General features: G+C 69.5%; 48 protein-coding genes and 2 tRNA genes (1 of these 50 cut by a window edge). 26 read left to right on the top strand and 24 right to left on the bottom strand.

The annotated features are described in order from the left end of the window. On the top strand, window positions 1-1,232 hold the 3' portion of the coding sequence (locus ACFPIJ_RS27775; protein WP_380118874.1) for a UDP-glucose dehydrogenase family protein. It extends 148 nt beyond the left edge of the window; the window shows 1,232 of its 1,380 coding nt (coding positions 149-1,380); its start codon lies off the left edge, out of view; the stop codon is at window positions 1,230-1,232. Window positions 1,233-1,319: 87 nt separating this feature from the next. Here the strand turns inward: ACFPIJ_RS27775 and ACFPIJ_RS27770 are convergent, their stop codons facing one another. Next, window positions 1,320-2,501, bottom strand: a complete 1,182-nt coding sequence (locus tag ACFPIJ_RS27770; RefSeq protein WP_380118873.1) for a hypothetical protein — start codon at window positions 2,499-2,501, stop codon at window positions 1,320-1,322. Beyond that, window positions 2,494-3,015: a SigE family RNA polymerase sigma factor gene (locus tag ACFPIJ_RS27765; RefSeq protein WP_380119166.1), complete on the bottom strand. Its 522-nt coding sequence runs from the start codon at window positions 3,013-3,015 to the stop codon at window positions 2,494-2,496. The genes ACFPIJ_RS27770 and ACFPIJ_RS27765 overlap by 8 nt, the downstream gene beginning before the upstream one ends. A 144-nt stretch (window positions 3,016-3,159) precedes the next feature. On the opposite strand from ACFPIJ_RS27765, the gene ACFPIJ_RS27760 reads away from it, so the two are divergent. Continuing rightward, the gene (locus tag ACFPIJ_RS27760; protein ID WP_380118871.1) at window positions 3,160-3,975 is read left to right on the top strand and encodes a hypothetical protein; all 816 of its coding nucleotides are present in this window, start codon (window positions 3,160-3,162) and stop codon (window positions 3,973-3,975) included. Between the two features lie 22 nt (window positions 3,976-3,997). On the opposite strand, the gene ACFPIJ_RS27755 is transcribed toward ACFPIJ_RS27760, so the two are convergent. After that, window positions 3,998-4,939 (bottom strand): LysR family transcriptional regulator, encoded by a 942-nt coding sequence (locus tag ACFPIJ_RS27755; RefSeq protein ID WP_380118869.1) that lies wholly within the window; start codon window positions 4,937-4,939, stop codon window positions 3,998-4,000. Window positions 4,940-5,077: 138 nt separating this feature from the next. Here ACFPIJ_RS27755 and ACFPIJ_RS27750 point away from each other — a divergent pair, with 138 nt between their 5' ends. Beyond that, the gene (locus ACFPIJ_RS27750; RefSeq protein WP_380118867.1) at window positions 5,078-5,785 is read left to right on the top strand and encodes an SDR family NAD(P)-dependent oxidoreductase; all 708 of its coding nucleotides are present in this window, start codon (window positions 5,078-5,080) and stop codon (window positions 5,783-5,785) included. 29 nt (window positions 5,786-5,814) lie between these two features. Continuing rightward, on the top strand, window positions 5,815-6,174 hold the full coding sequence (locus tag ACFPIJ_RS27745) for a YybH family protein (RefSeq protein ID WP_380118865.1): 360 nt from the start codon (window positions 5,815-5,817) through the stop codon (window positions 6,172-6,174). A 54-nt stretch (window positions 6,175-6,228) separates the two neighbouring features. Here the strand turns inward: ACFPIJ_RS27745 and ACFPIJ_RS27740 are convergent, their stop codons facing one another. Together ACFPIJ_RS27740 and ACFPIJ_RS27735 are read right to left on the bottom strand one after the other, a co-directional pair. Next, window positions 6,229-7,188, bottom strand: a complete 960-nt coding sequence (locus ACFPIJ_RS27740) for a CU044_5270 family protein (RefSeq protein WP_380118863.1) — start codon at window positions 7,186-7,188, stop codon at window positions 6,229-6,231. After that, the gene (locus ACFPIJ_RS27735) at window positions 7,188-7,802 is read right to left on the bottom strand and encodes an RNA polymerase sigma factor (protein ID WP_380118860.1); all 615 of its coding nucleotides are present in this window, start codon (window positions 7,800-7,802) and stop codon (window positions 7,188-7,190) included. Before ACFPIJ_RS27735 ends, ACFPIJ_RS27740 begins: the two co-directional genes overlap by 1 nt. A 159-nt stretch (window positions 7,803-7,961) precedes the next feature. On the opposite strand from ACFPIJ_RS27735, the gene ACFPIJ_RS27730 reads away from it, so the two are divergent. The 4 genes from ACFPIJ_RS27730 to infA all read left to right on the top strand — a co-directional run bounded on the left by ACFPIJ_RS27730 (window position 7,962) and on the right by infA (window position 11,957). Beyond that, window positions 7,962-9,617, top strand: coding sequence for a hypothetical protein (locus tag ACFPIJ_RS27730; RefSeq protein WP_380118858.1), 1,656 nt, complete (start codon window positions 7,962-7,964; stop codon window positions 9,615-9,617). 181 nt (window positions 9,618-9,798) lie between these two features. Further along, complete coding sequence (locus tag ACFPIJ_RS27725) at window positions 9,799-10,812, top strand: fibronectin type III domain-containing protein (protein ID WP_380118856.1); 1,014 nt, start codon at window positions 9,799-9,801, stop codon at window positions 10,810-10,812. A 186-nt stretch (window positions 10,813-10,998) separates the two neighbouring features. Continuing rightward, a complete protein-coding gene (locus ACFPIJ_RS27720) occupies window positions 10,999-11,733 on the top strand; it encodes a GNAT family N-acetyltransferase (RefSeq protein WP_380118854.1) in 735 nt (244 codons plus the stop codon). Further along, window positions 11,733-11,957: a translation initiation factor IF-1 gene (gene infA, locus ACFPIJ_RS27715; protein WP_203847703.1), complete on the top strand. Its 225-nt coding sequence runs from the start codon at window positions 11,733-11,735 to the stop codon at window positions 11,955-11,957. The genes ACFPIJ_RS27720 and infA overlap by 1 nt, the downstream gene beginning before the upstream one ends. Window positions 11,958-12,012: 55 nt before the next feature. Here infA and ACFPIJ_RS27710 read toward each other — a convergent pair whose 3' ends face one another. Continuing rightward, window positions 12,013-12,810: a tetratricopeptide repeat protein gene (locus tag ACFPIJ_RS27710; protein ID WP_380118851.1), complete on the bottom strand. Its 798-nt coding sequence runs from the start codon at window positions 12,808-12,810 to the stop codon at window positions 12,013-12,015. 899 nt (window positions 12,811-13,709) lie between these two features. On the opposite strand from ACFPIJ_RS27710, the gene ACFPIJ_RS64585 reads away from it, so the two are divergent. Then, window positions 13,710-14,078 (top strand): hypothetical protein, encoded by a 369-nt coding sequence (locus ACFPIJ_RS64585; protein ID WP_465252338.1) that lies wholly within the window; start codon window positions 13,710-13,712, stop codon window positions 14,076-14,078. Between the two features lie 51 nt (window positions 14,079-14,129). After that, the gene (locus ACFPIJ_RS27700; RefSeq protein WP_380118849.1) at window positions 14,130-14,387 is read left to right on the top strand and encodes a hypothetical protein; all 258 of its coding nucleotides are present in this window, start codon (window positions 14,130-14,132) and stop codon (window positions 14,385-14,387) included. 31 nt (window positions 14,388-14,418) lie between these two features. Here ACFPIJ_RS27700 and ACFPIJ_RS27695 read toward each other — a convergent pair whose 3' ends face one another. Then, window positions 14,419-15,063, bottom strand: a complete 645-nt coding sequence (locus ACFPIJ_RS27695) for a TetR/AcrR family transcriptional regulator C-terminal domain-containing protein (protein WP_380118847.1) — start codon at window positions 15,061-15,063, stop codon at window positions 14,419-14,421. Window positions 15,064-15,117: 54 nt separating this feature from the next. On the opposite strand from ACFPIJ_RS27695, the gene ACFPIJ_RS27690 reads away from it, so the two are divergent. The 7 genes from ACFPIJ_RS27690 to ACFPIJ_RS27660 all read left to right on the top strand — a co-directional run bounded on the left by ACFPIJ_RS27690 (window position 15,118) and on the right by ACFPIJ_RS27660 (window position 23,117). Then, a complete protein-coding gene (locus tag ACFPIJ_RS27690; protein ID WP_380118845.1) occupies window positions 15,118-15,342 on the top strand; it encodes a hypothetical protein in 225 nt (74 codons plus the stop codon). A gap of 61 nt (window positions 15,343-15,403) precedes the next feature. Next, window positions 15,404-16,168: an ABC transporter ATP-binding protein gene (locus ACFPIJ_RS27685; RefSeq protein ID WP_380118843.1), complete on the top strand. Its 765-nt coding sequence runs from the start codon at window positions 15,404-15,406 to the stop codon at window positions 16,166-16,168. Then, window positions 16,165-16,347, top strand: coding sequence for a hypothetical protein (locus tag ACFPIJ_RS27680; RefSeq protein WP_380118841.1), 183 nt, complete (start codon window positions 16,165-16,167; stop codon window positions 16,345-16,347). Before ACFPIJ_RS27685 ends, ACFPIJ_RS27680 begins: the two co-directional genes overlap by 4 nt. After that, window positions 16,344-18,827 carry an ABC transporter permease gene (locus tag ACFPIJ_RS27675; protein ID WP_380118839.1) on the top strand — a complete coding sequence of 828 codons (2,484 nt, stop codon included), beginning with the start codon at window positions 16,344-16,346 and terminating at the stop codon, window positions 18,825-18,827. Before ACFPIJ_RS27680 ends, ACFPIJ_RS27675 begins: the two co-directional genes overlap by 4 nt. Before the next feature lie 229 nt (window positions 18,828-19,056). After that, window positions 19,057-19,914, top strand: coding sequence for a carbohydrate-binding protein (locus ACFPIJ_RS27670; RefSeq protein WP_380118837.1), 858 nt, complete (start codon window positions 19,057-19,059; stop codon window positions 19,912-19,914). 289 nt (window positions 19,915-20,203) lie between these two features. Then, window positions 20,204-21,142: a hypothetical protein gene (locus ACFPIJ_RS27665; protein WP_380118835.1), complete on the top strand. Its 939-nt coding sequence runs from the start codon at window positions 20,204-20,206 to the stop codon at window positions 21,140-21,142. 1,129 nt (window positions 21,143-22,271) lie between these two features. Beyond that, the gene (locus ACFPIJ_RS27660) at window positions 22,272-23,117 is read left to right on the top strand and encodes an FAD-dependent oxidoreductase (protein WP_380118833.1); all 846 of its coding nucleotides are present in this window, start codon (window positions 22,272-22,274) and stop codon (window positions 23,115-23,117) included. Between the two features lie 106 nt (window positions 23,118-23,223). On the opposite strand, the gene ACFPIJ_RS27655 is transcribed toward ACFPIJ_RS27660, so the two are convergent. Next, window positions 23,224-24,630 carry a carbohydrate-binding protein gene (locus ACFPIJ_RS27655; RefSeq protein ID WP_380118831.1) on the bottom strand — a complete coding sequence of 469 codons (1,407 nt, stop codon included), beginning with the start codon at window positions 24,628-24,630 and terminating at the stop codon, window positions 23,224-23,226. A gap of 823 nt (window positions 24,631-25,453) precedes the next feature. On the opposite strand from ACFPIJ_RS27655, the gene ACFPIJ_RS27650 reads away from it, so the two are divergent. Beyond that, window positions 25,454-28,924 (top strand): chitobiase/beta-hexosaminidase C-terminal domain-containing protein, encoded by a 3,471-nt coding sequence (locus ACFPIJ_RS27650; RefSeq protein WP_380118829.1) that lies wholly within the window; start codon window positions 25,454-25,456, stop codon window positions 28,922-28,924. Window positions 28,925-29,206: 282 nt separating this feature from the next. Here the strand turns inward: ACFPIJ_RS27650 and ACFPIJ_RS27645 are convergent, their stop codons facing one another. Further along, complete coding sequence (locus tag ACFPIJ_RS27645) at window positions 29,207-29,536, bottom strand: hypothetical protein (RefSeq protein WP_380118827.1); 330 nt, start codon at window positions 29,534-29,536, stop codon at window positions 29,207-29,209. A gap of 88 nt (window positions 29,537-29,624) precedes the next feature. On the opposite strand from ACFPIJ_RS27645, the gene ACFPIJ_RS27640 reads away from it, so the two are divergent. After that, the gene (locus tag ACFPIJ_RS27640; protein WP_380118825.1) at window positions 29,625-30,119 is read left to right on the top strand and encodes a hypothetical protein; all 495 of its coding nucleotides are present in this window, start codon (window positions 29,625-29,627) and stop codon (window positions 30,117-30,119) included. A gap of 53 nt (window positions 30,120-30,172) precedes the next feature. Here the strand turns inward: ACFPIJ_RS27640 and ACFPIJ_RS27635 are convergent, their stop codons facing one another. The 3 genes from ACFPIJ_RS27635 to ACFPIJ_RS27625 form a co-directional block, all read right to left on the bottom strand. Further along, entirely contained in the window at window positions 30,173-30,964 is a 792-nt protein-coding gene (locus ACFPIJ_RS27635) for a hypothetical protein (RefSeq protein ID WP_380118823.1), read from the bottom strand. A gap of 67 nt (window positions 30,965-31,031) precedes the next feature. Next, window positions 31,032-31,859 (bottom strand): L-histidine N(alpha)-methyltransferase, encoded by an 828-nt coding sequence (locus ACFPIJ_RS27630; RefSeq protein WP_380118821.1) that lies wholly within the window; start codon window positions 31,857-31,859, stop codon window positions 31,032-31,034. Beyond that, the gene (locus tag ACFPIJ_RS27625) at window positions 31,856-32,497 is read right to left on the bottom strand and encodes a peptidylprolyl isomerase (RefSeq protein WP_380118819.1); all 642 of its coding nucleotides are present in this window, start codon (window positions 32,495-32,497) and stop codon (window positions 31,856-31,858) included. The genes ACFPIJ_RS27630 and ACFPIJ_RS27625 overlap by 4 nt, the downstream gene beginning before the upstream one ends. 281 nt (window positions 32,498-32,778) lie before the next feature. Here ACFPIJ_RS27625 and ACFPIJ_RS27620 point away from each other — a divergent pair, with 281 nt between their 5' ends. The 6 genes from ACFPIJ_RS27620 (at window position 32,779) to ACFPIJ_RS27595 (ending at window position 43,119) form a co-directional block, all read left to right on the top strand. Then, window positions 32,779-37,953: a caspase family protein gene (locus ACFPIJ_RS27620; RefSeq protein ID WP_380118817.1), complete on the top strand. Its 5,175-nt coding sequence runs from the start codon at window positions 32,779-32,781 to the stop codon at window positions 37,951-37,953. A 59-nt stretch (window positions 37,954-38,012) separates the two neighbouring features. Continuing rightward, complete coding sequence (locus ACFPIJ_RS27615) at window positions 38,013-38,957, top strand: 2-hydroxyacid dehydrogenase (protein WP_380118814.1); 945 nt, start codon at window positions 38,013-38,015, stop codon at window positions 38,955-38,957. 19 nt (window positions 38,958-38,976) lie between these two features. Beyond that, the gene (locus ACFPIJ_RS27610; RefSeq protein WP_380118812.1) at window positions 38,977-40,089 is read left to right on the top strand and encodes a pyridoxal phosphate-dependent aminotransferase; all 1,113 of its coding nucleotides are present in this window, start codon (window positions 38,977-38,979) and stop codon (window positions 40,087-40,089) included. Beyond that, a complete protein-coding gene (locus ACFPIJ_RS27605; protein WP_380118809.1) occupies window positions 40,086-41,207 on the top strand; it encodes an NAD(P)/FAD-dependent oxidoreductase in 1,122 nt (373 codons plus the stop codon). The genes ACFPIJ_RS27610 and ACFPIJ_RS27605 overlap by 4 nt, the downstream gene beginning before the upstream one ends. Before the next feature lie 38 nt (window positions 41,208-41,245). Beyond that, window positions 41,246-42,181 (top strand): methyltransferase, encoded by a 936-nt coding sequence (locus tag ACFPIJ_RS27600; protein ID WP_380118806.1) that lies wholly within the window; start codon window positions 41,246-41,248, stop codon window positions 42,179-42,181. A gap of 545 nt (window positions 42,182-42,726) precedes the next feature. Continuing rightward, entirely contained in the window at window positions 42,727-43,119 is a 393-nt protein-coding gene (locus tag ACFPIJ_RS27595) for a hypothetical protein (RefSeq protein WP_380118804.1), read from the top strand. Between the two features lie 1,026 nt (window positions 43,120-44,145). Here ACFPIJ_RS27595 and ACFPIJ_RS27590 read toward each other — a convergent pair. The 4 genes from ACFPIJ_RS27590 to ACFPIJ_RS27575 form a co-directional block, all read right to left on the bottom strand. Beyond that, window positions 44,146-44,454: a hypothetical protein gene (locus ACFPIJ_RS27590; protein WP_380118801.1), complete on the bottom strand. Its 309-nt coding sequence runs from the start codon at window positions 44,452-44,454 to the stop codon at window positions 44,146-44,148. Window positions 44,455-44,831: 377 nt separating this feature from the next. After that, complete coding sequence (locus tag ACFPIJ_RS27585) at window positions 44,832-45,308, bottom strand: hypothetical protein (protein WP_380118798.1); 477 nt, start codon at window positions 45,306-45,308, stop codon at window positions 44,832-44,834. 521 nt (window positions 45,309-45,829) lie between these two features. Next, a tRNA-Ile gene (locus ACFPIJ_RS27580) sits at window positions 45,830-45,903 on the bottom strand. A gap of 92 nt (window positions 45,904-45,995) precedes the next feature. Next, window positions 45,996-46,068 (bottom strand) — tRNA-Asn (locus ACFPIJ_RS27575). Between the two features lie 227 nt (window positions 46,069-46,295). Here ACFPIJ_RS27575 and ACFPIJ_RS27570 point away from each other — a divergent pair. Beyond that, window positions 46,296-46,637, top strand: a complete 342-nt coding sequence (locus tag ACFPIJ_RS27570) for a hypothetical protein (RefSeq protein ID WP_380118796.1) — start codon at window positions 46,296-46,298, stop codon at window positions 46,635-46,637. An 81-nt stretch (window positions 46,638-46,718) separates the two neighbouring features. Here ACFPIJ_RS27570 and ACFPIJ_RS27565 read toward each other — a convergent pair whose 3' ends face one another. The 8 genes from ACFPIJ_RS27565 to ACFPIJ_RS27530 all read right to left on the bottom strand — a co-directional run bounded on the left by ACFPIJ_RS27565 (window position 46,719) and on the right by ACFPIJ_RS27530 (window position 57,315). Continuing rightward, window positions 46,719-47,726 (bottom strand): sugar phosphate isomerase/epimerase family protein, encoded by a 1,008-nt coding sequence (locus ACFPIJ_RS27565; protein ID WP_380118794.1) that lies wholly within the window; start codon window positions 47,724-47,726, stop codon window positions 46,719-46,721. A 357-nt stretch (window positions 47,727-48,083) separates the two neighbouring features. Continuing rightward, window positions 48,084-49,631: a ThuA domain-containing protein gene (locus tag ACFPIJ_RS27560; RefSeq protein ID WP_380118792.1), complete on the bottom strand. Its 1,548-nt coding sequence runs from the start codon at window positions 49,629-49,631 to the stop codon at window positions 48,084-48,086. A gap of 199 nt (window positions 49,632-49,830) precedes the next feature. After that, on the bottom strand, window positions 49,831-51,009 hold the full coding sequence (xylA, locus tag ACFPIJ_RS27555) for a xylose isomerase (RefSeq protein ID WP_380118790.1): 1,179 nt from the start codon (window positions 51,007-51,009) through the stop codon (window positions 49,831-49,833). Between the two features lie 82 nt (window positions 51,010-51,091). Further along, window positions 51,092-52,228, bottom strand: a complete 1,137-nt coding sequence (locus tag ACFPIJ_RS27550; RefSeq protein WP_380119163.1) for a Gfo/Idh/MocA family protein — start codon at window positions 52,226-52,228, stop codon at window positions 51,092-51,094. 81 nt (window positions 52,229-52,309) lie between these two features. Beyond that, window positions 52,310-53,365, bottom strand: coding sequence for a substrate-binding domain-containing protein (locus tag ACFPIJ_RS27545; protein WP_380118788.1), 1,056 nt, complete (start codon window positions 53,363-53,365; stop codon window positions 52,310-52,312). Between the two features lie 139 nt (window positions 53,366-53,504). Further along, a complete protein-coding gene (locus ACFPIJ_RS27540) occupies window positions 53,505-54,563 on the bottom strand; it encodes an ABC transporter permease (protein WP_380118785.1) in 1,059 nt (352 codons plus the stop codon). Further along, a complete protein-coding gene (locus ACFPIJ_RS27535) occupies window positions 54,560-56,128 on the bottom strand; it encodes a sugar ABC transporter ATP-binding protein (protein ID WP_380118782.1) in 1,569 nt (522 codons plus the stop codon). The genes ACFPIJ_RS27540 and ACFPIJ_RS27535 overlap by 4 nt, the downstream gene beginning before the upstream one ends. After that, complete coding sequence (locus tag ACFPIJ_RS27530; RefSeq protein ID WP_380118780.1) at window positions 56,125-57,315, bottom strand: ROK family transcriptional regulator; 1,191 nt, start codon at window positions 57,313-57,315, stop codon at window positions 56,125-56,127. Before ACFPIJ_RS27530 ends, ACFPIJ_RS27535 begins: the two co-directional genes overlap by 4 nt. Window positions 57,316-57,409: the final 94 nt, after the last annotated feature.

The raw sequence follows: 57,409 nt of genomic DNA, 5'->3' as shown, positions 1-57,409 counted from the left end.
TCCTGGACGAGCTCATGCACGAGGCGGCGCACAACCTGACCTTCACGACCGACTACGCCGAGGGCGTCCCCGGCGCCGAGGTCGTGTTCGTCGCGGTGCAGACGCCGTCGCTGCCCGACGGGCAGCCGGACCTGCGCTACCTGCGCATGGCCGCGGAGAGCATCGGCAGGACGATCGACGGCGAGTTCACCGTCGTGGTCAACAAGTCGACGGTGCCGATCGGCAGCGGCAACTGGGTCGAGTCGATCCTGCGGGAGTCGTTCGAGCAGTTCCACTCGCGGCGGGCCGCGGGCGAGTTCGCGGTCGCGTCCAACCCGGAGTTCCTGCGTGAGGGTTCGGCGATCCACGACACGCTGTATCCGGACCGGATCGTGATCGGCTCGGACAACCCGCGCAGCCTCGACGTGCTCAACCGGCTCTACCGGGCGGTGCTCAACCAGTCGTTCACGGCGCCGACGTTCCTGCCGCGGCCGGAGGAGGTCGGGGCGGTGCCGCTCGTGTCGACGGACCTCGCCTCGGCCGAGCTGATCAAGTACGCGGCGAACGCGTTCCTGGCCCTGAAGATCAGCTACATCAACGAGATCGGCAAGCTCGCCAACAAGGTCGGTGCCGACATCAACCAGGTCGCCCGGGGCACCGGCCTCGACGCGCGGATCGGCTCGCGGTTCCTGCAGCCCGGCGTCGGCTGGGGCGGGTCGTGCTTCGGCAAGGACACCGCGGCGCTGATCGCGACCGCCGCGGAGTACAGCTACGACATGCCGATCGTGTCCGCCGCCCGCGAGGTCAACCAGCGCCAGCGCGAGGAGGCCGTCAACAAGCTCCTCGACGAGCTGCGCATCCTCAAGGGGCGCAAGATCGGCCTGCTCGGCCTGGCGTTCAAGCCCAACACCGACGACCTGCGCGACTCGCCCGCGATCGACATCGCCCGGCTGATGATCGCCCGTGGGGCCCGGGTCAAGCTGCACGACCCGATCGCCGCCGACCGGTTCCGGGCCGAGGAGCCGGAGCTGGCCACGAGCCTGTGCGAGGCCGTCGACGAGGTCTTCGACGACAGCGACGCCGTCGTGCTCGTCACCGAGTGGCCGCAGTACCTGGAGCTCGACTGGGGCAAGTATGTCGGGCTGATGCGCACCCCGGTCGTCCTCGACGGCCGCAACGTGCTCGACCCGCAGCGGCTGAGCCGGCTCGGCTACACGTACCTGACGATCGCCGGGCGGCCCGTCGGCCTGTGACCCGGGCCGGTCCTCGCGGTGCGACGCTGCAACCGCGAGGGCTGCGAGGACCCGGGCACACACCCGGGCCCTCGCCCACGACCGGGTTCAGCTCACCCGGATCCGGACCGTGGCGGTGTTGTCCGCCGGGTGCAGGTCGTCGATGCCCTTGCGGTCGTTGAGCCCGATCGCCTCCACCGTGGCGTCGAACGTGCCCCCGGTGAACGCGGGGTCCACCACGGTGATGGTCATCGTCATGCTGATCTGCTCGCCGGCGGGTAGCGGCGCGTGCGGCACCGAGCCGGCCCCGAACAGCGAGGGGTCGAACACCGCGGGGTCGGCGTTGCACGCGAACGAGCAGTTCTTGATGTTGACCCGGAAGCGGCCGGACGGTTTCGGGCCGTTGTTCTTCACCGTGACCGTGGCGGTGCCGGTGCGCCTGCCGTCGGTGACCGGCCCGAGGGTCACGGCGGTGACGGTGATCCGCAGGTCCGTCACCCGGGCCGGGTCGCCGAACGCGGTCGGACCGGCGAGCTGCCGGAACTTCGTGCCGTCCCAGCCGTACTCGCGCTGCTGGTGCCGCTCGTCGTCCGGGGACGAGCCGCAGCAGGCGATGGTGTCCGAGACGTCGGCGACCACGCCACCGCCGTCGCGGGCGGTGATGTCCCGGACGTTGGCCCGCGGGCCCTCCGAGATGACGGTGCCGAGGGTGACGATGGCGCCGGACGCGTCCCGGTCGAAGGCGATGACCTGGCTCTCCGGTGTCTCACCCAGCCGGCACAGGATCAGCGCGGCGGTCTCGAGGGCCGGGTCGGCGTCGAGGTTGGTGTGCACGACCTTCGTCACCCACGCCTTGGTCCCGTTCGCGGGCGCGCTGCCGAGCAGCGTCACCGCCTTTGTCGGGCAGTCGCCGACCTGGAACGCCGAGAAGTCCACCTTGACCGCACGCAGCTGCGCCACGGAGATCACCCCGTCCGGCGGGGTGGCCGTCGGCGGCGCGGTGGACGGGCCCGCCGGGTCCGACCCGACCGGCGTCGGTGTCGGCGCCGACGTCACCGAGCCGGCCGGGTTCGGGGGCGGGTTGTTGCCGTGTGGGTCGGCCGCGAACGCCGCGATCGGCGCGACGATCAGCAACGCGCCCAGGACGCTGAGCGTGGTGAACCGCACCGCGCGGCGGCGCTTGACCGTGGCCCGCACCGCGGCGGTGCCGGGGGTGACGGCTGGGATGCCGGCCTCCGCGTCGCGGAAGTCGTCGAGGGCACCGTGGATCAGATCGTCGAACTCAGACATTGCTCCTACCTTCCTTGCGCTCCGCCAGCTGCGCGCCGAGCGCTGCGCGCCCCCGGCTCAGCCAGCTCTTGACCGTGCCCTCCGCGACGTCTTCCTGCGCCGCGATCTCGGCGACCGACAGCTCGCCGATGTAATGCAGCACCACTGCCTTGCGCAGTTGCGCCGGGATCTTCGCCAGTGCCGCCACCAGGGCCACCCGGTCCGGTGACGGCTCCTCGGCGTGCACCTCACGCTGGTTGCGCAGGAAGTTCAGCGCGGTCCGCCGCCGCCGGAAGCGGCTGGTCGCCACGTTCCACGCGACCCGCCTGACCCAGGCGGACGGATCCTCGTAGGCGCTGATGGTCTTCCATTTGCTGAACGCCCGGCAGAACGCCTCCTGCACCGCGTCCTGCGCCTCGGCCCGGTCACCGAGATACGCGAAGAGCTGTGATCGCAGGACCGGGAACGCAGCCGCGTAGAACTCGTCGAAGTCGCTGTGCTGATCGACGCTCGGCTTCGTGTCGCCGCGTGTCATTGTCGTGGTCACACTGTCCTTCCCCCCTGATGGCCGCCTCCCGTGTCGGGCGGCACCATCGACACGTCTGACGGTGCGCAGCGGTTGCGAAGATCTTTACGCCGATGCCCTCGGGGACTTGCGGGGCGGGCGCACAGTGGGCGGATGCGACGCCTCCACACGGTGCTCTCGCTGCTCGTCGCCGCCCAGGTCGCCGTGCAGGCGATGGCGCTGGCCGCTTTCGTGGCCGGGCTCAACCGGTGGATGCAGACCGGAGGGCGGGCCGGTGTCGGGAACCCGTCACGGCAACGCTCCTACGACGACGAGTCCCACGGTGTGCTGGACAAGCCCTTGCTCCTGTCCGCCGAGCGGTGGCTCGACTGGGGCCCGGCGCTCACGGTGCAGCGCCTGACGGTCCAGGTCGTCGCGCCCGCGTTGGCATTGGCGTTGGTACTGGTAGCGCTCCTACTGCGGTCCCGGCCCGAACTGGCCCGCGCCGGCGTGGTCGCGCTCGGGGTCGCCGTCCAGGCGCTGCCCGGCGTGCCCGCCGTCGCGTGGCAGGCGGCGGCCTTCGTGATCGTCGGTGCCGCCGTCCTGCCCGTCCGCCCGCGGCACTGGGCGCCGGCACTGGTGGCGGCCGGTGCGGCCGGCACGGCACTCGCACTCGCGGCGGTCGTCGGCTGGGCGCACGGGTACCTCACCCACGGCCGCGGCGGGTCGATCTGGCCCGCCATGATGGCGCAGGCGAGCAGCACCCCCGACGTGTACGCCACCTTCCAGTTCCTCGTGCTGCCGCTGCTGGCGATCGTGGCGGTCGCGGTCCGCCGGGACCGGACGGCGCTGCTGCTGCTCGGTGCCGTCGCGGTGGACACCGCCCTCGTCGTCCTCGGCGACGACAGCCCACCCCTCGCCGCCGCGCACGCCCTGCTGACCTACGCGGTGGTGATCGTCGGATGGGGCGGGCCCCGCCGACCTGCCTGAGGATGCCTACGCTGTGCGCGGATCAGCCGCCGCGCCGCGCAGCCTGGACGTCAGGGCGGAACGGGTCGCCGGGTGGGAGCCAGCTGGTGCCGGTGTCGAGGCCGAGTGTGCCGACGTCGCGGGTGAGCACGTCGACCGCGGCGCGGACCGCGGCCCGTGTCTCGGCTTCCCGGGACACGAGCGCCCAGGTCCAGCACGGCTCCGGGGCTGTGACCGGCCGCGGCACCAGGTCCGGCGGCAGCACGGCGAACTGGCCCTTCGGGCAGTTGAGGACGGGACGGCGCAGCCGGCGCACGTGGTCGAAGAAGGCGGGGCCGGTCACCCCGCCGTCGTCGATGGGCACGATGCGGGCGCCGGTGTCGCGGGCGAACTGCTCCGCGTACCGGTTCCACGACGACCAGCTGGCCGTGTCGGCGTCGATGAGCACCAGCGTGTCCTTCGCCGGCACGGCGGCGGCGTCGGTGCCGGCGGAGACGGCGAACAGCCGGTCCACCCCGATCAGGCGGGCGTCGAGGCCGCCGGCCACCAGGTCGTCGTGCTGCACCCAGCAGATCGCCAGGTCGATCCCGCCGTCGGCGACCCGCGACGCCTGCGTGTGCGACGGCATCACCCAGGCGTCGACGTGGACCTTCGCCACCCCCGAGGCGCGGGCGGCGAGGTCGGCGGGGCACCAGCTGACGTACCCGAGACGCACGGGCTCGGTGGCCGCCATGCCGGCCGCTGAACGCCGCAGCTCGTCGGCCTGTTCGAGCAGCGCGCGGACCCCTGGCAGCAGTGCCTCACCCCGGGTGGTGAGCACGACCGAGCGCCGGTCCCGGTCGAACAGGCGCACCCCGAGGTCCCGCTCCAGGCTCTTGATCTGCTGGGACAGCGACGGGCCGGCGATCCGCAGCCGCCCGGCGGCCCGGCCGAAGTTCAGCTCCTCGGCCACGGCGACGAAGTAGCGCAGCTGCCGTAACTCCACCACCGAATCGTATTGCGGCGCGAATCGGGGGTAGGAGGCTTCGCCTACCAGCAGTGAGCAAGCCGGTCGTGCGGACCGGGGCCGGACCGAGCCAGGCTGCAGTCACGCCCGTCCCGATCAGAGAACGGAACCTTCCCCATGAGCACTCCGCACGTCGCCCTCGTCACCGGTGCCTCCCAGGGCATCGGCGCGGCCGTCGCCGCCGCGTACCGCAAGCTCGGTTACGCCGTCGTGGCCAACTCCAGGTCGATCGCGCCGTCCGACGACCCGCTGCTGCTGACCGTCGCCGGCGACATCGCCGACCCAGCCGTCGGCGTCCGCGTGGTCGAGCAGGCGCTGGACGCGTTCGGGCGGGTCGACACGCTCGTCAACAACGCCGGCGTGTTCGTCGCCAAGCCGTTCACCGACTACACGGCCGCCGACTTCGACCTGGTCGCCGGCGTCAACCTGCGCGGCTTCTTCGACGTGTCGCAGCGGGCGGTCGCGGCGATGCTGGCCCAGGGTGGCGGCCACATCGTCAACGTCTCGGCCAGCCTCGTCGACCACCCCAACTCCGGCGTGCCGTCGGCCCTCGCGTCGCTCACGAAGGGTGGCATCAACGCCGTCACCAGGTCCCTGGCCGTCGAGTACGCCACCCGCGGCATCCGGGTCAACGCGGTCTCGCCCGGCATCATCCGCACCCCGATGCACGCGCCGGAGACGCATGAGGCGCTCGCCGGGCTGAACCCGGTGGGCCGCATCGGCGAGATCAGTGACATCGTCGACGCGATCCTCTACCTGGAGACCGCCGGCTTCGTCACGGGCGAAATCCTGCACGTCGACGGCGGCCAGGCGGCCGGCCACTGACCGCTCCCACATTGCCGAAGGAGCAGCTCATGACCGAGGACAGCATTCTGCGCACCGTCCTGGACGGCTGGAAGTCCGCCGTCGACGCCCACGACCCCGACCGCGTCGCGGCACTGTTCACCGGCGACGCCATCTTCCAGGGCATGCGCCCGTACGGCGTCGGCCCGGCCGCCGTCGCCGGGTACTACGCGTCGCAGCCGATCGGCCTCACCGCCGCCTACGAGCTGCGCGAGACCCGCCGCCTCGCGGACGACCTCGTCCTCGGCTACGCGTCCGTGGAGTTCTCGTTCCCCGACCGCCCGCCCCTCGCGGCGTACCTGTGCGTGATCGTCCGGGGCGGCGGCGACGGGTGGCACATCGCCCACTATCAGGTGTCCCACCTCGCCTGAACCGGCCTGGAGTGCGGCAGAGTGCGGCGGTCCCTCCGCCGCACTCCGGCCCGGCTACCGCGTGTCGCCGGGGCGGTCGACGATGATCAACTTTGCGTAGACGGCCTGGCGGTACACGTCGCCCCGGTGGCTGACGAGGTCAGCGTCGTCGCCGTGGGTCACGTGGTCCTTGATCGCGACCAGCCGCTCGCCGATGAGCTGGTACGTCTCCCGGTCGAACAGCAGCTCCTCGGACAGGTAGCCCTCGATGATCCGGCCGAGACCGATCGCCGGGCGGCCGTCGATGTTCACCGCGTCCGGGTTGACCGTCATCCCGGGCGACTGCGCCAGGTGCCGGTAGATCGCCGCCTGCACGGCCGGCGGCACGACGTACTGGCCGATGAACGCGTCCAGTTCGACGGCCAGCGACCCGGGCCCGGGCACGGCGTCCGGAACCTTGCCGGGGCTGGTCATCGCCGTGATCGTGGGCCAGGCGATCCGGTCCCAGGACTCGCCGTTCTCCCCGCGCTGCTTCACCACGAGCCGGCCGTCCTTGTAGCTCGCCATGGTCTGCCCGTCGACGCTCCACCACTCCTGGATCTTGCGGTTCTCGCTCAGGTCGGGCCTGATCGCCTCGTTCGGGTGCTCGTTCTCGTAGGCCGGCTTGTTGCGCAGCTGGAGCGTCTCGATGTACATGAACTGGTCCGGCCGCGGGTCCTTCCACGGCTTGCGCTCGGCCGTCCAGGCCGCGTTCTCCAGGTACTCGGCGGCGCTGACCGGACGGGCGAACGGCAGGGCGTCCGGTGCCGGCGCGGGCTTGTCGTCCTTCGTCACCACGACGGCGACCCCGGCCACGACGGCGACGGCGGCCGCCGCGGCGAGGCCCGCCATGATCACGAAACGGCGCCGGTTGGTGCTGGTCACTCGCTGCTCCTTCGACGACATCAGCCGCTGGAGGGCCGCCCGGGCCCGCTGCTCCGCTTCCTGACTGGGCACCGGGTCGTCCCCGAACACCTCTCGCAAGTTCACGTCCATCACTCGCTCACCTCGATCTCGGCGCCGAGCGCCTGCCGCATCTCCTGACGCGCCCGGTGCAACCGGGACCTGGCCGTGCCGGCGGGAATGTCGAGCGCCGCCGCGGCCTCCTGCTGGTTGAGCCCCGCCCATGCCACGAGCAGCAGCACCGCTCGGACCGGCTCGGGCAGCCGCCGTAACGCGTCGGCGAGTCGCCCGCGCACGGCCGTCGCGTCGAGCCGCCGCGCGACGGCGTCGGCGTGGTCGTCCGACTCCTGCGCCCCGGCGGACTTCGCCAGGGCCTTGTACCGGCGCGTCTCGGCCCGCGCGTGCCGGGCGATGAGATTCGACGCGATGCCGTACAGCCACGGCCGCACGTCGGCGCGCGCGCTGTCATAGGTGTGCCGGCGGTCGAACGCGATCAGGAACGTCTCCGACGCCACGTCCTCGGCCAGGTCGGGACCGAGGCGGCGGGCCGCGTACGCGTAGATCTGCCGGTAGTGCCGGTCGAACACGGCGGTGAACCGCTCGGGCGCCAGCTTCGCCTGCTCGATGAGGTTGGCGTCGGCGTAGGGCCCATGCGCTGTGCCGGGGTGCATCACCACGACCAAGTCCGCCTCCTCCACGTCGTCCACAGTTGCATCACACCTGGAGTTCGCCGGAGGCCGGAAAAGTGTTCGCCGGGGTGCGGGCGCCGCCGGCCCTTTACGCCCGGCGTGCGCCGGTTTCAGTGGGCATCTGGCGTTCTGGAAGGCGGGACGCACATCGAGCGGCGCCAGTGGTACAAATCCATCATGATCTCCATCTTCACCCGCGGCCTCATCCGCGGGGCGGTGACGCTGGCGGTGGCCGCCACAGCGGTCACCGGCGTGGCGTCCACGGCGCAGGCGGCCGGACCGGGCGGGAAGCTGTCGCTGTCCGCGCTGTCGTTCGCACAGTCCACTGTGAACTCCACCGCCGGCGCCGTCGCCGACGCGCTCACGTGGACCGTCAAGGACTCGAGCCAGGACGCCGTCCAGGTGTCCGGGCACGTGACCATCCGGATGTACGACGACGCCGCGGGGGCGTTCGTCGGACACGACTTCGTGATCCCGTTCTCCTACGGCAACACCTGTTGCAGCAGCGACATCGGCGCGTACGTGGACGGCACCCCGCAGGAGTCGACCTACGCCTACACGTTCGTGGTCCCGCAGTGGGCCAGTTCGTCGTCGGTGACCTGGAAGGTCACGAAGGTCACCCTCGAGGACAACCTGGGCAACACCGCCACGGTCGGCGCCGCCAAGCTCCAGACCTTCGGCTCCACGATCGCGACGACCGCAGCGGTCGACTCGGGCGCCCCGACCATCAGCGGGCTGGCGCTGTACCAGAACTCGTCGCCGCTGCGGCCCTATGTCTACGTCAACGGCACCAGCGCGCAGGTGACGTACACCTTCTACATCCAGGACTGGCAGACCGGCTTCTGGAAGGGCACGCTGAAGCTGGCCGGACCCGGCGGGCAGAGCGTGACCACCCCGTTCCAGTACACGAAGTCCGAGATGAGCACCGCGGTCACCTGCGGCGGCGGCTTCAGCGGCGGCAACGTCTACGACCTCTACTGCGGCGTCACCGTGACGCTGCCGGCCGGGTCCGCCGCCGGCAACTGGCGGGTCGCGCAGATCGTCGTGATCGACAACGCCGGCCGGCAGGCGACCTTCAAGAACCCGGCGGCCCAGTCCGTGACGGCGACGTCGAACGCGACGCTCACCGCGAGCGGCTTCGCCCTCAGCCCCAACCCGGTCAACAACTGGCGCGGCGACGTCATGGGCAGCCTGACCCTGTCGGCCGCCGGCGCCACGAAGGGCGTCTCCGCGGTCTACGTCAACTTCAGCGACAACAGCTGCACCCAGTGGGGCGCCACGACCGTCAACGCCGACGGCACCATCTCGGTCCCGGTGCGCGTCTTCTCCTCCAGCCAGGGCTGCACCGTCACCGGCATCGCCGTCGTGGACGGCGCGGCGAACGTGGCGCTCTACGGCACCCTGTACAACGCGCCGGACCCCGGGCTCGCGTTCCAGCGGGTGCCGAACACCACGCCGCCGGTCGCGACCAGCGCGACGCTGAGCCAGACCTCGATCCCGCTCAGCGAGCTGAGCGGGACCTCGGTGCAGCTGGTCGTGCACGCCGAGATCCTGACCGCGCCCATCAACAGCTACGCCTACTACATCTACAACGCCGCCGGCGAGGTCGTCAGCCAGGCCTTCGGTGGCACCGGCCAGGCCGCCGACGGCACCGTCACCATGTACCTGTACCTGCCCTGGTGGAACGGCATGGGTCCGGGCGAGTACCAGGTCGGCTTCCAGCTCAGCGACTCCAGCTACCTGTCCACCTTCTACGACGTCCTCGGCGATCCCCGCAGCCAGCCCCTCCCCGGTGGCCCGCTGACCTTCACGATCGTCGACGACTCCGCCTGACACGGCACTCCCGAAACACACCGCGGCCGGCCGTACCCCTCACGGGTGCGGCCGGCCTCGTGTTCTGCATTGACATCCATGGTTCAGGAAGGTTTCCTTACAGAACCGCGGCCGAGTCGGCGGGCGGTCCGGTTCCTGGACTTCAGTTCCTGGATTTCGGTTGCTGGATGAGGAGCGCGTTGTGCACCGGTTGACCGCTTGCCTGGCCTTCGTGGGCGCGCTCATCGTCGCGCCGGCGGCCGCCTCCGCCGCCGTACCGCCGCAACCCAACCTGCTCGCGAACTCCGACTTCGAGTCGGCGGCGCACGGCCGGCCGCTCGCCAGATGGACCTGCGACGCGGGCACGACCGCCGCCTGGGGTGGCCACTCCGGGCAGTACTCGCTCACCGGCACCCCGACGCTGACGGCGACCGCCGAATGCGCGCAGTCCGTCCCGGTGCGGCCGAGCGCCACGTACACCCTCTCCGGCTGGGTCCGGGGCGGATACGCCTTCCTGGGGACCGAACTCGGCGGCACCTGGGCGCCGCCGAGCGGTCAGTGGACCCGGCTGTCCGTCACCTTCACCACCGGCCCGACGACCACGGATGTCCGCGTCCACGTGCACGGCTGGTACGCCCAGGCCGCGTTCGCCGCCGACGACCTCGTGCTCTCCGGCCCGGACAGCCGCACCACCGTCCCGGTGCCGCCGATCGACCTCGCGCCGTCGGAGACCACCAGCCACTCGGTGCGGCTCACCTGGACCGGTTCGCCCGGTGCCAGCCGGTACCGGATCCATCAGGACGGCGTGCTGCGGGCCACCACCGCGGGCTCCGAGCCCTCCGTCGTGCTGACCGGGCTCGCGCCCGGCAGCTCGCACGTGTTCGCGGTGTCGGCGGTCAGCACCGCGGGCGAGTCGGCGCTCTCCGAGCCCGTCACCGCGAACCTCATGCCCGCCCAGGACACCCCGCCGTACGCCCCCCGTTCGCTCGTCGCCACCACCCCCGCGCCGGGCCAGGTCTGGCTGGCCTGGGAGGCGGTGCAGACCGCCGGCGACGGCTACCACGTCTACTGCGACGGGACCCGGATCGCGTGGAGCTACGGGCCGGCGTACCTGGCCGTGAACCTTCCCGCGGGCGAGCACACCTTCGAGGTGACCGCCCTGAACTCCGCCGGCGAGTCACCAAGGTCCAACCCGGTCACCGTCATGGCGCCGTGATCGGGTAATCGCTGGACGGGCGGCGGGTGTCGGGGGTAGCGTTCCGGCGACCGTGGTCCGGCCTGAGGGGGTGAGCACCGTGAACCTTGTAGCAATGTGGGTGCTCCCCATTCCCGTCACGGTCGGGCGACTGCGGTAGGTGCCGCCCGGGAGCGTCCCTTTGGGATCTCCCGAAAGGTGACACCGATGAACACACTCGTCATCACGCGCGTCGCCGAGCGGCAGTGGCATGCCCTCGACGACGACCTCGTGGTCGGCCGCGGCGACGCCTCGCCCCGCCCGGACGGCCGCCTCTTCCTGAGCGTCGACGCCTGGCACGACGACGTCTTCGCCCACCTCGCCGAGGCCATGCTGGCCGCCCTGCCCCGGCCGCTGCACACCGTCGTGGACGAGGCCGACCTCGACCTGCGAACCCGGTGGGTGCAGGCCGGCCTGACCACCCGCCGCCGCGAATGGGAGTACGTCATGCCGAGCGGCGGCGATGGCGCGGCACCACCGCCGGGCCTGACGCTCCTGCCCGTCGGCACCGCCGAGCTGGACCCGCTGCGGCACCTGGACCGCACGATCCGCGCCGAGATCGAGGCCACGATCGGTTGGGACCGGATGCCGGCGGCGGTGCTGTCCCGCCCGCTCGACCCCACCCACTACGCGGTCGCCACCGAGCTCGGCGCCTACGTCGGCCTGGCCCGATTGGCCCTGCTGCCGAGGCACACGAAGATCGGCCTCATCGCGGTCCGGTCCGACCACCGCCGCCGCGGCATCGCCCGCGCCCTGCTCGCGGAGATCCTGGCGGCCACCCAGGCCCGCGGCGCCGGGACGGTCTCCGCGGACGTGCACGAGGCCAACACGGCGGCCATCGCCCTCTTCGAGGCCGCCGGCGCGCGCCGGGCCGGCAGCAACCTCGAGCTGGTGATCCACTGATGCCCAAGGCAACCGACGGCATCCAGCTCGAGGGCACCGTCCTGGAGTGCCTGCGCGACGCCAAGTTCCGCGTCGAGCTCCCCAACGGCCACATCGTCCTGGCCCACATCAGCGGCAAGATCCGCAAGAACTACATCAAGATCCTGCCGTTCGACCGCGTGCTGGTCGAGCTCAGCCAGTACGACCTCACGAGGGGCCGGATCCTCTTCCGGTACCGCAACTAGCGCTCGGACCCAGGGGGACGGCGCCGGGCTCCCGGCGCCGTCCTCGTGCGCGCCCCTATGCCCCGCCCAACCCGTCGATCCTGACCCGCAGGTCGGCCGCCTCGACGTGGCCCAGCTCGGTCATGATGCTCAGGGCGTGCCGCCACGCCCGGCGGGCCGAGCGATGATCCCCGATCACCCGGTGGGTCTCGCCGAGCCGGGCCAGGGTGGCCGCAGCCGCCGACCGGTCACGCAGCTGCCGGTATCCGCCCACGGCCTGCTCATAGCAGCTGACCGCCCGCCGGTGGTCGCCGAGCCCGTGATGGATGAATCCGATGCTGTCCCACGCGTTGGCCTCACCGATCTGGTCGCGTGTCTCCCGCAGGATCGCCACGGCTTGCCGGCAGTTGGCCAGGGCCTCGTCGTAGCGGGCGAGCCTCGCCTGGCCCCACCCGACGCAGTTGAGCGCTCGCGCGTACCCGACCTCGTGGTCGAGTGCCCGGTACAGGTCCCGGGCCCGGCTCGCGTGGTGCAGCGTGGCGATGGAACGGCCCTGCCGGTCGTAGATCCAGCCGAGTCCGAGATGGGCGCGGGCCTGCCCGGCCCGGTCGCCGGTTTCCGCGCACAACCGCATGGCCTGCCACAGGTGCCGGCGGGCGCGATCGTAGTCGGCCAGCCCGGCGTGGACCCGGGCCAACCCCTGGTGCGCCTGCATCCGCGCCACCTGGTTGTCGAGGCGGACCGCCGCGCGCAGCGCGGCGCCGTGGGCGGCAGCCAGGTCGTCCCAGCGTCCGCTGCCCAGGTAGGCCTCCTCCAGCGTCCACGCCAGACGCCACACGTGGCCGTCGAAACCGAACCGCTCGGCCAGGCCCACCAGGGCGAACAGGCAGGCACCTTCCCGGGGCCTGCTCGTCGTCGGCGAACACCTCGGGCTCCACCCCGGGCCCGGGATCGTCGGTGTGGATCGGATCGCGATTGGGGTTGACCAGGGCGGCCGCCGCCTGCCCGGAATGCAGTTGGTGGTCGAGGAGGCGGTGGACGGCCGCCCGCCGCTGCGCCTCGGCCTCCGCGGCACCCACGAGTTCGCTCGCGTAGGCGCGCAGCAGATCGTGGCGGGCGAACCGGCCCGGTGCCTGCTCCGTGACCAGATGCGCGTCCGTCAGCTCGCGCAGCAGGATCTCGGTGTGCGGCCCGGGTGGCCCCGGCCAGACTCGCCGCGGCGGCCGCCCCGAACTCCGGCCCGGGATGCAGCCCGAGCAGCCGGAACAGTCTCGCGGCCGGGTCGCTGAGGGTCCGGTACGACCAGGACAGGACCGCCCTGAGATCGGTGGCCGGGTTGCCGCCGGTGAACCGGGCCAGGCCGCCGCTCGCCCCACGCAGCTCGTCGGCGAGCGCGCTGAGCGGGAAGGCGGGATGGGCCGCGGCCCGGGCCGCCACGATCGCCAGCGCCAGCGGTAGCCTCGCGCACCTGGCGGCGATCTCCTCCGCCGCCTGCGGATCACGGGCGACCCGCGCACCGCTGAGCAGCTCACCGGCTTCCTCCTCGGTGAACAGCGCGACCCCCAGCGGCCGGGCGCCTTCGATCGCGATGAGGCTGAGCAGCGGATTGCGGCTGGTCACGATCGTCAGTGCCGCCGCGCCGGGCAGCAGCGGACGGACCTGCTCGGCGTCGCGGGCGTTGTCCAGGACGACGAGCATGCGCCGGGTCGCGAGCAGGCTGCGGTACAGGCCGGCCTGCGCCTGCGGATCGGCGGGGCGGCGGTCGGCCGGGACGTGCAGGGCGTCGAGGAAGCCGCAGATCGCGGCGGCCGGGTCCATCGCATCGCCTGGATCGAACCCGCGCAGGTTCACATACAGCTGACCGTCGGGGAAGTGGCCGCCGACCCGGTGCGCCCAGTGCACGGCGAGGGCGGTCTTGCCCACCCCCGCGGTGCCGTTGATCGCGGCGATGCCCGCGGTCCGGGACGGCTCCGGACCGGCCGGCGTGATCATCGAGTCGAGCAGCGCCAGTTGCTCCACCCGCCCGACGAACGGGACGATGTCGGCGGGCAGTTGCCGGGGCGGCTCCGGCCGGTGGACCACGTCCCGGGGTGGGGCGGGCTCGGCCTGTCCCAGCAGGGCCAGGCGCTGGGCCCGCCGTAACTCGGGTCCCGGCTCGATGCCCAGCTCCGCAACGCCGCGAAGATCTACGTCATGTACCGCGCGGGCTACAACTGCGTCGCCACCATCGTGCAATGGGAAGCGGGCTCCCCGTCGCCCGTCGTCGCCGAGATCGACGTCGAGGGCGACGGCAAGGGCTGGATCCAGGACAGCGGCACGTTCAAGTACTACGCCGCGGTCAAGGTCTACGCCGCCGGCAAGTGCATCCGCTGGGGCGGGGCACACAGCCCCGAATACCTCGTCCAGTCCCAATCGGAGTTCCGCCAGGAGGTCTTCACCTTCTGCAGCTGACCACCGCATGGTCGCCCGGGGCCACCGTCTCTCAGCGCGCAGCCGTCTTCGACGCGGCACCCGAGATGACCACGTCCAGGCAGTCGCCGAACAGGTCGTCCACGGTGCGGCCGGGCTGGAAGTAGTCGGTGATCGCGGCGACCAGGGTCGGGTGCTGCTCGGTGAAGGTGGCCAGGTCGAAGCCTTTGAGCGCGTCGGTGTCCGGGCGGGGGGCCTGTTCCTCCAGGACGTGGCCGACGGTGAAGCGTTCGACGGTCAGGACGATCACGCGGGCCTGTCGCAGCGGGATGCCGCGCGCCACCAGGGTGCTCATGGCCAGTTCGGAGATCGCCGCCATGGTGCGGGAGAGCTGGGCGGCGGAGATGACCCGGGCGCCGTCCGGGTGGGCGAGCAGCGCCCGGCGCAGCCGCCCGGCCAGGCCGCCCAGCCAGTCCTGCCAGGGCTGCTCCGGGTCGGGTGGTGCCATGTCGGTGAACTCCTGGTCGAGGATCGCGTCGGCGATCGCGGTGACCAGTGCCGCCTTGTTGGGCAGGTGCCAGTACAGCGTCGGTGATTGCACACCGAGCCGCGCGGCGAGTTTGCGGGTCGTCACCCCGTCGAGTCCCTCGGCGTCCAGCAGTGCGACGGCCTCGGCGACGATCCGCTGTCGGTCCAGCGCCACCTTGGTACCTCCCATCGCCACTCTATCAATGCTAAAGTCTCCCTATCACTGATAGAGACGGGGTTGACGATGACCACCAAGCGCTCGTTCCGCGCCCTGCTGCACCGGACGACCCATCGGCTGCCCGGCGTCCCCGCGCATACCGAACAGCAGGGCGGACACCAGGGCACGACGGCCCACAGCGCCCCGCAGCCTTCGCCACGCCACGGGCGGAACCACGCACCGGCCCGCCCGCCCCGGTTCATGCCGGCCTGGCAGCGCCGGGTCGCGGGCCTCTTCGGGCGGGAGGTGTGATGACGGCGGCGGGTGGCGTGCCTCGCCGCGATCCGCGCGACCGCCGGCCGGTCGTGGAGCCGTGACCGCCGCGGGCCCGGCCGTCTCGCTGCGCGCCGTGCGGAAGGTCTTCGGCAGCGGGTCCGGCGAGGTCGATGCGCTGCGCTCGGTGAACGCCGACTTCGGCCGCGGCACGTTCACCGCCGTCATGGGGCCGTCCGGCTCCGGCAAGTCGACGCTGCTGCAGGTCGCGGCCGGCCTCGACCGGCCCACCGCCGGCGAGGTGCTGCTCGCCGGGCACGACCTGGCCAAGCTCAGCGAGACGAAGCTGACCCTGCTGCGCCGCGACCGCATCGGCTTCGTCTTCCAGTCCTTCAACCTGCTGCCGTCGCTGACGGCCGAGCTCAACGTCGGCCTGCCCCTGCGGCTGGCCGGGCGCAGGCCGCAGCGGTCGGCGGTCCTCGACGCGCTCGGCATGGTCGGGCTGGCCGACCGCGCCGGGCACCGCCCCGCGCAGCTCTCCGGCGGTCAGCAGCAGCGGGTCGCCGTCGCCCGGGCCCTCATCGCCCGGCCGGAGGTGGTCTTCGCCGACGAGCCCACCGGCGCGCTCGACTCGGCCGCGGGCCGGCAGGTGCTCGGCATCCTGCGCGACCTCGTCGACCGGGAGCGGCTCACCGTCATCATGGTCACCCACGACCCGCTCGCCGCGTCCTTCGCCGACCGCGTGCTGTTCCTCGCCGACGGCCGGGTCACCGGCGAGCTCACCGAACCCACCGCCGAGGCGGTCGCTGCCCGCATGTCCGGTCCGTATCCGGGGGCCAGCACCCGGCTGGAGGCCCCGTCGTGATCGCCCTGGCCTGGCAGACCGTCCGGGCCCGGGCGGGCAGCTTCGCCGGTAGCTTCGTCGCGCTCGCGTTCGGCGTCGCGCTGCTGACCGCGTCGGCGCTGTCCGCACTCAGCGCGCCCGGGCAGCAGGCGGGTCAGCCCCGTGGTGACCGCATGACTCGGCCGGAGACCCCGTCGTGATCGCCCTGGCCTGGCAGACCGTCCGGGCCCGGGCGGGCAGCTTCGCCGGTAGCTTCGTCGCGCTCGCGTTCGGCGTCGCGCTGCTGACCGCGTCGGCGCTGTCCGCGCTCAGCGCGCTCGGCACCGGCGACGGCCGCGCTGCCTGGCTCGCCCGGGCCGACGTCGTCGTCGCCGGAACAGCCTCGGCCACGCTCACCCCCGACAACGCCACCCGCAACACCGACGCCACGGGGGCGCCCGGCGTTGCGGACACCGCCGAGTCCCGGGCGCTGCCGGCCGACCTGCTCCGGCAGCTGTCCACCGTGGACGGTGACCTCGTCGTCGACCACGCCGGCTATGCCACCGTCGCGGGCGAGCCCGGCGACCGGATCCACCCCTGGTCGGTCGCGACCCTGCACCGCTTCACCTGGGCCGCCGGCGGGCCTCCGGCCGGGCCCGACGGCATCGTGCTCACCTCGCCCACCGCCCACCGGGTCGGCGACCGGGTCACCGCGCAGACCGCGGCCGGGCCCCGCGAGTTCGTGGTCAGCGGCGTGCTCGACACGACCGCGCCGGCCGCGTTCTACACCACCGACGCCGTCGCCGCCGAGCTCGCCGGCGACCGGATCGCCGCGATCGCGCTCACCGCCCACCCGGGCACCACCGCGGCCGCACTGGCCGGGCAGGTCCGCGCCGTCGCCGGCGGGGCCGTCCGGGTGCTCAGCGGCCCGGACCGGGTCGACGCGGCCCCGGACCCCGACCATCAGCTGCGCGCGGCCACGCTCATCGTGCTGGGCAACAGCGCCGGCATCGGCCTGGTCGTCGCCGCGTTCATCGTCGCGTCGACGTTCGCCTACGCCGTCGCCACCCGACGGCGCGAGTTCGGGCTGCTGCGCTCGGCCGGGGCCACGCCCCGCCAGGTCCGCCGGCTCGTGCTCGGCGAGGCGATGACCGTGGCCGTCGTCGCCTGCCTGGCCGGCGCCGCCCTCGGCTACGCCGTCGCCGCGCCGTTCGCCCGCTGGCTCGCCGCCGTCGGCCTCGCCCCGCCCGGGCACACCGCCCGGTTCATCTGGTGGGCGGTGGCCGCGGCGATCGGCGTGGGCCTGCTCGTCGCGCTCGTCGCCGCGTGGCTGTCGGCCCGGCGGGCGGGCCGGACCGGGCCGACCGAGGCCCTGCGGGAGGCCGCCGTCGACCAGCGCGCGATGACGACCGGCCGATGGATCGCCGGCCTGCTCGCCGTCGGTGCCGCCGTGCCCCTGGCCGTCGCCTTCTCCACAGTGGACACCGCCACCCTCACGGGCTACTTCTTCCTCGTGGTGCTGCTGCTCATCACCGGCTGCGCCATCCTCTCCCCGGTGCTGCTGCGGCCGCTCGTATGGCTGCTGACGGCGCCCACCGGCGGCGTCACCGGGACCCTGGTGCGGCACGGCGCGCTGACCGCGATGCGCCGCACTGCGGCCACCGTCGCACCGATCGTCGTCACCATCGGCCTGGCGGCCGGGACCCTCGCGGGCGAGTCCACCATCACCGAGACCGGGCGGGCCGCCGCGGAGCACCGCATCGTCGCCCCGGCCGTCGTCACCGGGCCGGTCTCCGAGCGGACCGTGACCGCGGTGACGCAGGCGGCGGGGGTACGGGCCGGCGTCGCCGTCACCGACCGGCCGGTGTACGTGCACGGACCCAACCCGCCGTACGACTGGACCGGCCGCTACGTCGACGGCCCGGCCCTGTCCCGCGTCGTGCACCTGCCGGTCGTCGCCGGCAGCCTCGACGACCTCACCGGCACCGGCACGGTCGCGGTGCCCGCCGGCCGCTGGCGGCTCGGCGACCCGCTGCGCATCGCGCTTGCCGACTCCACCGAGGTGTCGCTGCGCGTGGTGGCCGTCGTCGACGACCAGATCGACCTGGCCCGGACGCTGCTGCTGCCGGCCGCCCTGCTCACCGGGCACACCGGCGCGCCACTCGCCGACCTCGTCTACCTCGACCTCGAGCCGGGCGCCGACACCGGCCCGGCGACGGCCGCAGCCGCGGCGGGCGGCGGCACGCTGATGCCGACCGCGCAGTTCCACGCGACCCTCGACGCCGAGGGCGACCGGCTCAACACCCTGGCCACCGTCGCGCTGCTCGGGATGGCCCTGCTCTACACCGCCATCGGCATCGCCAACACCCTGCTCATGGCAACCAGCGGGCGGGCCCGCGACGTGGCGGTCCTACGGCTGTCGGGGGCGACGCCCGCCCAGGTGCTGCGCACGATCGGCGCGGAGGCCGTGCTCGTCACCGCACTCGGCGCGGTGCTGGCCGTGGTCGCCGTGGTGCCCGCGGTCGCCGGCCTCGTGCTCGCGCTGCGAGTCAGGAACCCGGACGTGCTCCTCGCGGTCCCGTGGTGGCCGTTGGCCGCGATCGCCGGCACCTGCCTCGCCATCGCACTGGCCGCAAGCCTGATCCCAGCAGCCGTCCTGGTCCGCCGGCAACCCGCCGACCTGGCAAGCACCTGGGAGTAACGGCATGAGCGCACCCGCGGAAGCAGCCCGTGACCGCCGGTCCCTTCCGTCCCAGACGCCCGCGTCGTCAATCGTCATCGTCGGCTGCCCGGTTCCGGCGTTCCGTGCCCGCTCACGGCGGCGACGGGACGTGAGGACCCAGCCCTGGTCGTCTGGTCCGCGAGGGACATGTTTCGTCGACCCGGACCGGTCCGCATGCCCAACATCGCGCGGCCTAGATTGAGGGTCCATGACCGGAGATGACAGCGACACCAGCCGCCTGCGAACTGGTCCCTGGCTGCCCGAACCGATCGTTCGCCGATCACCGGGCACCCCGGAGGTCCAGGCCGGCGGCGCGGAGCCTGCCCCCGCACCGCCACCTGGCGTCGCAGTCGGCGACGCCGGCGCCGCCCCAACCGACCCGCCAGGGCTCATTGACCACGACCGGCAGGCAACATCAGTCCGGCGGCGTCTGCCGTGGTTCCTGGCAGCCTTGGTAGCGCTCGGCGTCATCGTCGTCACATCGCTGGCCACGTGCTCCTCAGCGCCGGACGCCGGCCGCGCCCGCAACGCGGAGGGTGACGTCGTGCCCGCTGTTGCACCGCCTACCGCCGCGTCGTCAGCCGGCCCGAGCCAGAGCCAGAGCGCGGCCCCCAAGTCGTCACCCTCGCTGTCGCACTCGGCGACCCGACGGGCGTTCCAGCCGATCGAACTGGAGGCCGAGGCAGCCTCCGTCGAGCTGGCGGGTTCCGCGGAGGCCATCGCGTACGCGGGTGCGTCGGGCGGCCGGATCGTGCGGAACCTGGGTCGTTGGGGACCGGGCTCGAAGAAGACCGGGAGTCTGACCTTCTCCGATGTCACCGTGCCGGAGGGCGGCACGTACACCATGACGCTGTACGTCGTCCACGACGACGGCGACACCTCCCGGACAGCGGTGATCAGCGTGGCCGGCGGCGGCTCGGTCACGGTCGCCACCGCTGCGGGTAGCGCCTGCTGCACGCGCACCGCAGTGGTGATCACCCTCAAGAAGGGCCGCAATGCGGTGACCGTCGGCAACCCCGACGGCCAGGCGCCATCGATCGACCGGATCGCGATCAGCGCTTCCTGAACCGGACGTTCGGAGCGGACGATGCACCATGCGAACCGCCCCGCGCAGATCGCCGGTGGCCCGATGGCCGGTTGTTTGACCACCGCAAGACGTCGATGAGCGCTGGCCGCCGGCGCCTGACCCGGCGCGGATCGGGGGCATTGCGGCTTGCCTGGCGCAGCGCATCGACGTAGCGTGGCGCGTTGCCGATGGCGGGCGTCGGTGCACGTCGGTAAGGATCGGTCATATGCGGCGTAAACGGTTCAGTCCCAGCGTCGCGAAGGCCCGGTTCGGCGGCCTACTCGTCGCTGTGCTCATCGTCGTGCCGGCCACGGTCCTCGCCGTGGCATCGTCGGCGTTCGCCGAGGGCGAGAGATGCTGTCAGGTGAGCATTGACGACCTGCCCGCACAGTTCCCCGGCGGAGGCGACCCCACGCCCTTCACAGTCCACCTGGTCAACCAATCCCAGGAGGTCCTCCGCTACGTCGACGTGTCGTTCCTGATACAGGCCGAGGGCCTCGTTGGCGACCTGGTGGACCTGCAACGTCAGCGCACGCCCGGCGGACCGCGCGACGTGGGGACGTTCACCCAGCGCGGTGCACACAGCGGTGCCGTCACAGCAACCGAGCAAATCGACTTCGGGGCGCTCGCGCTGCAGCCCGGCGGCGAACTGAACATCACCTACCAACTGTCGTTCAGCAAGAAGTTGCCCAGCGCCGCACTGACGCTTTCGATGCAGGTGCAGCCCAGGCGGGACCGCAGGGGCGTCACCTCGGCTGGCCCGTACAGGTCCTCAATCGTGGCGGCGGGACAGCAGACCCCGACCCAGCCGGCTTCGACGCCAACGGTCAGCGACTTCCCGGCAACGACCGACGGCACAGCTCCGATCGACCAGTCGCCGCTTTCCGGCGCCGGCTCGCCAGGCGGCGGTGGCTCGATGATCTGGCTGGCGTACACAATCGGCGCGCTGCTGCTGCTCGGCGGGATCGGGGTGATCGGCACGCTTGTGTGGCGGCGCGGACCTCAGCGCGTCCAGACCGATCAGGACGAACCGCAGCAGCACGGCGAACTGGCATACCCGCACGCGCCCACCCAGGTCATCGGCCACGAGGTGTCGAGGCAGGCCGGTCATCCCGGCGTGTACGGCACGCCCAGCGCTCACATGGCGCCGACCGCGCAGTACCCGATCGCGCAGAACCCCTACGCCGATCCGGATCAAGCCCGGGCCGACCCGGCCGGCGGTCGGTAAGTCCGGCCGCCGCGTGCCGGAGAGGGACAAGCCGGCGACCGGGCACAGGCGGGGACGAGTCCGGCGGTGCGGAGCCTACCCACGCGCCGCCATCCGGCGTTTCAGTCGGCGACGCCGGCGCCGGCACGACCGATCCGCCGGAGCTCACTGAGCATGACCAACACGCAGTCGACACGCAGACCGCGGCTATCCCGGCGTTCTGGAAACCGCCGCCATGGTCGAACGGAAATGCCTCGCCGACGAGACCTACGTCTTCGCACGCGGCAAGCCGGAGTCGGTCTACACCGAGGCGTTCGCCAAGCTCCGCCAGGCGGCCGAGTCGCTCAACAAGGCCGGCAAACGGTCGAGCACGCGCCTCCCGGCACAGCCCGGCCCGGCCCGGAGCAGCCACAGCTCGACCAGCAGCCGTACCCCGAAGCCGAACGCCGGCCAGAGCCAGCACGAAGCTCACCCGAGCCGGAACTGTCGTACCCCACGGCTACGGTTCCCTACAGAGACAACGGCACTTCTAAGGGCAGTTCACCGGCCGGCAAGAAGGGAGGTGACAGGCCTTGAAGGAGCACCCGACGATCAAGCAGCCGGGCAAGAACGACGCGCTCAAGACGACCGACGGCCCCGGGCCTGAGGTGGCGGCCGGCCCAGCCTCCGCGAGGCCGACAAGCCCAACGCCTGAGCCTTCGCGACCGGACCGCCAGGAGACGGCAGCCAGACGACAGGTCCCGCCCGAGCCCGCAGCACGCGGACGGTCCCGGCGGCGACGTACGCAGCAGGTCCAGCCCGCCACGGGCCTTGAGGAGGTGCGGGTAGAGCACGGCGCCCAACGCGGCAGGCCCAGCCACCCGGCGGTCTTGAGGGGTGTGGGTGGAGCAAAGCTTCCCCACCGGGGAGCACGGCGAAGCCGTGCGCGGGGAATCCACCGACCGCCGGCGAGCGGCCCGAAGGGCAAGCGAGCAGGGTCGACCCAGGTCGGTGGGCCGCACGATGCACCATGCGAACCCCTCGATCATGGTCGCCGGCTCCGCACTGATCGGACGTCTGCCCGTCGACCGGCCAGCGAAGGAAGCCCGAGACACGCATATACAACAATGCGGGTGAACCGGGTCGGGTTTCCGGGACGCACGGTGGGGTGGTGACAGTCGATGCCGTCGTGATCGGCTCCGGGATCAACGGAATGGTCGCCGCCGCGGAGCTAGCCCTGGCCGGGTGGTCCGTCGCGCTGGTCGAACGCAACCGCGACCTCGGTGGGTTCATAGCTACCGAGGAGCGCACGCTACCCGGCTACCTGCACGACACGTACTCGTCGTGGCATCCACTGTTCCTGGCCGGGCCGGCGTTCGCACGCCTGCGGCAACCGTTGGCCGAGCACGGGTTGCGGTACCACAACACCGAAGGCTGGCTGTGCGCGAGCGTGGCCGACGACGGGCGGGTGACGGTGGCGCACCGGGACCCTGCGGTCACCGCCGACGGGTTCGCGGTCTCGGCCGACCGCACCGCCTACCTGGCGTCCCTGCGACGGCTGGGCGACAACATCGGCCCGATCGCCGGACTCATGGGCAGCGAACTGCGCTCACCGACGCTGCTGCGCCACGTCGCCAGGCTGCTGCGGATCGGCGGTCGCGCCGGCGTGGAGCGCCAGAATGCCACCCGCAGCCACAACAACGGCAAGCCCAAGCTCCAGCTAGGGCGACAGCCCAGCTGCCCGAGGACGACAGGCCGGGCGAGCGATCCGACAACCCCAGCCCGCGACGCTCTTGAGGGGGTGTGGGTGGAGCGAAGCTCCCCCACCGTGGGGCGCAGCGCCGCCGGTCGGAGACTCAACCCGGACGCTGCGACCCGGGCCGTGAACGCCTCGGTGCGGCACGAGGACACCACGTACGACGAGCTGCTGATGGCCGGTCTGCCACGGGAGCAGGCCCGGGAGCGGATTCGCAACGACATCGACCGGGTCCTCGAACGGTGGCGGCGCCCAGCCTGAGCGACGTCGTACAGGTAGTCCTGCTCGGCTATACCCGTCTTTCGCGCATGGTGTGAGGGGCGAGCGCTGGGCCGCCCGCCCCTCAGCCCGAGGACCAGGTACTCGGTCAGTGACCGAAGGTGATCCAGTCGAGGTTCACGAAGTCGGCGGGTTGGCCGCTGGTCAGCGTTACGTAGACCGTGTGGGTGCCGGTGACGGCGGTGATGTTGGCCGGAATGTTCCGGAAGGTCGTCCAGCCGCCGGTGTTCGCGATGGCGAAGCTGCCCAGTACCGGGCCGGTTGGGCTGTCGACGCGGACTTCGACCAGGCCCGAAACCCCGCCTGCGGCGCCGGAGGCGGCCTGTGCTTTGAACTGCCTTGCCGGTGTGTTGCCGAAGTTCACACCGTCGAATCGGAGGTAGTCGGCGTTGCCACCGGGTCCGACGTATGTGCCCGCCGTGGTCGTGCCCTGTACCTGGTTGGCCGACTCCGCCTGGATGGTGCTGTAGGCGTCGCGTCCTGTCGGCGGTCCTGTCGTCGGGCTCGCGGTCGGGCTTGCGGTGGGGCTTGCGGTGGGGCTTGCGGTCGGGCTGGTGGTGGGCGGTGTGGCGCCGGGTGACGGAGCGTTCGCGCCGCCGGTGTACACCGTGACGTAGTCGGCGTCGTAGTGCCCGCCGCCGGTGGTCGCGCCGTTGAGGGGTACACCGTTGTTGGCCGGCATCTCCCCGCCGATGGCCAGGTTCAGCACGATGAAGAACCCGTGGTTGAATCCCAGGTCCCAGGCGTCGGCGCGGATGTTGACGCCGCGCTGGGTGCGCCACACCTGCCGCCCGTCGACATACCAGGTCACCGACTTGTCGGCATCGCTCCAGTCGATGGTGTAGGTATGGAACGCTTTGGTGCACGACAGCGGGCCCTGCCCGCACGGACCGGCCGAGCCGTTGTTGCCGACACCGTTCTTCTCGTTGCACACGTTCGGTCCCTGTGCGGGATCGAGCCAGCCGCAGTGCATGGTCTGCCAGGTCTGGTTCAGGCCGCTGACGCTCTCCATGATGTCGATCTCGCCGACCGTGGGCCAGTTCCACAGGTTGCCACGGTAGGCCCCGGCCAGCATCCAGAACGCCGGCCAATAGCCGTTGGACTGTCCGTTGGCCGCCTCCGGCAGCCGCAGTCGAGCCTCGACCCGCAGTTTGCCGCCCGCGGGCGGTTGGAAGTCCTGCCGGTTGGTCTCGATCCGGTCCGAGGTCCAGCCGCTGAGTCCGTTCCCACGGGCGGTGATGCTCATGATCCCGTTGGCCAGCGAGACGTTGTTGCGGGAGTTGGTCTCCACCTCGCCGGTGCCGAAGTTGGCCGGACCGCCCGGATAGCTGGTGCCCTCGCTGTGGCGCCAGTTGCCGCTCAGCACGGTGCCGTTGAAGTCGTCGAGGAAGGTCTGGGTCCACCCGGCTGGGGTCGGCGGGGCGGCCGCCTCGGCGTGCAGCGCGTTGACCAGCCAGGTGCTGCCGAGGAGCAGGACGGCGATCGGGATGGTCATGAGTCTGACCCTTTGGCCGGTCCTGCCGGATGCGGGACTTGCGTGGTCCGTTTTCATGGATTCCTCTCAGCGCACAAGGTGCTCTCAGGTTGGCAGTGTGAGAGCGCTCTCAGCATCAGTTCCACGGACGCTGATTGTCAACGGTTGTTAACAGACAATTTCTGGCAAGCCGTTGACCTGCAGATATGCCGATCGAGATCCCGGTTGTGATCAGTTGGAAACTTGGATGCAATTGATCATGAGAGATCTTTTTGACCAAGGAGAGAGCGCTCTCTCACGTCTCTCATCCCTTGTGGACGGTGGTTTGGCACGTGGCCGGGCGGCGATGAGCGGCCGCCGCGGAAGCTGCCGGCGGCGGCCGACTGGAGCGGGCACAGCGACACGGGTCATGACGATGCCCCCGACAGCGTTGTCGACCGCTACCTGCCCACGTCCATCACGATGACGGGATTTGGAACTCCACACGGCGCCTCCCGTGGCGCAGTGAAGCGATGAGAGAGCGCTCTCTGCCGTTCCTGGAATCTCCGTTGGACGCGGCGAAGATCCGTTAGAAGTCGCCCGATGTGGCTTTCACCTGGGACTACTGACGTCACGCCAGGCTCGGGTGTTGACAGTGGCAGCCCTTAACTGTATTAACAATTGTCGACGGCTGAGAGCGCTCTCAGCTTGCGCCTCACCGGCCGACGGCTCCCTGGAACACCATCTCACGGCGGGTCCGCGACCTCGACTGAGCTCGATCCGTCCAAGGTCATCAATCTATAGATGTACATACATCGAATAGTTGCTCTCTATACGTAGAGCGCCCTCAAGCGTGGAGGGAACGATGAAGACAAGACTGCAGTTGCCGGCGGTACCTCCTGACCAGCGGTCCCGAGGCAGGCTTCGGCTGATCGCCACCGGCCTGGCCGTCCTGGGTCTGCTCGTCTCGTGGGCGATCACTCAGGTCACCGCGAATGCGGCCGTCCCCACGCCCGCGGGCTGGAACCTGATCTTCAGTGACGACTTCAACGGGGCGGCGGGATCGGGCGTCAACGGAACCAACTGGCAGTACACCACCGGCACCAGCTACCCGGGCGGCCCGGCGAACTTCGGGACCCACGAGGTCGAGACGATGACCGCGAGTACCGCGAACGTCGCGCTCGATGGGGCCGGCAACCTCAAAATCACACCTCAGCGGGACGGCGCCGGCAACTGGACCTCGGGCCGGATCGAGACCCGGCGTGCCGACTTCCAGCCACCCGCTGGCGGCAAACTCAAGGTCGAGGCTCGGATCCAGCTGCCGAACATCACCGGTGCCGGCGCGGCCGGCTACTGGCCGGCGTTCTGGATGCTCGGCGCACCCTATCGGGGCAACTACTGGAACTGGCCGAGCGTCGGCGAGCTGGACATCATGGAGAACGTCCAGGGCATGAACAACGCGTGGGCGACCGTGCACTGCGGTGTCGCCCCGGGCGGCTCCTGCAACGAGTTCACCGGCATCGGCGGCCAGAAAGCCTGTGCCAGTACCAGCTGCCAGGCCGGCTTCCACACCTACGGCCTGGAGTGGGACCGCAGCATCCAACCCGAGACCATCCGCTTCTACCTCGACGGGGTGCAGTTCCACCAGGTCAACGCGACCAACATGGACGCGGTCACCTGGGCCGACGCGACCAACCACGGGTTCTTCATCATCCTGAACGTGGCCATGGGCGGCGACTTCCCGGCCGCCTTCGGCGGCGGCCCGACCGCGGCCACCGTGCCGGGCAAGCCGATGGTCGTCGACTACGTGGCGGCCTGGCAGTCGACCGGCGGAGCGACCCCGACGCCGACCGGTAGTACGCCACCGCCGCCACCGAGCGCCGATTACACCCAGAACGTCACCACGCTGAACTCCACCCAGGCGAAGATCTCGTTCCACCCGACCACGCCGTCCGCGCTGGTGGACGTGCACTACCTGGTCAACGGGGTGAACCAGCAGAACTTCCGGATGGCCGACAACGGGGGCACCTGGGAGCAGACGGTCAGCAACCTGAGCAGCGGTACGGTCCTGGAATACTGGTTCACGTACGAGAAGAACGGGCCGCTGTACGACACCCCGCACTACACGTACACCCACGGCACCCCGCCGCCCCCGCCATCGACCACGGTCGCGACGCCCACGTTCACCCCGCCCGCCGGCACCTACACCAGCGCCCAGTCGGTCGCGATCAGCACCTCGACGCCGGGCGCGACGATCCGGTACACCACCGACGGCAGTACCCCGACCACCTCGTCGCCGGTCTACACCGGCCCGGTCACGGTCTCGGCGTCCACGACGCTCAAGGCGATCGGCACCGCCTCGGGGATGACCACCTCGGCCGTCGCGACCGCCGCGTACACCATCACAACCGGCAGCCCCGACTACACCCAGAGCGTCGTCCCGCTCAATGCCGCCCAGGCGAAATTCACCTTCCACCCGACCGCCCCGGCTGCGCTCGTGGACGTGCACTACCGGATCAACGGGGCCGGCCAGCAGAGCTTCCGGATGGCCAACAACGGCGGTACCTGGGAAAAGACCGCCAGTAACCTGAGCACCGGTACCGTTCTGGAATACTGGTTCACGTACGAGAAGAACGGGCCGCTGTACGACACCCCGCACTACACGTACACCCACGGTGGTACGGGGAACGGCGGTACCGTCGCGACGCCGGTACTGAGCCCGCCCGGCGGTACGTACACCGGGGCGCAGACGGTGTCGATCAGCACCTCGACCCCGGGTGCCACGATCCGGTACACCCAGGACGGCAGCACCCCGACCGCCTCATCGCCGGTCTATACCGGCCCGATCACGGTCAGCTCCTCGAAGACCATCAAGGCGATCGGCGTCGCGGCCGGGATGGCCAACTCGGGCATCGGCACCGCCACCTACACCATCAACGCGGGTACGGGTACGGTGGCGACCCCGACGTTCAACCCGCCCGGCGGCACGTACACCGGCTCGGCGGCGGTCTCGATGAGCTCCGCGACCGCGGGCGCGACCATCCGGTACACCACCAACGGCAGCACCCCGACGCCCACCTCGGCGCAGTACACCGGCCCGATCACGTTGACCGCCAACACCACGCTCAAGGCGATCGCCGTCAAGCCGGGCCTGACCGACTCCGCCGTGGTCACCGCGGCGTACACCATCATCCCTGGCTGTACGGGCGGCTGCGGCGGGCCGGGGACCTTCCCGATCACGTTCCAGAACAACACCCGGGGTACCTGGTCCAACAGCCAGGTCTATATCACCATGCTGTTCGTCGACGCCGGTGGACAGTGGAACTACCTCAAGCCGAACGGCACCGGCGCGCACATCGACCACGCCATGACCGACGCGGCCGGACACCTGACCAAGAACGGCGTGAACTACCCGAACATGTCCTTCACGATGGCCCAGGCGCCCACCACGTTCAGCCCACCGTACGTCCGGGGCGGCCGGATCTACATCTCGGTCGGCTCGCCGGTCTACATCCCGGTGTCCCCGGACAACATGGGCTGGGGCGGGCCGGACCTGAACAATCCAAACGACCCGAACAGGGACGTCTACTACGACTGGTACGAATACACCTACGTCTACAACCAGGTCGCCTACGGCGGCAACACCACGGCCGTCGACCAGTTCGGCTTCCCGCTCACATCACGCCTGGTGCAGACGTCGAGCGGGTACGACCGGACGCTCGGCATCAGCCAGACCCGGGACCAGGTCATGGCCGGGTACCAGGCGGCCGTCGGTGCCGCGTACACCCCGCTGGCGGGCCAGCACCGGATCGTTGCGCCCCGGTCGGCGTCACAGTTCAAGCCGGGCGGAGCCCAGGCCAACTACCTGCAGTCCTACATCGACCAGGTCTGGAACTACTACACCGCGAACCAGTGGACCGAGGTACACAACGGGGTCACCTTCACCGGCCGGGTGGTGAACGGGGTGTTGACTGGGACGAAGCAGGACGGCAGCCCGTTCAGCGTGCGCAAGCCGACCACCACCGAGGTGTTCGAGTGCTCCGGCGCGCTGGCACTCGGCAACGACCAGGGCGGTACCGACACGATCCGGGAGGTGGGCCGGGACTTCTGCGCCGCGTTCCACCGGGGCGTCGCGCTGAACACCGCCTACTGGTACGACCCGACAAAGTACTACCTCACCAACCCGAAGGACGACTACTCCGCCTACTTCCACGCGATCGGGATCGACCACAAGGCGTACGCGTTCGCCTACGACGACGTGAACGACCAGAGTTCGGTACAGATCCTCAGCAACCCGAACCCGCCCACCTCGCTGACCCTCGGCATCGGCTGGTAGCACCATCCACCCCGGACCCCGCCGCCGGGTGCCACACGCCGGAACGAGTATCGAACGACACGACGACGATGCCGCGCAGCACCGGCTGGGCTGGACCCATGAGAGATCTGGCCCAGCCCAGCCATGCAAGATCCAGCTGACGGCGTTGCCCAGGGTGCCGGAGTACTGCCCGGGCCACGCACGGCACCGCCCCGTGCAGCAGCCTGATGCCGCCGCTCCCCGCGGTCTCCGGCACCCGACTGGTCCGGGCATTGGGACGTCACGGCTTCAAAGTGGCGCGGGTCAGGGAAGCCACCACATCATGCGACACCCGGACGGGCGTGGCACCACGGTGCCCGTACATGGCAATCGCGCGACGTCGCCAAGGGCACGCTGAGGGGCATCCTCAACGATGTCGGCATGACGATCGACCAACTCGCCCCGTAGTAGGACCAGTCCATTCCGGAACGACCCGTCCTCGCCACTCAACGCAAGAAGCGCGGCTTGGACGGCAAGCGCATCGGACGCGTCGCGGGCCTGGACAAGGCCAGCGTGATGCAGCAGCGGCTCGACCGCGTCGAAGTCCGGCTCGCTGACCCAGCTCGCCAAGAGCGGCAGAACGGCCGCCGTCACCGGGGTCAGAGCGTCACCACACCCTTCCAGCACACGAAGTCCGACTCCAGCACCGCGGTCACCTGCGGCGGCGGCTTCAGCGGCGGCGATGTGTACTACCTTCTACTGCGGCGTCACCGTGATGCTGCCGGCCGGATCCGCCGCGGGCAACTGGCGGGTCGCGCAGATCGTCGTGTTCGACAACGCCGGCCGGCAGTCGACCTTCAAGAACCCGGCGGCCCAGTCCGTGACGGCGACGTCGAACGCGACCCTCACCGCGAGCAACTTCACCCTCAGCCCCAACCCGGTCAACAACTGGCGCGGCGACGTCATGGGCGCCCTGACCTTGTCGGTCGCCGGTGCCAAGAAGGGCGTCTCCGCGGTCTACGTCGACTTCGACGGCAACAGCTCGCCCGCAGCGCGGCGGCACCGACGACTGGCCGACCGGCGCCTGGTACACCGAATCCGCCGACCACATGATCGACACCGCTCTGCGGTCCGCGCCGACCGGCCGACCGTCACCCAGACCCCGCCGGACCTGGCCACGGTTCGCGTTCACGCCGAGGCGTACCGCGCCGGTGCTGATCAGCTGCTTGTGCAATGACACGGGCAGCGAATCGTCACTATCCTCCGTACCACCATGCTCGTGGTCTTTCGTCAGGAGCTTAATCCCGCGATGATTGCACTGCCCGTCTCGGCTGCAGTCAGGTAGCGGGTTGCCTGGTGGGCGGCGAAGCCGTTGCTGATCGCCACGTCAGTGACACCGGGCCCGAAGATCTTGCGCAGCCGCGGCTGCAGAGCCACGAAGTCGGCGTCGTCTGTGATGTTCGTCCACCGCCGCACGCCCGGCGGCCAGATCGGGGCCGGATCGAGGCGGTGCAGCACCACATGCGGGACGCCCAGCGGCGATCCGAGCGTGACCAGGTCGGTCACCTTGGAGTCTGCGAGCGAGCACATCACCTCGTATGCCACCACCGAGCCCAGCGAGTGTGCGACCACGACGCGTGTGTCATCGCCAATCGCGTTCAGGAAGCGCTTCCGGATTGCGGCTCGCACCTCGGGCTGAGTGAAGTAGGTGGTGACCTGCTTGACCCACCATACGAGGACCCGTTCGGAGACTCGCGCCAGAATCCTCGCCCCCGCTAGGGCCAGGATCGCGGCCCGCGCCGACGACCGCACGCCCAGAGTGCGGGCATCCGGGGCGACGACGGCCGGGTCTCTGGCGGCGGCCTCCCGCCACCACGACAGCAGCAGTTCCAGTTCCAGGTCGTCGTCGACATCCTCAGCGGTCAAGGGCGGCACCTCCTCGCTGAGAAATCGGCCCGCCGGGCGGAACAGGTCTCCATAGAAGACACACTCGATGTCACTCTCATCAAGCGACGCTGCGGGATCGGCGTTTCGCACACCCCCCACCAACGCGGGCGCCCAGACCGACGACATCTGCGGCACACTTCCAAAGGTATTCAGAACCCCGTGTACGGCGACAACGCGCGCCATTCCGTCCAACTCCCTCGTCTCACACCGACACCAGAGCTACCCCAAGCGAGCCCGATCGCCGGATGCACACCTTCTTGAAACCATCCAACGCCTTTTCTAAGGCGCCGGGTGAAAACCGCCGCGAACGGAAGCATTGAATCCTCCGACCGTCGTCGTTCAAGGTGACGAATGCCCGCAGTTCACCATCACCGAAAGTCACCTCAAGATCGCCGGTATCCACATTCGCGGCCCGAAATGACTCCAGAACACTCGCCTGAAACTCGGCGGTCTGATACGCCGCGACAATCGACGCCGGATCTACACTTTCATCTGCGAAATTCACGCTCAGCAGGAGAGCATCGCCAGGGTCGAGGCTTTCCCGTACATGGCGCAATACGACTTCCGGGTCGTCCAGATTGGCAAGAGTATTGCCGAGCATCAGGGATAGGACCATTCCGCTGGACCGCCATTCGCGGATCGCATTGGATGGCCCCTCGTCGACGTCCCAGACAGCGAGGTCCGGATTGCCTTGCAAGGCCGGGACGGCCAGTTCAAGCATAGTCCGGCTGAAATCGAGACCGAGATACCGCGGCGAGGCGACCGACAGCACCCGCAGCAGCGCGGCGGTATGGGCGCCGGTTCCCGGGCCGATCTCTGCGATTTGACGCGGGTCGAAGTGGCGGATCATGTCGGCTTCCAGGGCGATTGCGTCGGTGACCGCCAGATAGCCGTTCGTCGCCGCCAAGATGTGATGGCGATAGGCAGCCGAGCCCGCATAACTGAACTTCGGCGGCACGACACCGGACTGCAGGCAGCGGCGGAACAGGTCCTCGTGAGCCCGTGACTCGAAGCTAGCCAGGCCGTTCATCTTTCAGTCCGGTAGTCCAGGGTTATCTCGACATGCTCCACCACGACCGGCTCGACTGGCCGGCCTTGGCCATCTACCAAGGTCAGCGACAGTTCGTCGACCAGGCGCCGTGAGTGGTCATCAGCCAGTTCTCCGAAGATTGGCTTCGTAAAGTTTAGGTGCGCGGCCGGCGACAGGGTAACGAAGAACTGGGACCCGTTCGTGCCAGAGCCGTCGGACCGCTTCCCATCGTTGGCCATCGCCACCAAGTAGGGGCGATTGAATGTCAGGTCGGCCGCATACTCGTCATCGAAGGTGTAACCCGGCCCGTGCAGGTCGGCGGCAGGTGTGAAGTCGAGGAGCATGCCGCGGACAATCCGGCCGATGCAAAACCCGTCAAAATACCGACCTGTGCGCCTCTCGCCCGTCGCCGAGTCCACATAGGGCAAAACCCCGTTCGCCAGGCCGACGAAGTTCGCCACCGCTTGCGGCGCCCGTCGAGGAAACAGCTCGAAGCGGAGCGAACCGCAGGTCGTCGCCAACCGCGCGAATACGGCCCGAGTCGCAAGATCAGCGGCCAGTTGCCGGCGCAACTCAGCTGCCTCGGCGACCAGGGCGACTACCGTCGACGCCGCAGCCGGATGCATTGCCGTGCTCACAACCGACAATGTAGCACCTAGTATCTGGGTCGACCTTCATTGATGAACCGCACCCAGGACGCCTCGGCCGTATCGCCCCAAATTGATCTACGCTTGGGCAAGTCAGCCGAACCGAACGTCGGATCTTCGTCGGTGGACGGGCCTTCGCGACGGTTGTAGTATGCGGACACCCGCCATAGGGAAGACGGAGAATTCGGGCAGGCATGGAGGGATCGAAGTGCCGGGAAACATCGATCTGCCCGCCACAACGTGATCCGTCACCACAACGTGAACGGGTGTCAATGAGTGACGGAGTTGCCGACACCGTGCGCCGCTTTCTACTCACCGGTGTTTACAGTCATTACCATTTTGAGCCAACATGGGACCGGCCCGAACTCGCCGATGACCTCACCACCATGGTTGCGCTGTTCACCGGCGAGTTCGGCTACACCCACGTGCCGCTACTCGGCCTCGACGCCACCTGGTTACAGACCAAGGACGCCCTGCGCGACTTCGCGACCAGCCCCGATCGTCGGCCCGATGACTACGTCGTGCTCTATCTTGCCGGCCACGGAGAGGTCATCCCCGTCGGCCAGACCGGCGTAGAGCACATCCTGCTGCCCTCCGACGCCACCGGCATCGACCTGCGTCGCCGCGCCGTTAAGAGCGCTGACCTGGCCGAATGGCTGCTCGCCGACACCGAGATCCGTCGCCTGCTGCTGATTGTCGACGCCTGCTACTCCGGCCACGGAGCCCTCGACTTTGCCTCTTCCGCCCTGGCTAGCCTCGGCCGCCCGCACCGCTTCGACGGCGAGGACTCCGGAGGTACCGGCGTCATTGTGATCACCGCGAGCCGGCCAGCCGAACGGGCCGTCGCCGGCGCGTTCACCGCTGGCTTTGCCCGCGCCGTGCGCCACCAAGCCACCGCCGGCCATGGCCCCGAGGATCTGAGCATCGACGCCGTGCTCAGCGTGCTGCGCGCCGACCCGGCTGTACCCGCCTCGCAGACGGCCACATGGTCGCTGTTGCTCGGCGAGGGCTCGATCCCGTACTTTCTGCCGAACCCGCGGCGCGAGGCGAGCCTCGTCCCCCTCGACCTTGCCGAGCAGGCACGGCAGTGGCAGGCTCGCCTCGTCGAGGAGCACAAACGCGCCGACGAGCTACGCACCAGATTCCTGCCCAAGTCAGCCGGCTTCCTTGGCCGAACCGCCGCGCTGACCCGCCTGACCAGCTGGCTGCGGGACCAGAGTCAGACAGACAGCGTCATGGTCACCGGCAACCCCGGTTCCGGCAAGACCGCTGTCCTCGGCCTCCTTGCCGCGCTCAGCGACGAGTCGCAGCGGCCTACCGTGTCCACCAGCGGCATCACCGGCGCCGACCTGCCCGACCCCGGCGCCATCGACGCCGCCGTCTACGCCGGCGGCCTCACCACCACCGCCGTGCTCACCGGCATTGCGGCCGCCGCGGGCATGCCGCAGCTCGACCCCGATCCGGCCGCCCTCGACGAGTACGTCGTACGGCTGCTCGCCGCCCTCGCCGAACGGCCGGGCCTACTTACCGTGCTGATCGACGCCCTCGACGAGGCCGACGATCCCACCCAACTCGTGGAGACCGTCATCCGGCCGCTCACCGGGCGCGGCATCGGAAAGGTGCGGTTCCTGCTGGCCACCCGCCGAGAGATCCTCGACCGGTTCGGCCGCAACTGGCAACGGCAGTACGGGCTCGTCGACCTCGACAGCCCCGACTACAGCGACCAAGGCAGCATCTCCGTGCTGATCCGGCGCACCCTGCTCGGCCAGGTTCAGACCGCCGGCGCCAGCGCCGAGGAGTCCCCATTCGCCACCGCCGAGCCCAACGTACTCGACGGGGTCGTTACTGCGGTCGCCGAGGTCGCACGATCGTCGTTCTTCGTCGCCACCATTGTGGCCGCCACCCAGGCCCGGCTCGCTCTCACCAACGGGCTGCCCGACCACCACGACCGCGCCTGGCTCGACAGCCTGCCCCGCCAGTCCGGTGAGGCCATGCGTGACGACCTGCGCACCCGGCTCGGTGACAGGTTCCGCGACGCCATGGAACTGCTTCTACCTCTTGCTTACGCGCGCGGCGTCGGCCTGCCTTGGGAGGATATCTGGGTGCTTCTGGCGAACGCACTGCACCACGGCCGGGCGTACACGAATGACGATCTTGCCTGGCTGCGCTATAGGGCAGGCTCGTACGTAGTCGAGGGCGGCGTCGTCGAGAGCCGGTCGCTGTACCGACTATTCCACCAGTCCCTCGCCGACTACATGCGTGGCGGGCGCGACCGCAACGCCGACGAGACCATCATCTTCAGAGCGCTGCGCGACCACGTGCCATCCCGCCCCGACGGTCGCCCCAACTGGCAGGCCGCCCATCCCTACCTGCGGCTGCACCTTGCCCAGCACGCCGAGACCGCCGGCCTCGCAGATGAGCTGACCACCGACCCCGGCTACCTCGCCGTCGCCGACCAGGCTCACCTGCTCGCCGCCCTCGACCATTCCGTCAGCGATGCCGCGCAGACCGTCGCCGCCGCATACCGACGAGCCGCCCCCGCCCTCCGCCGCTACCCGAAGAAGGACCACATCTCCTACCTCGGGCTTGCCGCACGATATGTCGGGGCAAAGGATCTCGCTGCTCACGCCGACGCCGAGGACCAAGACGGCTCCTGGTCGCCGCGTTGGGCCTCCTGGCGGCAGAACCGACACCATCAGCGCCTCGACGGCCATACCGGCTGGGTCAACGCCCTCGTCCCCGCCGGACCGCTGCTGGTGTCCGCCAGCGACGACGCCACAGTTCGGTTGTGGGACCTAACGCTGGGCACCGAGGCCCGCTCGCCGCTGCTCGGCCACGTCGGTGCAGTTAACATCGTTGTGGCCGCCGATGACGGGGGGCGGCAGGTACTCGTGTCCGCCGGCGACGACGCCACCATCCGTGTCTGGGACCCCGCCGACGGCACCGCCATAGGTAAACCCCTCACGGGCCATACTGCGTGGATCCGGGGCCTGGCCACCGCCGTTGTCCGACAGCGGCGCATCATCGTGTCGGCCGGTGACGATGGCACTCTGCGCCTATGGGACCTCGCGTCTGGTGAATCCCACGGCCAACCCATGGAAGGACACAGCGGTCCTATACGGACGGTGGGCGTGATCGACGTCGAAGGAACCCCCGTCGCCGTGTCCGCCGGCGACGACGCCACCCTGCGCCGCTGGAACCTCGCCACCGGCGTCGGAATCGGCGAACCCATGACCGGGCACACCGGACCCGCCTGGCCGGTCGCCGTCGCCTACTCCGATGGCGTGCCCCTAGCCGTTTCCGGCAGCTACGACACCACCTTGCGGGTCTGGGACCTGCGCTCCGGCACCGCCGTCGGCCAGCCGCTGGCTGGTCACACCGGCGCCGTATGGGCCGTCGCAATAGGCGAATTGCGCGGCCGCCCCGTCATTGTGTCCGGTGGGGCCGACGCTACCGTGAGGGTGTGGGACCTCGAATCCCACATACCGATCGGCGGCGCCCTGACTGGCCATGGTGACTGGGTCAACGCCGTCACCACCACTGAGGTCGACGGGCGGCCGGTGATTGTGTCTGGCAGCGCCGACAACTCGCTGCGCGTCTGGGAGCTGACGGACGAGTCTGGGCCAGCTGACCCATTCGTCGGCCACGCCGGCCCCATGCGCGCCCTCGCCGTCACACGGCTCGGCGACCAGCCCATCGTCGTCACGGGCAGCGACGACACCACCGTGCGCCTGTGGGACCAGCTGACCGGACGGCCCATAGGTGAGGCCCTGCTCGGCCACACCGACTGGGTACGGGTCGTCGCCGCCTCTTCATCCGTCATAGCCTCAGGCAGCGACGACGGCACCATACGACTTTGGGACGGCCATACTCGCGCACCCCTAGGACCGCCCCTAACCGGCCATCAAGGGTCAGTGTGGAGCGTCGTTCTCTGGAACGACGCTGGCCATATAGCTCTCGCCAGCGCGGGCGCCGATGCGACGGTGATCATTTGGGACGTTGCGGCCAGCATGCCGCGACACATTATGCGCGGTCACGTAGGCCCGGTGCGGTCAGTGTCTACCGTCATCCGTCAGGGCCGTCGCGTCGTCGTCTCGGCGGGCGACGACGGCCTCATACGGACGTGGGACAGCGCGACCGGGGAACCAGTCGGCGAGCCACTGGCCGGCCATGACGGGGTTGTTTGGAGCACCGCGACCGCCGTCGCCAATGGTGTGCCGGTCGTGGTCACCGGCGGGCAGGACGCCACCGTACGTACCTGGGATCTAGACAAAGGCGAATGCTTGACAATACGCACCCATCCCGACCAGGAGTGCATACGGTCGGTGGCTACTGCAGCTGCCGGCGGCCGCCTCTTCGCGCTCGCCGGCGGTGACGGCCGGTCGGTGACCGTCTGCGACGCCCTCGGCAGCGACGGAGAGGCCCTCACCATTCGGCACAGCGCCGCCGTCTGGTCAGTCGGTGCTGCCGAAGGCAGCACCGTCGCGGTCACTGTCGGACAGGACAACTCCGTGCGCACCTGGGACCTCACCAGCGGCGTACCAGTCGGCGACTCGTACGTCGGCCACGCCGGTCCGGTGTGGGCGGTCGCCGTCGGCCGCGACTCCGGCGGCCCCGTCGCGCTCACCGGTAGCGCCGACTCCACCATCCGTGTTTGGGAACGCTTCACCGGCTCACCGGCCGGAGAGCCGCTGCGTGGGCATGAAGGACCAGTACGGACCATCAGTGTGGTCACCGGCGACGGCCAGCAGACCGTAGTCTCTGGTGGCGACGCCGGCGACATCCGCTTCTGGAGCCTGACCGGAGAGACCCCGCCCAGCCGGCCACGCACGGGGCACAGCGGAGCCGTGCTGGCCAGCGCCCCAGTCACCGTCGCCGGCCGCCCCCACGTACTAACCGGCGGCACCGACGCTGTAGTGCGGCTCTGGCCCGTCACGGATCCGGTTGAATGCCGGGCGGTCCTAAGAGGACACAGCGGTTCCGTATATGCGATCACGAGCGGTACAGGTGGGGTGTTCTCCGGCGACGCCGACGGCACCATCCTCGCCTGGACCGGCCTCGACAGCGACCAGCCTCACGGGGAATCGCTGCTCGGTCACACCGCGGCTGTACGTGCCCTCGCCCTGGTGAGTGCGACCGCCCTGGCCTCGGTGTCCGACGACGGCACCCTGCGCCTTTGGAACCTGACAACTCGCGAGCCGACGGTGATCTTTTCCGATCCCGTCCGTCAGGTTCAGGGTCTCTGTGCTCTGCCGCCCCGCACCTTGGCCGAAGGCAGTCGGCTCGCGATTGCAGCCGGCGACCTCGTCACAGTCCTGAGCCCCGGAAACTGGAACACCACCCACGTCATCGATGCGGGAACGCGCGTCCTAGCCGTCGCCTCAGACGGTGAGGATGGCATTCTCATCACGACCGAACTTGGCGTCGCCGCCATCCAGCTCAGATAACTCCGACATCTTGTAATGCCCTCAATCCGCCCTCGACACCTAGGTTAGGATTCGCCGTCATGAACATTGTGGTTCTCGACAAGTTGCACTTTTCCGAAGAAAACCTGGAGCGCCTGCGCACCATTGGCAACGTCACTGTCCATGACGACCACCCCGACACGGAAACCGCGATCACGCGGCTCGCCGACGCTGACATCGCCATCATCGGCTGGACCACATTGCGCCGTTCCAATCTCGACCGACTGCCGCGCCTGAAGTACATTTCCCTCGCGCTCACCGGATTCGACATCATCGACGTGGAAGCCGCCCGCGAACGCGGCATCCTCGTCACCAACGTCCCCGAATACTCCCGCCAGAGCGTCGCCGAATACACGTTCGCTCTCGCACTGAGCGCGATCCGCCACCTGCGCGACCTTGATGCCCAGGTTCGCGCTGGCAACGCAATTAGTCCTGCCGAGAACCTGCTCGGGCACGAGTTGTACCGCAAGACCCTAGGAGTGCTTGGCGTAGGCAGCATCGGCAGCTGGGTTGCCCGTATTGGTCAGGGCTTCGGCATGCAGGTGATCGGCCACAGCCGCACCCACAAGGATGTACCCGGCGTCGAGAACGTAAGCCTGGACGACATCCTGCGCCGCAGTGACGTCCTCGTCCTGACGCTGAGCGTCAACCCGTCCAGCACCGGCCTGCTGACCCGGCAACGCCTCGCCCTGATGAAGCGTGGCGCGTCGCTCATCAATATCGCCAGCAATCAGTTAATCGACGAGCAGGCGGTCGCCGACATGCTCGATTCCGGCCATCTCGGCTCGGCCGCCTTCGAGGACATCACTCACTCCGGCTTCGACGAAGGCGCGGTCGGCAGCCAGAGTCCACTGCTGCACGCCAGGAACGTCGTGCTATCTCCGCAGGCTGGCTGGTTCACGGTGGAGGCCCACGACCGCCTCCTGGACCTGACCGTCGAGAACGTGGAGCTGTACGCCGCAGGCACGCCCCGAAATGTCGTCTGACAGCTCTCTCGATTCGGAGATGGTGTTTAACCGCTTGGCCGCCGGGCCAGGCGGTATCGACCTGGCCGGGGGCTACCCGCAGCTCGGTACGCCCCCGTTCCTGAGGGATCTCCTGTTCGATGAGTTCGTCCGACCGGGCGCCGCCGATGAGCCGTACGGGGTGTCGGCCCTGCGAGCGGCGATAGCCGACGACTTCGCCGTCCGTCAGGGCGTTCTCGTGGACCCCGTGGAGAACGTGACCGTGACCGGCAGTGCCTCGGAGGCGGTGACCGCGGCTGTGCTGACCCTCGCTCGCAGGGGCTCGGCGGTCGTGTTTTTCTCGCCGCACTTCCCGGTATATTCGATTGCGGTCGCGGCGGCCGGGGCGATACCGCTGTTCGCTGCAGTCGCCTTGGATGGAACTTTCGACGTCGACGGTTTCGGCGATTTGGTCGCGGCGGGCGACGTTTCCGCGGTGATACTGAATTCGCCACATAATCCGACCGGAGCGGTCCTGAGCGAAATCGAATGTGTTCGCCTCGTGGAAATGTGCGCTCGCCGGAGAATACCGGTGATATCCGACGAGGTATTCGCTCACCTCATACCTGGGATTTCCCCGGCTGCGGTCGTCGATCGGAACTATCCAGTCGTGGTCGTCTCTGATAGCGGCAAGAAATTTGACCTGCGCGGCTTCCGGCTCGGCTGGACGATAGCGGGAAAGGAATTAACCCGGCGCATCCGGATAATCCAGCAGATCATGACTTACCGGATTCCGGTACCCCTGCAGAAGACCGTGATCGCCGGGCTGCGCTGGGCCAGCGATCACCACTACGACGGGCTACGCATTACGCTCGCTGCCAACGCCAGCATCCTCGCCGACGCGATGCCGGGCGCCGCCCGTCCGTATCAGGGTGGGTGCTTTCTGCTCGCATCGGTACCCGGGCTGACCGGGACCGCGCTGTCCACCCGGCTGGCCCATCGCGCCGAGGTGCACACCCTGCCCGCCACCGCTTTCACCGAGGGACGCGGCCCTACCGCCCCGGACGACTTTGTCCGCCTGTCGCTTGCCAGAGAAACCTCGTTGATCCGGGAAGCGGCCGCTCGCCTGGCGGCCGTTTCCGGGGCCGGCCGTAGTGATCGGAGCAGCCCATGAATGCCCACACCCCACAGCAGAAGGTCGTTGTCGTCGGCGCCGGCATCGTCGGCCTCGCGACCGCCTTCCGCATCGCCGGCCAGGGCCATAAAGTGGTCTGCATCGACGACGGCAAGCCTGGTGTATCGTCCGACGCCGCCCTCGGTTACATCGCGCCCCCGTCGATCACCAGCGTACCGCCCGACGTCGTCCTCTTCGGCGCCCAGTCCTACCAGCGGTTCCTGCAGTTCCTCGGCGATCTGGAGACCGTCACCGGCGTTCGGCCATACGTCGCCGCCAACGGCTACATCCACGTCGCCACCACCGATCCTCAGGTCGAGGAAATCGACACCATCTGCCAATCGTGGGACACGGCCGGGCTGAACTACACGCGGATGAGTGGCGACGCCGCCCGCGTGCGCGAACCCATGCTTTCCTCGCACGTGCAGGCCGCCGTCATCCTCCGGGACGCCATGAACGTGAACCCGCAGGAACTGCGGGAGTTGCTGAGGGCCGCTCTCGAAGGACTCGGCGCCGAAGTGCGCACCGGCGAGACGGTGCAGAGCCTCGACGTCATCGGCGGCACCTGTACCGGGGTGCTCGTGGAGTCTGGGCGAATCGACGCAGACTGGGTGGTTGTCTCCGCCGGCTCCTGGAGCAACGCTGTTCTCGGCGGCCTACGCATCACCAACCTGATTCCGACCAAAGGCCAGGTCGTGGTCCTGCGCTCCAAGGGCGGCCTCGTCCTGCAGTACCCTGTCTCCACCAGCGACGAACTCGACATTATGCCCCGCCCCGGCGGGCAGCTGCTTATCGGCACCTCCAATGAAGACGCCGGCTTCGATACCACGACAACCGCGCATATACTGTCGGGCATACTCAACCGAGCCCTTGCTGTCGTGCCCGGCATAGGCGAGTATGAGTTCGTCCGCACCTACTCCGGCCTGCGGCCCTGCACAGCGAACCGGCGACCCGTCATCGGCCCCCACCCCGCCTGTCCGAACGTGATCGTCGCGACCGGACACTGCCAGAACGGTGTCCTGATGGCGCCACTGACCGCTGACTCGGTGGTGGACCTCGTCCACGGCCGCAGCGATGGTGCCGCACCGATAGCCATGATGCATCCTGCGCTGCCCTAAGCGTTACGACGTCGCCCGTCGATATAGGCTCACGGGTGATGTACCAGTTCCTTGCCGAGGTGGCGTGCCAGGAGGACGACTGTCACTCGGACCTCGCCCCGGCACCTGGGTATGCGGTGTGCGTAGGGTCAGGCGCCCACCGATACGTATGGGATCGACGGCTCGTGCTTACGGCGAAAAGTGACCAGGACGCGGAGTCGGTCAATCCGCCGTACGCGAACTACGACTACGCCCTGCGGTACGCGGGGTTGTGGGCGTTCTCGTACGCAACCCTCGTGAATCCAGAGTTCGCTGCGGAAGGGTGGCTGGTGGGGCGAGGCGAGAGCGAGACTTTCTACCGGACGGTCACCTCTATCGCCGTACAGTGCATGCGGGATGGACCTGTCGAGGCGATCTGGGACATCGGCTGCGGCGTCGGCCGCGTCGTGCACGAGATGGCGGGCAGCTTCCCGCAAGCCACGGTCGTTGGATTGGACAACTCGGCGGCGATGCTGGCAGTGGCGGCCCGCATCCTCGGCGGCGACCATGACTTCGCCTTCGACCTGACGGACGCCGGCTTCCCCGACGCCCGCCTGCGCCGCTCGCTGGTGCCGCGCCGCGACAATGTGCTGCTGGTCCAAGCCGACGTCGAGTCCCTCGCGCTGCGGCCGGACCGGCGCGGCGCCGACCTCGTGCTGCTCGTCAACGTTCTTGACCGTACGCCCAACCCGGACCGTCTTCTCGACATCGCAATGGCGGCGGTCCGGTCAGGCGGCAGCATCGTCGTGGCAGTCTCCGGCAGTTGGCTCAATGCGGACCTGTGGCGTCGATATCCCGACGCACTGCGGTTCTGCCTCGAAACACTCACTGCAGCCGGCTTCGAGCCGACGTTTATGCTGGAGAATCTGATCCTGCGTGAGCTGGTGAACAGGCGCGGCGCCACCGACGACTTCCCCGTCTCAATAATCGCCGCCCGCCGGAGCGCCCTTACCTAAGGTTCGGCTACTGCAGTCGGGCCAAACCGGCCAGGCGGACGCATTCCGCGGTGTGGATCACAGTGCCGGCCGGTCAAACCTGGCGGGCCAGTTCGCCGACTATTCGGACCAGATCGAGCCAAGCTCGCCCGGTGGCGCAGCCCGAAGCCCCTCAATGCCCACCAGCACCCGAGTGTCCGCCTCAGCCGGGCCGCCGCGCAGGCGATCGCCGAAATGGTCCGCTGGGTCAACCTGGCCACCGATGGTGCTCTCACCACCGACGACCGCATCGCGGTCACCACCCTGCTCGGCCGCATGCTCAGCAGCACCCGTAAGACCGCCGCCGTGATCGACGCAGCTGGCACGCTGGTCGTCCCCGCCGACTGCCCGCCGGTCATCTCCCGCACCGCGACCGGCCGCAAGGTGCTCCGCGACGCCATCGCCGCCCACCCTGACCGCTACCCCAGGGCTGACTGGACGGCAATCCTGTCTGTCCGGTCAGGACGGTGTCCGGATGCCCTGGCAGACCGGTTTTCCTGTCGGACCCCCCGAGCATCATGGCGACCATGTCGAAGATCAAGAGGTGCAAGTGCAAGCGCAAACGCGGGTGCCGGTGCGGCTGCCCCCCGGGCTGGGTATGGCTGACCATCGAGCTGGAGGATGACCTCCACGCACAGTGCACGAGGATCGCTGAGCGGGAGGGCGTCGCCTTGTCGACTTGGCTGTCGTATGCGGTCCAGTCGTACGTCACCCGCGAGCAGCGGCGGGAGACGGATGCAGCTGCACGCCTGGAGGCGGACGCGGCAGCACGGAGGGAGGCTGCCGCCGACGCCCGACTGATGCAGACGATCAATGAGATCCGGGGGGCGGTCCGCGAGATCAAAGCGGTGTTCGAGGCTGCCGGCTCACCGATAACCCCGCCAGCGGACGCAGGGGAGGACGCTCCGGGGCGACGGTGACGCCTGCCGGCGGCTCGCGGCTGCCGTGGGACGAGGCGGGTGTTGCGGAGGCTGTGGCACACGTCGGGACGACGTCCGAACTGGCGGCGAGGTTCCTGGAGTGCGCAGGAGCCACGCAGCCGGCGTCCGAAGCGTGTGGTGCACCTACTGGGCACTCTTAACGAAATCGAGCCACAGACGTTGTGACCTTTGCCGTCGACCGCGTCGCCCGACGGGTGGACTGTCGGCGCTCACGTAATTGGCCTACTGCCCGCTCGTCGTCCCCCATCTGCGAGGCGCGGCATTCGCCGGCAGTTCGCTCGTCGCGCCCGCGACGGTCGCGACGAGCGGGCAGAGAAAAGCAGCAGCGAGGAGGAGGTACGTAGGCGGGTAGGTCGGTCCACCAGTCGCGCTCATCGGTGGCTTGATAGCCGCCACGACACCCGCGATCGGCATGGGATACGACGAGCGGCGACCAGAGCAATTACGTGAGCGTCCACAGTGGGCCGTGGTCTGCGTAGACCACGGCCTTTCCGTGAGCGGTTACGGCTGGAGAGCGGATGCCCGCTGGCTAGAGGCCGATGGTTCCGTCTTTCGATGAGGATGAGCAGGCCGATGCCGATCAGGACGATCGGCATCAGGATGTGCCCCCATCTGCTGAGCGCCTTAGCGATCACTGGACGGGTGGCGCAGTACCGGCAGGCGGCGATCCCGGCGGCGCCCGGTATGAGGAAGACGACGACGTAGATGCTCATGCCGCCGGACGCCGAGCACCCAGCCCAGGACCGGCCGGCGGCCGGTCCTGGATCCGCCGTCCACGCCATTCAGGTAGCCCGTCCAGCCCGTGCCATGCGCCACCAGCAGCTCGGTGGCCCACGGGGTGGACAGCGGGGCTCCAGCGCAGTCACGCAGCCCGCCCCCGCAGCCGCGCGCCGAGCCCGACGCTCCACCCGGCCGGCGACCACGGCCCACCCAGCACCGCAACGTCACCCGCAAATGTTTCTGCGGTTCAGCAGCCAGGGACGGGCAGGTTGCGCGACTGCGGGTTCAGGTAGATGGCGCTGATGAACCGGTGGAGCTGTTGCGGGTGCCTTTCAGCCACCGGTCGGAGTCGACCCGGTGCGGGTTGGAGTCGTCCCCGGGGATATTCCGGTTCTCGTTCGTCATCAGGACGCCGGTGGTCCAGCACAGGGCGGTGAATGTGTCGCCGGACCACATGTCGGTACTGCCGATCTTGCAGCCGTTACTGGCGCATCGGGGCTGGGTGACCGTCGACAGGTAGGCCGGGGTCGAGTCCTCGCCGAGCCCGGTCGCGCCCTCCAGGTGCTTGTTCTGCACGGTGGCGGTGACGACCACCGGCGGCGGCTGGGTCGTGGGGGGGCGGAGGTGGCGGCGCCTTCGTGGTCGGCGCCGGGGGTACCGCTGCGGCCGCGATGGTGAAGTCGCGCTTGCCCTTGCGCAGCTTCAGCGCGTCGCGGACAGAGGCGTCGGCCCACAGCGCCAGGTCGAACAGCCCGACGACTGCCTTGACGATGCTGCCCGCTGCGGCGAGACCGGCCCGGCCGATCGCGAACGCGACATTGCGGCCCAGCAGCACGGAGCAGCCGATGTCGCCCCACGCGTTGTTGCGGTCCCGGCAGGCGACGTACTGGTCGCCGACGTCCCGCTCACAGAGAGGGTGGGCCGTGGTCTACGTAGACCACGGCCACCCGTTCGGGTGACGCGGGAGAAGGTCAATCCACAATGAACGGAGCAAAGCCGAGCGCCATCCCTTCCGCGAATCGTTCTTTGTATATGTCCACGTCCATGTCGGACGGCTTTGGGGCCGTACCGAGCACGAACACGACCCGTCCGGTCTCCCGGGCGACGTCGAGCCACGTGTCATTGACCGGCTGTAGAAGGCGCAAGTCATCTATGACGAGCGCGACCTGCTGGTCGTCGTGGGTATGGACAGTGACGGTGGACATCGGTGTGCGGCAAACCCGGCCCGGCTCCACGCCGAGTGTCTCGGCGATCACGCCCATCACTATCGCTGCGAGCGGGTAGTCGGTGGTCAGCATGAGGAACGCCTCGTCCTGACCTGACGGGGCCAATGCCACCCAGCCATTCGTCGTTAGGTCGCCAGGGCTGTTATAGAGGAGTGACCCATCCTGATCCTCCGGGCTGAGTTCGGGCAGACCCGTCGGGTGTGCTGCAGTGCCCAGGGCCATGTGCGTCCGTCTAGCATTCCCTCAGGGCAGGAAACGCCACCACCACAATGATCGTCGGTGATTGACCCCTCGGCTGGGTCACGAACGCCGAACCCCGCAACCAGCGCGACCGCACTGGCGCCACGGGTCGGCCCAGGACCGGGTGTGCCCGCTTCAGGAGGCCGGGACGTTGAGGGCGTGGCTCGGGAAGGCACGCAGGTGCCCAGGTGTCGCCCCAAAGGCCAGGCAGGTGCAGCGCTACGGGCAGCGCCAGCGTGGGGACTTTCCTCGCCCAACGGCCGATCGGTCCGACTTGTTGCGCTATGGCCGGTCCGGCCGATCCTCGGCCTTGCGCCGAAGCATGTACCCGATATGCCCCGATGCGCCGAGTCGAGCGACCCGACTGGAAGCCCCATCAGCTGGGGTACGGACCGGCACTTCCGGGTCGGCTGACCGGCCAAATGTGTCCAGCCTGTGTCCTGACCGTACGTAACATAGCTAGTTATGGATGCAGAACTTACGTTCTACCTGTTCAGCGCCTGTGGGGCGGGCGGGACTCGAACCCGCGACCGAGGGATTATGAGTCCCCTGCTCTAACCCGCTGAGCTACCGCCCCGAGCGTCGCAAGCTTACCGACCTGCGCAACCGGGACGCCGCCCGGAAAGGGGTCCGGGCGTTAAAATGGCCCCGGTAAGGGGCCGTTTGGAGCTCCCGCGATAGGACTCGAACCTATAACCTGCCGGTTAACAGCCGGCTGCTCTGCCAATTGAGCTACGCGGGATTGCAGCGCCCGGTGAATCAGGGCGACCGGGAAAGAGTACAGCACGGACCCGGGGGTCGCGCCAGCGGGTTGTGTTCCGGCGCGGCGGAGACCATCCATCGTGTGCCAGATCTCTGCAAACGGGTACATGATCGATGTGTCGCAACGACGATGGAGGGGTAACTCACCACGAGACGGCGCTGACACGTACTGATGACCGGGCGCCGATCAGAAGGAGGTTCGTCGCTATGCGCGGCAAGCTACTGTTCCTCGGCGGACTGGCCGCGGGCTTTGTGCTCGGTGCCCGGGCTGGTCGGGAGAAGTACGAAGAGCTCAAGACCACTGCCCTGAAGATCAAGGAGAGCCCGACGGTGCAAGAGGCCGCCGGGGTCGTCCAGGAGCAGGCGACGCGGCTCTACAGCGAGGGCAAGACCAAGGTGACCGACAAGCTGGCCAACAGCCGGTTCGCTGAGAGCGACCTCGGCCAGCGGCTGATCGGCAGCTCGGACACGACGCCCGCGATCGAGCGGGACGTGCTGGCGACGACGGGACCGTCGAAGACGACGCCCAGCGGCGGCACCAGCTTCTAGGCAACTCACGAAAGCAACTCACGAAAAGCAACTCACGAAAAAGGCCGGCCCCGCGAAGGGGCCGGCCTTTTCACAGAGCGATCACGACGAGGACGAGAACGCCGCGTCGAAGGCGGCCGCTGGGGCGTCGAACGCCAGGCGGCGCACGAAGGCCAGGGCCTCGGGCGCGCCGACGAGCCGGTCCATACCGGCGTCCTCCCACTCGATGGAGATCGGCCCGTTGTAGCCGATGGCGTTGAGGGCCCGGAAGCAGTCCTCCCACGGCACGTCGCCGTGGCCGGTGGAGACGAAGTCCCAGCCGCGGCGCATGTCGGCCCAGGGCAGGTGGGAGGCGAGCCGGCCGCGGCGGCCGTCGCCGGTGCGGACCTTCGCGTCCTTGCAGTCGACGTGGTAGATGCGGTCGGCGAAGTCGAAGATGAAGTTCACCGGGTCGAGCTCCTGCCACACGAAGTGCGACGGGTCCCAGTTGAGGCCGAACGCGGGCCGGTTGCCGATCGCCTCGAGGGTGCGCTTGGTGGTCCAGTAGTCGTACGCGATCTCGCTGGGGTGCACCTCGTGCGCGAAGCGGACGCCGACCTCGTCGAAGACGTCGAGGATCGGGTTCCACCGGTCGGCGAAGTCCTGGTAGCCGTCCTCGATCATCTGCGGCGGCACCGGCGGGAACATGGCCAGGGTGTGCCAGATCGAGGATCCCGTGAAGCCGATGACGACGTCGACGCCGAGCTTGCGGGCGGCCCGGGCGGTGTCCTTGATCTCGTCAGCGGCGCGCTGGCGCACGCCTTCCGGGGAACCGTCGCCCCAGATGCGGGCCGGCAGGATGCCCTGGTGGCGCTGGTCGATCGGGTGATCGCAGACGGCCTGGCCGACCAGGTGGTTGGAGATGGCGAAGACCTTCAGGTTGTGCTTGGCCAGGGTCTCCAGCTTCCGGTCCACGTAGGACTCGTCGGAGAGTGCCTTGTCGACCTCGAAGTGGTCGCCCCAGCAGGCGATCTCGAGGCCGTCGTAGCCCCATTCCGAGGCCAGCCGGCAGACCTCCTCGAAGGGCAGGTCGGCCCACTGGCCGGTGAAGAGCGTGATTGGACGCGCCATGAGCGTTCCTCCGATGTAACGGCGGTGATGAGGGCGCGAGGGAGAGGTGCAAACGGACCGGCGAGGACATGCAAAACGGCGCGGGTGGGTTGCGCCTCCCACCCGCACCTGTCCAAGGGCCGACCAGGTGCAGAAACCAGTCTAAGAACCAGTTCCCGCCGGTACAACTGCCAAAAAAGGCGACCCGTCCGCCCGGATCGCACCTGCCCTGTCACGGGGGGAGTCGGCGTCACCACCCGGGACGTTGTGCAGGTGCTGTGGTGCATCCGAGCGGACGGGGCCCGGACGGCGGGGCCGGTCGGCGTCGCGACCCCGCCACCCGTCTGTTCAGTCGTGGGCGGCGCCCACGACTGAAAACTAGGAGAACAACGTGAACTCGTCGACGTCGAAGAGCGATCCGCTACCGCCGCGGAACACCAGGTACAGGGTGGTCGATGCATTGGTCCCCAGGGCCACCGAGGCGGTCTGGAACGTTTCCCAGCTGCCGGTGTTGGCGACCGCGAGCGTGCCGAGCAGGGCGCCGGTCGCCGAGCCGGCCCGGAACTCGATCGTGCCGCCGGGACCCGCCGAGGACCACTTGACGCGGACGCCGGCGGCGGTGCTCAACGACAGGCCGGAGTACGCGGCCCAGTCGTTGTTGTCGATGAAGCCCGCGGTCTGGCCGCCGGTGGCGGGGCCGTGGGCGGCGACCTGCAGGCCGCTGTTCGACGACCACGCCTCACCCTGGCGGGTGGTCGAAGCCCGGGTCAGCGTGATCTGGTCCAGGTCGAACAACGAGCTGCCGGTGCCACGGAACACCAGATACAGCGTGGTGCTCGCCGAAGAGACAAGCGGCGTGAACACGTCGCGGAAGGTGTCCCAGCTACCGGTGTTGGCGACCGCGGCGGTGCCGAGCAGGGTGCCCGTGGTCGATCCGGCGCGGATCTCGACGGTGCCGCCGGCGCCGGCCGACGAGGTGCGCAGGGTGGCGCCGGTGACGTTGGACAGGTTCACGCCGTTGAACGCGATCCAGTCATTATTGTCGATGTATCCGGCGGTCTGGCCGCCGACGGCGGGCGTGTGGTTCGCGACCTGGACGCCGCCGGTGGAGGACCACGCCTCACCCTGGTAGACGCTGCCGGAGGGCACGACCGGCGCGGCGCAGTTGCCGTCGACGCGTTTCGCCGTGTACCGGATGGCGCCCAGCAGCAGGTTCCTGAAGTTCGTGTCGGCGTAGCTCTCCTCGGTGTGGCCGAAGCCGGTGTAGAAGGACCGCCCGTTGTCGATGGTCTTGCACCAGGTGATCGGGTGGTCGCCGCTCATCGTGCCACCCGAGTACGACGACTCGTTCAGCGATGCCAGGACGTGTGCCGTGGACCGCGGGTTGGTCTGGTAGTTGTACCACTCGTCGGTGCGGACCCAGGTGGCGCCGAGGTGGGCCGTGGCCGGGTGGGTGCGGTCCTCGACGTTCACGGTGGCCTGCTGGATCGCCGGGTGCGAGGAGAACCAGGCACCGACGAGCGTGCCGTAGAACGGCCAGCTGTACTCGGTGTCGGCCGCCGCGTGCACGCCGACGTACCCGCCACCGCCCCGGATCCAGGATTCGAAGGCGGTCTGCTGGGCATCGTTGAGCACGTCGCCGGTCGTCGACATGAACACCACCGTCTGGTACTGGGCCAGGTTGGCGGTGGTGAACGCGGCGGCGTCCTCGGTGGCGGTGACGGTGAAGTTGTTGGCGGCACCGAGCGACTGGACGGCCGCGATGCCGGTGGAGATCGACGAGTGGCGGAACCCGGCGGTCTTGGAGAAGACGAGAACCTTGTACGGGGCGTCGGCGGCGCTGGCGGGCACCGGGTTGAGTGTTGCTGCGGCGAGCAGGCCCGCCGTGGCGGCGGCGAACCATCTCCGGGCTGAGCTTCTGGGCATGACAGTTCCTTCACGATGGGCGTGAGCGCGCGCCGTCGCGCCGTCATGGTCTCGTGTGCAGTTGTGCAGTTGTGCCTGCCTGCCGGCGCGGCCCGCTCGCACGTGCCGCGCCGGCCTGGCAGACCCTTCCCTCGCCGGCCATCCCGGCCGCGGGGCGCAACCGCGGCCGGGCCCTCGCTGCCGGCGAGGAAAAGCTTCGCTACCCCCTGATGCCCAGGAGGTGTTCCATGGCCAACTGGTCCAGACGTTCGAAGGCCATCCCGCGGGCGGCCACCGCGTCGACGTCGATCTCCTCGGCCCGCAGTGCCGTCAGGGACTCCCCCGGCATCAGCGTCGGCACCGACAGTTCGTCGACGCGGGCCGTGGCGAGCGCCGCCGAGACTTCGGGGTCGTCGCGGAAGGTGCGGACCTTGTCCTTGAGGATCAGGTAGTTGCGCATGCACGCCGCGGCGGTGACCCACACCCCTGCGGCGTCCTCGGTGCGTGGTGGCTTGTAGTCGAAGTGGCGGGGTCCCGCGTACGCCGTCGGGTAGCCGGAGCTGTTCTCCAGCACGTCGACGGTCCAGAACGCGCCGCGCAGGTTGCCGGCGCCGAAGCGCAGGTCCTGGTCGAAGCGCGGCCCGTGCTGACCGTTGAGGTCGATGTGGAACAGCTTGCCGTGCCAGAGCGCCTGGGCGATGCCGTGGGCGAAGTTCAGCCCGGCCATCTCCTCGTGCCCGACCTCGGGGTTGAGCCCCACCCGCGACGGCTCATCCAGGGTCGAGATCAGGGCGAGGGCGTGACCGATCGTCGGCAGCAGGATGTCGCCGCGTGGTTCGTTGGGCTTGGGTTCGATCGCGAGGCGGATGTCATACCCACGCTCCCTGATGTACGCGCACAGGGCGTTGATCGCCTCGCGGTACCGGTCCAGCGCGGCCCGCATCTGTTTGCCGGCACCGGACTCGGCGCCCTCGCGGCCGCCCCACAGGACGTAGGTCGGCGCGCCGAGCTCGGCGGCGAGGTCGATGTTGCGCAGGACCTTCTGCAGTGCGAAGCGGCGGACGGCGCGGTCGTTGGCGGTGAACGCGCCGTCCTTGAAGATGGGGTGGCCGAACAGGTTCGTGGTCGCCATCGACACCACCAGACCGCTGGTGTCCAGAGCCTCCCGGAACCGGCCGATCAGCTTGTCGCGGACCGTGTCGTCGCTGCCGAACGGGATCAGGTCGTCGTCGTGGAAGCTCACCCCGTACGCCCCCAGCTCCGCCAGCCGGTGCACGGACTCGACCGGGTCGAGCGCCGCGCGCGACGCCGAGCCGAAGACGTCCTGGGCCTGCCAGCCCACGGTCCAGAGTCCGAACGAGAACCGGTCGGCGGGGGTGGGGGCGTAGGGATCGTTCATTCCGCCGCCTCCGCTGCGCTCCAGCGTCGGCCCGAACCAAACCTGCCACATGATGAGCGGCCCAAGACGCTTCGCCGGCCGCTCATGCCAGCACGCTGACCCAGGACGCGTCGGACTTCTCCACGGCGTCCAGCACGAGTTGTACCTGCAGCGCGTCCTCGAAGGAGGGCGTCGGATCCTGTCCGGTGGCGACCGCCTCGATGAAGTCCCGCATCTCGTGGGTGAAGGAGTGCTCGTAGCCGAGGATGTGCCCCGGCGGCCACCACGCGGCGACGTAGGGGTGCTCCCCCTCCGTCACCAGGATGCGGCTGAAGCCCTGCTCCGCCGCCGGCTTGGTGGCGTCGTAGTACTCGAGCTCGTTGAGCCGTTCCAGGTCGAACACGAGCGAGCCGAGCTCGCCGTTGATCTCGACCTTGAGGCCGTTCTTCCGGCCGGTCGCGAAGCGCGTCGCCTCGTACGTGGCCAGGCCGCCGCCGGAGAGCCGGGCGACGAAGACAGCCGCGTCGTCGACGGTGACCTCCCCCGTCGCCGCACCGGCGCTCGCCGACAACCCGCTCGACGCCTCCGGCAGCGGACGCTCCTTGACGAACGTCTCGGTGATGCCCGTGACACCGGTGATCTGCTGGCCGGTGACGAACTGGGTCAGGTCGATGATGTGCGCGCCGATGTCACCGAGCGCGCCCGAGCCGGCCTTGTCCTTCTGGAGCCGCCAGACGAGCGGGAAGTTCGGATCGGTGATCCAGTCCTGCAGATAGACGGCCCGGACGTGCCGGATCGCGCCGAGCCGGCCGTCGGCGATGAGGTTGCGCATGAGCGAGACGGCGGGGACCCGGCGGTAGTTGAACCCGCAGGCGGACCGGACGCCGAGCGCCCGGGCCTTCACCGCTGCCGCAACCATCGCGCGTGCCTCGTCGACCGTGTTGGCGAGAGGCTTCTCGCACAGCACGTGCTTGCCCGCTTCCAGCGCGGCGATGGCGATCTCGGCGTGGCTGTCGCCCGGGGTACAGACGTCGATGACGTCGATGTCGTCCCGGGCGATCAGCTCACGCCAGTCGGTCACCGCTTCGGCCCACCCGAGCCGGCTCGCGGCTTCCGCCACCTTCGCCCCATCGCGGCCGCAGACGGCGACCATGGTCGCCCGCGCCGGCAGGTCGAAGACCCGGTTCACGGTGCGCCACGCCTGAGAGTGCGCGGCGCCCATGAACGCGTATCCGACCATGCCGACGCGCAGCTCCCCGCTGCTGCCCTGAGTGGACACTTGGCGGTTCCTTTCTGGTGGTTGGAACTACCTGACGACCTGCTAGGACTTGAAGCCGAGCGGCAGGTACTTGTCGACGTTGTCCTTGGTGATCGTCTCGGACTGCAGGACGATCAGCTTCGGCACCTGCAGCTCGACCAGGTCGCCCATGCCCTTGCCCTGGGCGGCGAGGCGGGCCAGGATGATCGCCGAGGACGCCATCGACGGCGGGTAGGTGACCGTCGCGGTCAGCACCGTGTCGCCCGCCTTGATGTGGTCCATCGCGTCGCGGGAGCCGGCGCCGCCGACCATGAAGAACTCCTTGCGGTTCGCCTGCTGGATCGCGGCGAGGACGCCGACGCCCTGGTCGTCGTCGTGGTTCCACACGGCGTCGAGCTTCGGCGCGGCCTGCAGCAGGTTCGCCGCCGCCTTCTGGCCGGACTCGACGGTGAAGCCCGCCGCGACCCGGTGCTTGACGGTGAGGCCGTAGGTCTTGAGCGCGTCGGCGAAGCCCTTCGACCGGTCCTTGGTCAGCTGGAGCTCGTCGATGCCCGGGATCTCGCCGATGACGGCGTCCGTCTTGCCCTTGAGCTTCTCGCCGATGAACTTGCCGGCGGCGATGCCCATGCCGTAGTTGTCGCCCTTGATCAGCGAGAACGAGGCGGCCGAGTCGGAGAACTCGCGGTCGAGGTTGATGACGATGATGCCGGCCGCGGTGGCCTTCTTGCCGATCTCGGTGAGCTGCGCGCCGTCCTGCGGCAGCAGCACGATCGCGTCGGGCTTCGAGCCGATCAGGGTGTCCAGCGCGGCGATCTGCGCGGGAGCGTCCTTACCGGCGTCGACGACCTTCAGGGTCACGTCGGAGAACTTGGCGGCCTGCGCCTTGGCGTTGGCGGTGATGGCACCGATCCAGCCGTGGTCAGCGGCCGGCGCGGAGAAGCCGATGGTGACGGCCTTGCCGGGCGCCTGCGAGGCGGCGGTGTTTTCCTTGGTGTTGGTGCCGGCGTCGTCGTCCTTCGTGTCGTTGGACGTGCAACCGGCGAGCAGTGCACCGGCGCCGAGGGCGGCCCCGCCGAGGAGAAGCCTGCGGCGGGACATGTCACCCGAGGATGCGCTCATCACGACCTCCTGGTCGTCTGTGGGATGGGGGTGTGTACTGTTTTGGAGCATTTTGGGCGTGTTGATCAGCACTGCCGTCGTCGACGGCGGTGTTGGTGATTTGGCGGTGATCGGCCCTATCGGGGTTTGCTGGTGATGCCTATTTGTTGAATCTCGTTCGGAAGAACGAGCCCACCCGGAACTGCTGGATGAGGACCGCGACGACGATGATGCCGCCGTTGATGATCCGCTGAACGTCCAGCTGCAGGTTGTTGACGATGAACAGGTTCGTGATCTGGGTGAAGATCAGCACGCCGAGCAGAGAGCCGACGATGGTGCCACGGCCGCCGGTGAGGGCGGTGCCGCCGATGATCGCGGCAGCGATCGCGTTGAGCTCGTAGAGGTCGCCGTGGGTGTTGCTGCCCGAGGTGGTCTGGGACACGATCATCAGCGCGGCGATGCCGCAGCAGAGACCGGACAGCACGTACAGCAGCATCGTCTGCAACCGGACGTTGATGCCGGCCAGCCGGGCGGCCTCGGCGTTGCCGCCGATGGCGATTGTGCGCCTGCCGAAGGTGGTGCGGTTGAGCAGGACCCAGCCGAGCGCGGTGACCGCCACGAAGATGATGACCATGTACGGGACACCGAACAACCGGTCGCCGGCGAGGCTCTTGATGAACGGGTCCGCGGTGATCTGCGTGTGCGACCCGGAGATGTTCTGTGCCAGGCCTCGGGCCGACAGCATCATGGCGAGGGTGGCGATGAACGGGACCAGCTTGCCGTAGGCGATCAGACCGCCGTTGACGAGGCCGGCGATGGCGCCGACGGCGAGCGCGGTGAAGACCATCGCGGCCGGCCCCAGGTCCTGCGTGGCCACCGTCGTGCACCACACGCTCGCCAGGGCCAGCAGCGCGCCGACCGACAGATCGATGCCGCCGCTGATCATCACGAAGGTCATACCGACCACGATCACGCCGATGCTGGACGCCTGGGTCAGGACGGTCAGCTCGTTCGACCAGAGCCGGTCGAGGTCCAGGAAGATGTCGGAACGGGTCCAGGCGCCGATGACCAGCAGCAGGACCAGCACCCCGATGAGGGCGAGGTTGCGCTTGGCGGAGTCGGCGCTGTCCCGCTTCCACCAGCTCTGCCCGGCGGCGCTGCTCGCCGCGCCTTTGCTCAGCTCCACCGGGTCGGCGGACGGTGTGGTCGCGGTGCTCATGCTGCGGTCCCTTCAGGGGCGGTGCTCGCCAGATCGGCCCCGTCCAGCAGCGAGCCGGCCATCACGAGGTCGAGCACGGTGTCTTCGTCAAGTTCATCGGCGGGTGCCTCGTGCACGAGCCGTCCCTCACGCATGACGAGCACGCGGTCGGACAGGCCCAGCACCTCGGGCACCTCGCTGGAAACGAGCAGCACGCCGACGCCCTCGTCGGCGAGTCTGCGGATCACCTGGTACAGCTCGGCGCGGGCACCCACGTCGACGCCCCGGGTGGGCTCGTCGAGCAGCAGGAGCTTGGTGCCGCCCAGTAGCCAGCGGCCGACGACGACCTTCTGCTGGTTGCCGCCGGACAGGGTGCGCACCGGGCGACGGACGTCGTTCGGGCGCAGGTCGAGGCCTTGGGTGATCTTCTCGGCCTCGACGCGCTCGCGTCCCGCGTCGGTGAAGCCGACCCGCGCGAAGCGCGTGAAACCGGCCAGCGTGACGTTGCGGTAGATCGGCTCGCCGAGCAGGAGCGCCTGACTCTTGCGCTCCTCGGGCGCCATGCCGACGCCGGCCTTCACCGCGGCGTTGACGCTGCCCCGGCGCAGGACCTTGTTGCCGACCACCACCGTGCCGGCGGTCGCGCGGCGGGCGCCGTAGATGGTCTCGAGCACCTCCGACCGGCCGGAGCCGACCAGGCCGGTGATGCCGACGATCTCGCCGGCGTGCACGGTCAGCGAGATGTCACTGAACCGCCCGTCCAGGCTCAGACCCTCCACCTGGAGCAGGGGCGCGTCCTTGTCGTACACCTTGGCGGTCTCGGGCTTCTCGGGGAAGACGTATTCGATGGTGCGGCCGGTCATCCGGCTGACCAGTTCGCGGGTCGGCGTGGTCTTCGCGTCGAGGTTGGCCGCGGTCGTGCGGCCGTCCTTGAGCACCGTCACGCGGTCGCCGATCTCGCGGATCTCCTCCATGCGGTGGGAGATGTAGATGACCGCGATGCCCTGCGCCGTCAGCGCGCGGACCATGCGGAACAGGTTCTCCACCTCGTCATGGGCGAGCACGGCGCTCGGCTCGTCCATGATGAGCAGCCGGGCCTCGCGGGACAGTGCCCGGCCCATGCTGACGATCTGCTTCGCCGCGGCCGGCAGCTTGCCGACCTCCCGGCCGGCCGGGATCTCCGCGTGGCCGAGCCGCCCAAGGATCTCCGCCGCGCCGCGCCGCATGGTCCGCCGGGCGACGAACCCGGCGCTGTGCGGCTCGTGGCCGAGGTAGATGTTCTCGGCGACGCTGAGCCCGTCGACGAGGTCGAGCTCCTGGTAGATGGTGGCGATGCCGGCCTTCATGGCCGTCTGCGGGCTGTTGAACGCGGCCGGTTGCCCCAGCCACAGGATCTCGCCCGAGTCCGGCGTGTGCGCACCGGAGAGCACCTTGATCAGGGTGGACTTGCCGGCGCCGTTCTGCCCGAGGAGGCAGTGCACCTCTCCGGCCCGAACCTCCAGCTGCACACCGTCGAGCGCCCGGACACCGGGGAAGGTCTTCACTACATCAGTAAGTTGCAGGACGATTTCGTCCGTAATTGTCATGATGGCCGTCCATATGCGAGTTCGCTGGCCAGCACCGCGGCGCCAACAACGCCGGCGCGGGGGCCGAGCTCGGACAGGACGACCGGCAGATTGCCGGTCGCGAGGGGAAGCGAACGCCGGTAGACGACGCTTCGAATCTCCGCCAGCAGGATGTGACCGAGGCCGGCGAGACCGCCGCCGATCACGATCATCGACGGGTTGATGAAGCTGACCAGCCCGGCCAGCACCCCACCCACCCGGCGCCCACCGTCACGGATCAGACGGATGCACGTGACGTCGCCCTCGGCCGCGCCGTCGGCGACGTCCTTGGCCGTCACGACGCCGTTGGCGTTGAGCCGCTCCGCCAGTGCCGGCGAGGCACCACTGCGGGCCGCCGCCGTCGCGTCACGGGCCAGTGCACCGCCGCCGAACAGGGCCTCCAGGCAGCCGACGTTGCCGCACGAGCACACCGGCCCGTGACTGTCGACCTGGATGTGCCCGATGTCGCCGGCGCACCCGTCGGTGCCCCGGTACACCTCACCGTTGAGGTAGATGCCGCACCCGATGCCGGTCCCCACTTTGAGGAAGAGCAGGTTGTCGACCGAGTGCGCGACGCCACCGTAGCGCTCGCCGATGCTCATGATGTTCACGTCGTTGTCGACGACGACCGGGCAGTTGAACTCGCGCCCCAGGACCTCCCGCACCGGGAACCTGTCCCAGCCCGGCATGATCGGCGGAGAGACCGGCACCCCGTCCCGGAAACTGACCGGTCCCGGCACCCCGATACCGATGGCGTGCAACCGCTCGAACGAGCCCTCCGCACGGAACTTGTGCAGGATCTCGTTGACCCGTTGCAGTATCACCTTCGGTCCCGACCTGATGTCGGCGGGCTCGCTGTAGGCCGTCACCGGCTCCAACCGCCCGTCGGTGATCTCCACGTCGATCGAACTGGCGCCCAGGTCCACCGCGGCGAACCGCAGATCCGGGTTGAGCTCCACCAGCGTCGACCGGCGACCGCCCCGGCTGGCCGCCGGGCCGGCCTCGCGGATCAACCCGGTCGCGACGAGCGCGTCCAGGTCCGCGAGCAGCCGCGGCCGCGGCACCTCCAGGCGATCCGCCAGCTCCGCACGCGACAACGCACCGGTGTCCCGCAACAAGCGGAGCAGGCGCGACTGGACCGGGCCGTCTACCGCACTGACCGTGTTCACAATGGCACCTCCTCATCTGGTCGCAGGCAGGCGTCCGCGACACGCGGCTACACCACCACACCTCCGCTGAGGTGCTGGTTGCCGGGTCGTGTGC

Source organism: Dactylosporangium cerinum (assembly GCF_042653625.1).
Classification (GTDB): domain Bacteria; phylum Actinomycetota; class Actinomycetes; order Mycobacteriales; family Micromonosporaceae; genus Dactylosporangium; species Dactylosporangium cerinum.
The sequence above is the reverse complement of the archived record's forward strand: the minus strand, read 5'-3'. Positions and strand labels throughout refer to the sequence as shown.

Excerpts from the sequence above, each read along its gene's own strand:
- ACFPIJ_RS27770 (WP_380118873.1), bottom strand. The coding sequence starts at position 2,501 with ATGTCTGAGTTCGACGATCTGATCCACGGTGCCCTCGACGACTTCCGC.
- ACFPIJ_RS27765 (WP_380119166.1), bottom strand. The coding sequence starts at position 3,015 with ATGACACGCGGCGACACGAAGCCGAGCGTCGATCAGCACAGCGACTTC.
- ACFPIJ_RS27760 (WP_380118871.1), top strand. The coding sequence starts at position 3,160 with ATGCGACGCCTCCACACGGTGCTCTCGCTGCTCGTCGCCGCCCAGGTC.
- ACFPIJ_RS27750 (WP_380118867.1), top strand. The coding sequence starts at position 5,078 with ATGAGCACTCCGCACGTCGCCCTCGTCACCGGTGCCTCCCAGGGCATC.
- ACFPIJ_RS27745 (WP_380118865.1), top strand. The coding sequence starts at position 5,815 with ATGACCGAGGACAGCATTCTGCGCACCGTCCTGGACGGCTGGAAGTCC.
- ACFPIJ_RS27740 (WP_380118863.1), bottom strand. The coding sequence starts at position 7,188 with ATGGACGTGAACTTGCGAGAGGTGTTCGGGGACGACCCGGTGCCCAGT.
- ACFPIJ_RS27730 (WP_380118858.1), top strand. The coding sequence starts at position 7,962 with ATGATCTCCATCTTCACCCGCGGCCTCATCCGCGGGGCGGTGACGCTG.
- ACFPIJ_RS27720 (WP_380118854.1), top strand. The coding sequence starts at position 10,999 with ATGAACACACTCGTCATCACGCGCGTCGCCGAGCGGCAGTGGCATGCC.
- infA (WP_203847703.1), top strand. The coding sequence starts at position 11,733 with ATGCCCAAGGCAACCGACGGCATCCAGCTCGAGGGCACCGTCCTGGAG.
- ACFPIJ_RS27700 (WP_380118849.1), top strand. The coding sequence starts at position 14,130 with ATGTACCGCGCGGGCTACAACTGCGTCGCCACCATCGTGCAATGGGAA.
- ACFPIJ_RS27695 (WP_380118847.1), bottom strand. The coding sequence starts at position 15,063 with ATGGGAGGTACCAAGGTGGCGCTGGACCGACAGCGGATCGTCGCCGAG.
- ACFPIJ_RS27690 (WP_380118845.1), top strand. The coding sequence starts at position 15,118 with ATGACCACCAAGCGCTCGTTCCGCGCCCTGCTGCACCGGACGACCCAT.
- ACFPIJ_RS27670 (WP_380118837.1), top strand. The coding sequence starts at position 19,057 with ATGACCGGAGATGACAGCGACACCAGCCGCCTGCGAACTGGTCCCTGG.
- ACFPIJ_RS27655 (WP_380118831.1), bottom strand. The coding sequence starts at position 24,630 with ATGACCATCCCGATCGCCGTCCTGCTCCTCGGCAGCACCTGGCTGGTC.
- ACFPIJ_RS27650 (WP_380118829.1), top strand. The coding sequence starts at position 25,454 with ATGAAGACAAGACTGCAGTTGCCGGCGGTACCTCCTGACCAGCGGTCC.
- ACFPIJ_RS27640 (WP_380118825.1), top strand. The coding sequence starts at position 29,625 with ATGTGTACTACCTTCTACTGCGGCGTCACCGTGATGCTGCCGGCCGGA.
- ACFPIJ_RS27630 (WP_380118821.1), bottom strand. The coding sequence starts at position 31,859 with ATGAACGGCCTGGCTAGCTTCGAGTCACGGGCTCACGAGGACCTGTTC.
- ACFPIJ_RS27620 (WP_380118817.1), top strand. The coding sequence starts at position 32,779 with ATGAGTGACGGAGTTGCCGACACCGTGCGCCGCTTTCTACTCACCGGT.
- ACFPIJ_RS27615 (WP_380118814.1), top strand. The coding sequence starts at position 38,013 with ATGAACATTGTGGTTCTCGACAAGTTGCACTTTTCCGAAGAAAACCTG.
- ACFPIJ_RS27610 (WP_380118812.1), top strand. The coding sequence starts at position 38,977 with ATGGTGTTTAACCGCTTGGCCGCCGGGCCAGGCGGTATCGACCTGGCC.
- ACFPIJ_RS27605 (WP_380118809.1), top strand. The coding sequence starts at position 40,086 with ATGAATGCCCACACCCCACAGCAGAAGGTCGTTGTCGTCGGCGCCGGC.
- ACFPIJ_RS27600 (WP_380118806.1), top strand. The coding sequence starts at position 41,246 with ATGTACCAGTTCCTTGCCGAGGTGGCGTGCCAGGAGGACGACTGTCAC.
- ACFPIJ_RS27595 (WP_380118804.1), top strand. The coding sequence starts at position 42,727 with ATGTCGAAGATCAAGAGGTGCAAGTGCAAGCGCAAACGCGGGTGCCGG.
- ACFPIJ_RS27585 (WP_380118798.1), bottom strand. The coding sequence starts at position 45,308 with ATGGCCCTGGGCACTGCAGCACACCCGACGGGTCTGCCCGAACTCAGC.
- ACFPIJ_RS27570 (WP_380118796.1), top strand. The coding sequence starts at position 46,296 with ATGCGCGGCAAGCTACTGTTCCTCGGCGGACTGGCCGCGGGCTTTGTG.
- ACFPIJ_RS27565 (WP_380118794.1), bottom strand. The coding sequence starts at position 47,726 with ATGGCGCGTCCAATCACGCTCTTCACCGGCCAGTGGGCCGACCTGCCC.
- ACFPIJ_RS27560 (WP_380118792.1), bottom strand. The coding sequence starts at position 49,631 with ATGCCCAGAAGCTCAGCCCGGAGATGGTTCGCCGCCGCCACGGCGGGC.
- xylA (WP_380118790.1), bottom strand. The coding sequence starts at position 51,009 with ATGAACGATCCCTACGCCCCCACCCCCGCCGACCGGTTCTCGTTCGGA.
- ACFPIJ_RS27550 (WP_380119163.1), bottom strand. The coding sequence starts at position 52,228 with ATGGTCGGATACGCGTTCATGGGCGCCGCGCACTCTCAGGCGTGGCGC.
- ACFPIJ_RS27545 (WP_380118788.1), bottom strand. The coding sequence starts at position 53,365 with ATGAGCGCATCCTCGGGTGACATGTCCCGCCGCAGGCTTCTCCTCGGC.
- ACFPIJ_RS27540 (WP_380118785.1), bottom strand. The coding sequence starts at position 54,563 with ATGAGCACCGCGACCACACCGTCCGCCGACCCGGTGGAGCTGAGCAAA.
- ACFPIJ_RS27535 (WP_380118782.1), bottom strand. The coding sequence starts at position 56,128 with ATGACAATTACGGACGAAATCGTCCTGCAACTTACTGATGTAGTGAAG.